Below are 55667 nucleotides of genomic sequence, written 5' to 3'. Positions count from 1 at the left end.
CGTAGGGCGCAAACATGTCGGGAAAGCGCGGACCCAGCTCGTCGAGGTTGGGGCCGATAAGCGGGTTGCCGGGCTGCAGGTTGATGTGGTCGTCAATCAGCATGAGGTCGGCAATACGGAATTCGGGATTTAAGCCGCCGGCCGCGTTGCTTACCAGCAGCTTACTGATGCCCAGCAGCTTGAGCACCCGAACGGGCAGCACCACCTGCTGCATGGTGTAGCCTTCGTAGTAGTGAAAGCGCCCCTGCAGCACGGCCACTTTTTTGCCGCCCAGCGTGCCCAGCAGCAGGCGGCCGGCGTGGCTTTCCACGGTCGAAAGCGGAAAATGGGGAATATCGGCGTAGTTGATTTCGTGGGCTACCTCCACCTCTTTGGCCAGGGCACCCAGGCCCGTGCCCAGGATAATACCGGTTTCGGGCTGAAAGCGGGCCGACTGGGCCTGAATGTAAGCAGCGGCTTCGCGCAGCTGCACCATGTGCTCGGAAGAATTCATGGCGCAAAGCAACAAGAAAAAAGCCAGCTTGAGGCTGGCTTTTTTCTTGTTGCTGATTTCTGGTTTCTAGGTTTCTTGTTGCTGGTTCCTTGTTGTCGTTTTAACAAGAAACCAGCAACAAGAAACCTCCTGCTACGGCGCGCATCGTACGAGTTCGGACGCAACAGCAGTGACTAATGCACTTCCAGCGTGTAGGGCAGGCGGGCCTGCACCCCGCGCATCTGCATCAGCTGCTGGTACTGCTGGTAGGCCGGGTACAGGGGGCCCAGCTCGGCTTTCAGGGCTTTGGCCTTGGCTTCTTCGCTTTTGCCGTCGAACATGCTCAGCAGCTTTTCGAAGGCCGACTTGCGGCGGGGCAGGTGCTGCAGGCGGTAGTCGTCGCCCTTGATGCCGGCGCGGCGGGCGGCCAGCTCCACGGCCAGGTCGAAGTCGCCGAGCACGTCCACCAGGCCATTGCTTTTGGCTTCAAGCCCGCTCCACACCCGGCCCGAGGCCAGGCGGCGCAGGCGCTCTACGGGCATGTTGCGGCCCTTGGCGGCCTTGGTGGTGAAGTCTTCGTAAATCTGGTCGACCTGGTGCTGCAGGGTGCGCTTCTCGTAGTCGGTGAGCGGGCGCGTGATGGTGGGAATGTCCGAGAACTTGCCGGTCGTGACGCGGTCGACAGTGATGCCCAGCTTGTCGGCCAGCAGGGGCTGAATGTTGGGCAGAATGCCAAACACGCCGATGCTGCCGGTGATGGTGTTGGGATGTGCCACGATGGTGTCGCAGGCCATGGCGATGTAGTAGCCACCCGACGCCGCTACGTCCGACATGCTGGCGATGATGGGCTTTACCTGCTTGGTAAGCACCACCTCGCGGTAAATAACATCCGAGGCCAGCGAGGAGCCGCCGGGCGAGTTGATGCGCAGCACGACGGCTTTCACCTTGTCGTCGAGCCGGGCCTTGCGGATGGCCTCGGCGAACTTGGTGCCGCCGATATTCTCGTCGTCGCCCTTACCGGATACGATGTCGCCTTCGGCATAAATCACGGCAATGCGGTTGCCGCTGGTCTTGCCTTCCTTGTCGTCATCGTCGCTGTCTTCGTAGTCGCCGAAGCTTACCAGGTTGACCTTTTTCTCTTCCTTCAGCCCCAACTTGCCGCGCAGGTAGTCCTGCACCTGGTCGAAGTAGCCGAGGCGGGTCACCAGCTTCAGGCGCAGGGCATCGGCAGCATCGTGCACCAGCATGGAGTCGGAAATCACCTTCACGCGGCCGGGCTCCAGCTTGCGGGCCTCAGCCACTTTGCTGATGGTGTGCCCGTTGATGGAGTTCAGGAAAGACACGGTCTGGTAGCGGGCTGAGTCGGAGAAGTTCTCGCGCATGAAAGGCTCTACGGCGCTCTTGAACGAGCCCACGCGGAAGATATAGGGCTGAATGCCCGCCTTGTCGAACAGGCGCTTGTAGAACATCACCTCGGCGCTCAGGCCATTGAACTCCAGCAGTCCCTGGGGGTGCAGGTAAATCTGGTCGGCTACCGAGGAAAGGTAGTAGGCTTTCTCGGATGCGGTTTCGTGGTAGGCCACAATAAACTTGCCCGACTTCTTAAAGTCGAGCAGGGCATTGCGCACCTCTTCCAGCGAGGCCATGCCGCCCTGCACCAAATCCAGGTTCAGGAGAATGCCCTTGATGTCGCCGTCGGTTTTGGCCCGCTTGATTACCTCTTTCAAGTTGCTCAGGCCGATGCTGGCGTTGCCGCGGCCCAGGGGGTTGAACTCTGCTTCCTGCCGGCGCTCGGTGATGGGCTTGTCGAGCTTCAGCTCCAGCACGGAGTTAGCGGCTACTTCTTTCTTATCGGCCCCGCTGGCGGCGGCCCCGATGATGCCGGCCAGGATGATAAAGCCCACGAAGGCAAACAGTGCCAGGCCCACCAGGGTGGCTAAAACGAACTTTAAAAATTGTCTCATGAACTTAGGCTTGTATTATTCTTTATTCTTTGCTGCCCCAAACAGGTAGCCAATCGCAAACTCAAAGCCGCGGTTATGCAGGCCGCCGGCGCCCAGGGCACTGCGCAATTGGGCATCTTTCTCGGTGCTGATGTCGAGCAGGCCATAGTTGAGGCGGGCGCTGGCCACCAGGCCATTGGGCAGGTCGAGGCCCAGCCCGCCGCAAACGGCGCCGTCGAGGTCGTAGTAACTGCTTTTCACGTTTTCATCGGCGCTTACCGCGGCCCCGCTGCTGCTGCTGCCCACCGTGCCCACCCGCCGGGCCGAAAGCAGCAGCCCCACCGAGGGGCCAAACTGCAGGTTGACGATGCCGCCCAGGTAGACTTTGAGCATAATGGGCAGCTGAAAATAATTCAGGTTCACGTCGTAGTCGGGCTTGCTGCTGCCGGGCGTCAGGCCGTTGCTGCTTCCCTGCTGCACATACAGCAGCTCGGGCTGAATGGCGAAGGCCTTGCTGGAGCGGCAGCGCATCATCAAACCGGCGCTGTAGCCATTTTTGTAAAAGGACTTGGCATTAATCTGACCGCTGAGCGTACTCAGGGCCAACCCGGCCTTAGGCCCGACATGCACCCCAATGCCCTGGGCCTGAGCCGAAGTGGCCGCCAGCAGCCCCAGAGCTGTCAGCAGGCTGGTAGAAAAAAGCTTCATGGAAACGGCAGAATGTGGTTGGGAACGACGGCAAAGTAAGCACCCCGCCGCCAAGCGCCGCCGGCGGCAGCGGCACCGGCCGGCGGGGGCCGCGTTTCGGGATGAAAACCCAGCTGCCTATATACCCGGCATTCGGGTGCCGGGATGCACACCATCACACTCAGCAATGCCCAGGGCCGGGCGCTGCATCAGTACACCCTCGCCGGTGGCCAGACCCACGAGCCAAGCCTGGCCGGCTTGCCCAACGGCCCGTACCTGCTGGCAGGCCAGGCAGCCGGTGGCAGCTCCCGCTTCACACTGCGCCTGCTGAAGGAGTAGAGCTCAGTTGTAAAACAAGACATGCCACATTCGCTGAGCTGAGAACACCTACCGCTCAAGCCAACAAATCAGCGTCATCACATAAATCAGCGGCAATCAGCGATTAATAGCCGTACTTCTCGCCCCACCAGAAGCGCAGGCGCTCCTGGATTTTCTGCTCGCTGGCGTTATGGCCGGGCTCGTAGAAGCGGGTTCCTTTGAGGGCCTCGGGCAGAAATTCCTGCTCCTGGAAGTTGCCTTCGCCGTCGTGGGAGTAGCGGTACTCGTCGCCGTAGCCCAGCTGCTTCATGAGCTTGGTGGGCGCGTTGCGCAAAGCCACCGGCACGGGGTGCACGCCGTGGGCCCGCACCTCGGCCTGGGCCGCCCGAATGGCCAGGTAGGAGGCGTTGCTCTTGGGCGAGGTGGCTAGGTACACCACGGTTTGCGCCAGAATCAGGTCCGACTCGGGCAGGCCGATGACGGTGCAGGCCTGGAAGCAGCTCTGGGCCAGCATCAGGGCGTTGGGGTTGGCGTTGCCGATGTCTTCGGCGGCCAGGATGAGCATGCGGCGGGCAATAAACTTCACGTCTTCGCCGCCTTCCAGCATCACGGCCAGGTAATACAGCGCCGCGTTGGGGTCGGAGCCGCGCATGCTCTTGATAAAGGCCGAAATGACGTCGTAGTGCATCTCGCCGCCCTTGTCGTACTTGGCCAGGGGGCGCTGAGCCACCTGCTGCACTACCGCATCGGTTACCTGCACCACACCTTTCTTATCGGGCGGCGTGCTCTGCACCACAATTTCCAGCAGGTTGAGCAGCTTGCGGGCATCGCCGCCGCTGAGAGCCATCAGGGCGCGGTCTTCGGCCAGCTTCACCTTCTTCTGGCTCAGGGCGGGGTCCTCCCTCAGGGCTTTATCAACCAGGCCGCGCAGAATCTCCGGGCTCAGCTCCTGCAGCGTGTACACCTGGCAGCGCGAGAGCAAGGCCGGAATCACCTCAAAGGAGGGATTTTCGGTGGTGGCGCCAATCAGCGTGACGGTGCCCTGCTCCACGGCTCCCAGCAGGGCATCCTGCTGGGCTTTGCTGAAGCGGTGAATCTCGTCGATGAACAGCACCGTGCCGCGCTGCCGCCGGGCCCGGTCAATCACCTCGCGCACGTCCTTTACCCCCGCGTTGATGGCACTCAGGGCGGCGAAGGGCTGCTTGAGCTCGGCCGCCAGCAGGTTGGCCAGGGTGGTTTTGCCCACGCCCGGCGGCCCCCAGAGAATGAGGCTGGGCAGACGGCCGGCGTTGAGGTAGCGGCGTAGCACGCCCTCGGGGCCCAACAGGTGGGTCTGGCCGGCGTAGTCGGCCAGGGTGCGGGGGCGCTGCCGCTCGGCCAGGGGCGCATCGGGGCTCACCGGGGGCGGCGGGGTGAAGGCGGCAGGTTCGTCGGGGAAGAGTGAAGACATAAGAAGTAGCGCGGCCTTTAACTTTGTTGACCTTCGGTTGCCGCCCGCGTGTCAGAACGATTCCGGCCGGAACTGGTTCTGCCCACGCGGCTCAACGCCCGGCAGCCGGACTCGGCCACGCCAAAGGTCGCGCTTCTACGCCCTGCTTCCATGCCCAATGCCCTCCGCGTTCACGCGGCCTTGTTTCTCGTCTCCCTCATCTACGCGGCCAACTACAGCCTGTCGAAAGACGTGATGCCGCACTACCTCAGCCCGTTCGGCATCGTCACGCTGCGCATTGTGGGCGCCACCCTGTTTTTTGCCGTGGCCAAATACTTTGCCGCGCCCCAGGATAAAATCACAGGCCGGGCCGACGCCATCCGGTCCATTCTCTGCGGCATCTGCGGCATCGGCGTCAACCAGCTGCTGTTTTTCTCCGGCCTCAACCTGACTTCGCCCATCAACGCCTCGCTGCTGCAAACCTTCGCCCCCATTGTCGTGGTGGTGGCCTCGGTCTTTTTGCTGAGCGAGAAAATAACCCTACCGCGGGCGCTGGGTATTCTGGTGGGCCTGATTGGGGCGGCCCTGCTCATCCTCAGCCGCGACGTGCAGGCGGCGGTGTACCCGCAAGCCACGCGGGGCAACATCTACATTCTGCTCAACGCCACCGTGTTCGGCATTTACCTGGTCATCGTCACGCCCTTGATGCGCAAGTACCACGCCTTCACGGTGCTGGGCCGCAGCTTTCTGGTGGGCGCCTTCATTGCCGTGCCCTTCGGCTGGCGCGACGTGCTGGCCGCCAACTACGGCAGCTTCCCGCCCTATATCTGGGCCGAAGTTGCCTACATGATTATCTGCCTCACCATTCTGGCTTACCTGCTCAACAACTGGGCCCTGAAGTACGCCTCCCCCGCCCTGCTCGGCGTGTACATCTACCTGCAGCCGGTGCTGGCCGTGCTCATCGCCGTAAGCCTGGGCAAAGACCAGCTTACCTGGGGCAAGGCCGGGCAGGCCGTGCTCATCTTCCTGGGCGTGTGGCTGGTGAGCAGGAAGCCCAAAGTAGCCGGGATGCCGCAGGAAGAATAGCGCAAGGTTTCGCTAGGTTAAAGGAGGTTTCGCAAATCCTATTTCTACGTCGGTGCCGCGCACCTGCAGGCGCTGGTGGTCGTACTGGTCGAGCACGTCGAGGGCGCGGGCGTAGTCGCCGAGCACCCGCAGCAAGGCGGCCGACTCGTCAGAAGTCAGCTCCTGATTCGCGGCCGCTTCTCCCTGCAGCTGCACCAGCCGCTTCAGTTCGGCCAGCTGCCGGGCACTCTCGCGCAGGCGTTTGTCATTCAGAGCATATTCTTGTACCAGGTACTGCCGCAGTACCTGCGTGGCCCATTTACGAAACTGAGTGCCTTTGATGGAGTTGACGCGGCAGCCAACTGAGATAAATGCATTTAGATTGTAATAGCCAACGGGCCGCCCACCGGAGGTTTTATGCATTTTTTGCATAAAACCTCCGCGCCTTCCCGCCCCTCCAAAGCAATGTGCATATTTTTCACTTTGCAAAACCGAAACTGCACTCACAGACCCAGTATCAATTCAGTTATCAGAAAATTACAGTCAGCTCTTGCCCGGACTTCTGCTAAGCCGAAACCAACTACTTCCAGGGCTAATCCAGTAGATTAAAGCCGTAGAGAAAGGGCGTACTGGCCTCCGCCTGCGGATTAATCACCACCAAAAGCCTTCTGCTTTCCGGAGTTGCGGGCACCGACAGGTAGAGTTGTACCAACTCCAGCGGCTGGCCGGAAACCTGCTCACTTACTATTTTGTATCCGTGCAGGTCATAGTCACGCAGAGGAGCCAACCCACGCCCGACCTTGGCCAGCAGAGCCGTCACGCTGTCGGGGCTGAGGCCCTGCAGGGCGATGGGATGAAGCGTGCGGGCAGCGGCCGCGTAGTCTTCCTGCTGCATGTTGGCCATGATAGTAGTAAGCAGGCCGGCCGCTTGTGCAGCCTGCGCCACTTCGGCCCTGGCAAACGAGTAACTGTGGCTGCTCGACGAATCAGCAACAGTTATTTTATAGTAGTCGTAGCGCTCATGTTCATTACCAGTCAGGCCTTGGTATACCAGCAGGGCACAGTTAGAGGCGGGGAGCTGCAGGTCGTCATAGCGCTGGGCCAGCCCGGGGCTTTCCAAAGTTATTCCCAGAAAACTGCCCTGCAGTTTTTTCCCATCCGTCGAAATGCCGCTGCCCTTGCTGAGCTTTACCTGTCCCCCATATAACTCAGCCACCGCATTTACTGCCCGTTCCTCACTCGGAGAGGCACAACCAGCTAGCAGGCCGCTCAGCAGAAGCACAAAAAAGGCAGTCCCAGGTTTCATAAATTCTTGAAAAAGAAAACCCCAACAGCTTCGCTGCCGGGGCTCTCTGTGTAATTAGCGGTGCGCAGGGCTTTACAGGTGAATCACCTCGCCGTAGGCAGCCGCAGCGGCTTCCATCACGGCTTCGCTCATGGTGGGGTGCGGGTGCACGGCCTTAATGATTTCCATGCCGGTGGTTTCGAGCTTGCGGGCTACCACCACTTCGGCAATCATCTCGGTTACGTTGGCGCCAATCATGTGGGCGCCCAGCCACTCGCCGTACTTCTTGTCGAAGATGACCTTCACGAAGCCGTCCTTGGCGCCGGCGGCGCTGGCTTTGCCCGAGGCCGAAAAGGGGAACTTGCCCACCAGCACGTCGTAGCCTTTTTCCTTGGCTTCCTTTTCCGTCATGCCCACGCTGGCGATTTCGGGCTGAGCGTAGGTGCAGCCGGGAATGTTCTGGTAGTTGAGGGGCTCGGGGTGGTGGCCGGCGATTTTCTCCACGCAGATGATGCCTTCGGCCGAGGCCACGTGGGCCAGGGCGGGGCCGGGCACGATGTCGCCGATGGCGTAGATGCCGGGCACGTTGGTCTGGTAGTAGTCGTCGACGATGATGCGGCCGCGCTCTACTTTGATGCCCAGCTCTTCGAGGCCAATGTTTTCGAGGTTGGTCACGACGCCGGCGGCGCTCAGCACCACGTCGCAGTCAAGCTGCTGCTCACCCTTGGCGGTTTTTACGGTCACCTTGCAGCCTTCGCCGGCGGTGTCCACCTTGGTTACCTCGGCGCTGGTCATCACGTTAATGCCGATTTTCTTGAAGGACTTCTCCATCTGCCGCGACACTTCCTCGTCTTCCACGGGCACGATGCGGGGCATGAACTCCACCACCGTCACCTCGGCGCCCATGGTGCGGTAGAAGTAGGCAAACTCGACGCCGATGGCGCCCGAGCCCACCACCACCATGCGCTTGGGCATGGCCGGCAGCACCATGGCCTGGCGGTAGCCGATGATTTTCTTGCCGTCGATGGGCAGAGCCGGCAGCTCGCGCGAGCGGGCCCCGGTAGCCAGAATGATGTGCTTGGCTTCGACGGTTTCCTTACCGCCGTCGGCCTTGGTTACTTCTACTTTGCCAGCCGCCAGGAGCTTGCCGGTGCCGGAAATCACCTCCACCTTGTTTTTCTTGAGCAGAAACGTCACGCCCTTGCTCATGCCGTCGGCCACGCCGCGGCTGCGCTGCACCACCGCACCGAAGTCGTAGCTGGCGTCCTTCACCGTGATGCCGTAGTCCTGGGCGTGCTGCATGTATTCAAACACCTGGGCCGATTTGAGCAGGGCTTTGGTCGGGATACAGCCCCAGTTAAGGCAGATGCCGCCCAGCGACTCGCGCTCGATAACGCCCACTTTCAGCCCCAGCTGCGAGGCCCGGATGGCGGCAACGTAACCGCCCGGGCCGCTGCCCACCACTACCAAATCAAATTGCAATGCCATAAAACGTTCTTGAGTAAAAGAGGAAAAAACGAGGGCGGCGGGCGCACCCCGCGATTAGGGGGCAAAGATAGCCGCAGCCCTGCACTGCGCCGCGGGACAAGCCAGGAATTCGACAAATGCCGGCTGCTGCCGGCTTGCGCATTTTCAGGAGTGCCCCTATCCGGGGCACAGCGATTCTTGCCTTGTTGCCGTATAAAGCCCGGCTACGGCGCAGCTTGCCGCCAGCCTCTCAGAACCTAACTGTAATGAAACCACTGCTTCGCCTTTCTGCCAGCCTTCTGGGGCTGCTTTCCCTTATTTCCAGCTGCGCGTCCACTACCGAAACCGAGCGTCCCACCAATAACAGCACGCCGGTAGCTACCGCTCCGGCGGCTGAGTCGGCTACTTCGGCGGCCCGCCCCGACTCTTCCGGCGCGGCCGCCACGGCACGCGATGCTACTCTGGCCGCGGCCGAAGGGGCCGGGGCCGCTACCAACACAACGGCCCCGGCCACGACCACTGCCACCAGCAGCCCCGCAGTTTCCGAGGCCGCGGTGGCCGCCGCCCTGGCCGCCGACAAGCCCGACCCGCTGGCGCCGTCGGCCAAAGAAGCCTCAGCCGAGCGGGAAAAAATCCGGAAGATGACCGCGGCCGACTACCGCCAGATGCTGCTCAACGCGGAAGCAGAAGTGGGGCGTAACCCCAAAAACCCACGGGCTTTGCTGGAGCGGGCCAAGGCCAAAAGCTACCTCAAGCAATACAAGGAAGCGCTGCCCGACTACACGGCGGCCATTCGCTACCTGCGCAACAACCCCGACGCCTACTACAACCGGGGCGTTAACCGCCTCATGATGAAGCAGTATAAGCCGGCCGCCAACGACTTCAGCAGCGCCATTAAGTACCGGCCCGACGACAAGGAGTCGTATTTCGGCCGGGGCGTGGCCAAGATTCAGATGTTTCAGTACAAGTCGGCCGTGGGCGACTTCACCAAGGCCATTCAGCTCGACTCCGCTTATGCCGACGCCTGGGAGTACCGCGGCATCAGCTACGCGTCGTTCGACCGCATGAAAGAAGCCCGCGCCGACCTGGAGCGGGCCGCCGAGCTCAACCCCGAAGCGGCTAAAAGCCTGCGCCGCTACGTAGGCAACGGCGGCCAGGAGCCCGAGCCCGCCAAGGGCGGGGCCAGCAAGGGTAAAACTCAGTCGCCGAACAGAAGGCGGAAGTAAAAGCCCGGCTTGCGCAGCCGCTCCCGCAGGTCCAGGTCCAGAAACATCATGGACAGCGTTTCGGCCAGCGTGGGATTTTTGATGGCGCGGTTGGCCACGAAGTTGAACAGCGAGGGGAAGTTGAGCAGGCGCTGCATCACGCGGCTCAGGCGCAGCTCCTGCCAGAGGCGGTTATACACCGCGTTGTCGTAATTCTTTAAAAAGGCCGGCGAGAAGTCGGCTTTTTTGATGGCCTCGCCCGCCCACACCGCCGCGTGCCGGCCGCTCACCATGGCGTGCGAGATGCCCTCCCCGCTAAACGGGTCAATCAGCGAGCCGGCGTCGCCGAGCAGCAGGTAATTGGCGCCGGACAGCGCCCGCCGCTTGGAGCCCAGCGGCAGGCCGAAGCCCCGCACCGGCCCCTGCCGCTCAGCCCCGGCAAACCGGTCCCTGAGTGCGGGGTGGGTTTGCAGAATCTCGTCGAGGCGCTGCCGCAGGTTCACCTTCTTCTTCGCCACGGTTTTCGACAGCATGCCCACGCCCACGTTGGCTTCGCCGTTGGGCAGCGGAAACACCCACAGGTAACCAGGCAGAAAGTCCTGGATGAAGTGCAGCTCGATGAAGTTGTCGGGGCTGAGGCTGCCCACGTTTTTGTAGTAGGCCCGCAGCCCGGCGCAGTTGTGGTCGGGCTCCAGGGCATGGCCGGCCACCTTGCGGGCAAACTCCGACTGGGCACCGTTGGCCACCAGCAGCAGGCGGCAGGAAGCCAGCTCCTGCCCGTCTTTGCTTAGCAGGCGCCAGCCGTCGGCGGTGCGCTCGGTGCTGGCCACGTCCACGTTTTCGCGGAAAGTAATTTCGGGCCGGCGGCGCACTTCTTCCACCAGGAAGTTGTCGAAGTCGAGGCGCTTGGCCACGTGCCCGGCGGCGCGGTCGGTTTCCTTGTTGAACCGCGGGCGGAAGGGCACGCCGAGCTTGCGGCCGTTGGGCGCGAAGAAGTCGATGCCCCAGCTGGGCACTTGGAAGGGCGCGGCGGCCAGCTTGTCGGGCAGCGTCTCGTCGATGCGGCGCAGCTCGCTCTGCACCTTGCCGCTCAGGGCGTCGCCGCAGATTTTATCGCGCGGAAAGCTGGCGCGGTCCAGCAACAGGCAGGGCTGGCCGGCGTTGGCCAGGTGCAGGGCAGCCGTGGCCCCGCCGGGGCCGGCGCCGAGAATACAGATGTCGTGGTGAAGCATAAGTCGACCACGAAGGTAGAACGATGTAGCGCGGACTTTCAGTCCGTGTCCCCGCACCGGTAAAGTCGTTCCGGGGCGCGGACTGAAAGTCCGCGCTACTTACCTTCGTCCCATGACCAACACACTCACCGGAAAAGTGGCCCTCGTGACGGGCGCTTCCAAAGGAATTGGCCGCGCCATCGCGGCGCATTTTGCCCAGCTTGGCGCCGATGTCGCCTTCACCTATCTCTCCTCCGTCGAAAAAGGTCAGGCCCTGGAGGCCGAGCTTTCTGCGCACGGCTCCAAAGCAAAAGGCTACCGCTCCGACGCCTCCGACTACGCCCAGGCCGAAAAGCTGATTGAGGACGTGGTGGCCGACTTCGGCAAGCTCGACGTCCTCGTCAACAACGCCGGCATCACCCAGGACGGCCTGCTCATGCGCATGAGCGAGCAGCAGTGGGACCAGGTGCTGAACGTGAACCTGAAGTCGGTGTTCAACCTGACCAAGGCTGCCACCAAGCCCATGATGCGCGCCAAGTCGGGCTCCATCATCAATATGACCTCGGTAGTAGGCATCAAGGGCAACGCCGGGCAGGCCAACTACGCGGCCTCCAAGTCGGGCATTATCGGCTTCACCAAGTCGGTAGCCCTGGAGCTGGGCTCGCGCAACATCCGCTGCAACGCCATTGCCCCCGGCTTCATCGAAACCGAGATGACCGATGCCCTCGACCCCAAGCAGGTAGACGAGTGGCGCAAGGCCATTCCCCTCAAGCGCGGCGGCCGGCCCGAGGACGTGGCCAAAGCCACCGCGTTTCTGGCGTCGGACGACTCGGCCTACATCACCGGGCAGGTGCTGCAGGTGGATGGCGGGATGCTGACGTAGGGAATATGGCCACGCCGGAAGAAGACGCTGCGCACGAAGCGGAGGCTGAGAAAAAAATCATCAGCGACGTTGAGCAATATGGATTTCATGTTGCACAGTTTCACGGCGACGGCTATTCGCCCAGCTTTGCTTACACCATTGGGTTATTCAAAACTTATGGTTATCCAGAGCTTATCTGTTTTGGTTTAAACCTCGACCTGCTGCATTCGGTAATTTGGTCAGGCAAGGAGCTGTTGGATAAGCAGCCCATGCCTGACCAAAGCATCGGGTATCCCGATTTTTTAGGAGACTACGATGTGCGTTTTCTAACCGTGGATAAGGCTTGGTATAAAGACTATTTCGGCTACGGCTATTGGTTCAATAAAGGTTGGGATTTTCCGGCCTTGCAAATTGTGTGGCCGGATAAGCAAGCCCTCTTTCCTTGGGAGGATGGTTTCAACCCAGCCTGGAAGTTCGGGCAGCCGTTGCTTGACCGGAATACTGACTTCAAGTTTTGGGAAGAAAGAAACGTTGCTGTTTTCACTACTCGCCAGGCTCTACAAGGACTGCCAATTCTGCGCGTGGTGCACGAAACTGATGGCACCTGGCAATTTCTATGTGATACGACTTATGATGAAGCTGACCTCAAAATAGTAACGCTGGAAGAAATTGTAGAACGCGACCCAACCGTTAACGAGCTATTTCAGCTGAATTATAGCTGGCACGCACTGCGGGAAGCGGTGAGCGAAAAATGGCAAATGGAAGAGCACGAGCCAGAAGAGGATTCTGAGGAAGCTGAAGAATAAACCGCCAGCACCTCCCCTGCCTGCTAACCGCGCCCGCGCCTATTGCTCTTGCACACCCTCAGCATCAGCAAATCTGACTACCCCGAATTTGCGGGGGCCTTCGTGCTTACTGCGTGTTTTGGGGCCACCATCGGCCGCAGTATCCTTGCAGGAGTATATGAAGGTGTCTCTGGCCTGCAACAGCCAATCCTGCCGGTCAGGATGGTAACGGAAGGTGATTGTAGTTGCGATTTTTTCGCAGTTGCCGCCCAGCTCCTCGATTGAAAAGTTGCGTCCTTTGATAGAAAAGCCTTGAAACGGGTCGCCTACGGCCATGCTGCCGCAGTCTGAACATTGAACCAAGCCTGCATTGGCCGCTGCTACGCGCAAGCCCGCTGTTTTGTCATTGAGAACGATGAATACCGTGCGGCAGAAGGAGTTTTCGCCTTCTTCGTCGCACGGACGCTTGCCCCGCGCCAATACCAGGTAGTCGTCGGAGCCATCACCGTTGAGGTCGCCCCGCCGGAAATGCTCAGCCTCAACCGTGGTATCGGCCTGCGCCAGAACCGGCCCCAAGGCCCAGAGCGAATCGGCATGAGCGCGCGCGCTGGCTTCGTAGTCAACTGCCGGCTGCGGTTGGGAAACCGCACCAGTAGGAACGGGCTGAGCCTGGCTGGTGTCGGCTTGAGGCGCTGCTGATACGGGAGCCTCTGCTTGCGTACCAGGTTTGGCGGCCGGCTCACACGCCGAGCCAGCAATGACGAGCATTCCAACCCAAAAAGAAGCAGCGTTTGGCATGACAGGAATTTAAGCGTCTATTTGCTAAAGAGCCAAAGATGTGCGCTTGAGCTGACCTGTACAAATCCGAACAATGAACCGCTGGCTCCTCCTCCCCTTCCTGCTACTGGCCGCCCTGGCCCTGGCGGCCTACCCGCGCCTGCTGCGCTTCCAGAGCCAGCAGGCCGCTGAAGCCGCTGCTACCCAAACTGCCAGCCAGCTCCGCGACGGCGACCTGATATTCCACACCTCCCTATCAGCCCAGAGCCAGGCCATACAGCTGGCCACCAAGTCGCCCTGGAGCCACCACTACGACCTGGCCTTTGGCTGGACCGACGACCGGATTTACTGCTCGGAGCTTATCTGGAAGGTGTACGAGCGAGGCCTGGGCCGCCGCCTGGGCACCTTGCAGCAGCTGAAAGACTTCGACCTGAGCCACCCGGCTGTGCAGGCCAAGCTGCGCGAGCGGTACGGCCGGCAGTTGCCGCTGAGTGAACCCGTAATTTCGCCGGTCAGCATCTTCAACAGCCCGGAATTGGTGACGGCTTTACAGCGGTAAACGCGCTGCTGTTTTTACACAAACCGCCGCACGGCCTCTACCACCAGCTGGTTCAGACTCATGTTGCGCTCCCGCGAAGCCAGGGCTGCCTGCCGGTGCAGCTCCGGGTTCATACGCACGTTAAAGCTGCCTTTGAAGGGCTTCTCGGGCTGCTTCCCGGTGGCCTGGCATAATGCCAGGTAGTCTTCCACGGCTTCTACAAAGGCATTTTCCAGCTCTTCCACGGTGCGGCCTTCGAAAGAAACCAAGTCGGTGATGTCGTCCAGCTTGCCAAAAAACACCCGGTCTTCGGCGCTGTATTCAACGCGGGCCGTGTAGGCGCCGTGCTTCAAAACGCTGCTCATGGTTTGTTAAGGTTTAGTTGTTGAATAATTTGCTTGAGCTGATACTGCTTCAGAATATTGCCGGGATGTGGCTTGTGCAGCCGGATAATGACGCTGGTAGCGGCATTGACAAACGCCCGGCGGCTGCCCCCGGTTTTGCCAGCACTTAGCTCCTCATAGCCCAGCGCCTTCAGCAGGCGTAGCAGTTCATCCCAGATGAAATCCGTAGGCTGAGTTAGCAGCCGGGCCAGGAGTTTCTCGTGCTTGCTCATGCAACAAATGCAACTAAATTTCAGTTGCTCAAAGTTACATTATAACCATTCGACTGCGGGCGCAACCTTACGGGAGTATTTTTGCCTGTTCCCTGTGTTGGTCTTAGTGCCAGCCGACTCGCATCTTTTCGCCTCTCATTTGCTTACTACCGCTTATTCTTCCTGGTTTATCCCGCTCTGCCTGCTCGTAGGAGCCGGTTACGCGGCCCTGCAATACTCGGCCAAGGCGCCCTGGAGCCGGCCGCTAAACTATGCCCTGGCGGCCTTGCGCTTTGCCGTAGTTAGCTTTCTGTGCTACCTGCTGCTCGCGCCCTTTGTGAAAACCACCACCACCCGCACCGAGGCGCCCACCGTGGTGCTGGCCGTCGACAACTCGCAGTCGGTGGAGCTGTTCACGCCCGCCCCTGCCCTAAGCCAGGCCCGTAGCGGCTTACCCCGGCTGGCGGCCGCTCTGCGCGAAAAAGGCTTCGAGGTAGAAACCCGCACCCTCACCCCCACTCCCAACCGCCCCGCCCGGCCCGACTCGCTGCGCTTCAGCGCAACGGCTACCGACCTGGGCCAGCTGCTGGGCGGCACCCAGGAAGCCTATGAAGACCGCAACCTGGCCGCCGTGGTGCTGCTCTCCGATGGCCTGGTCAACCAGGGCCGCAGCCCGGTGTATGCCGACTACCGCTTCCCCGTATACAGCGTGGCCGTGGGTGATACCGTTCCCAAGAAAGACCTGCGCATTTCGGCCCTCAACTACAACCGGGTGGCGTTTAGCGGCAATAAATTTCCCATTGAGGCCGAATTTGGCTTCGAGGGCTATGCGGGTAGCACGGCCACTGTGGAGCTGCGCGAAGCTGGCCGCGTGCTGGAGTCGCGCCGCGTGGCCCTGCCCGCCGACCGCCGCCGGGTGCGCACCACCTTTCAGCTTACGGCACCTGCGCCGGGCAAGCGCCGCTACGAAGTGCGCATACTGCCCCAGCCGGGCGAGTTTACGCCCCTCAACAACGCCCGCACAGCCTTTATCGAGATTGTGAAAGGCAAGCTGCGGGTGCTGCTGGCCGGCGCGGCTCCTCACCCCGACATCAAGGCGCTGCGGGCGGCCATTCTGGCCAACGACAACTTCGACCTGACCCTGGCCCTGCCCGGCGTGACGCCGCTGAAAGCCGGCGCCGACTTCGACGTGGCCATTCTGCACCAGCTGCCGGCCCAGGGCGGGCTGGGCGACGACATCCTGGCCCAGGTGCAGGCCCGCAAGGTGCCGGCCCTGTTCGTCATCGGCGCCCAAACCAACCTGGGGGCCTTCAACCAGCTGGGCACCGGCCTCACCATTCAGCCCCGCGGCTCCCAGACCGATGAGGTGACGCCCCTGCCCAACCCCGGGTTTGCCCGCTTCGCCACCGATGAGGAGTCGGCCCGCCGCTTCGCGGCCTACCCGCCCACCCCCGTACCTTTCGGCGACCTGCGCCTGGGCGCCGGCGCTGAGGCCGCCCTCTGGCAGCAGGTGGGCCGCCTGCCCACCCAGAAGCCCCTGCTGGTATTCGGCGGCACCGCCGAGCGGCGGCAGGCCACCCTGCTCACCGAGGGCAGCTGGCAGTGGCGCCTGCAGGAAGCCGTGGAGCACGACGACCGGCCCGAAGCCTACGACCGGCTCATCATCCGCACCCTGCAGCTGCTGACGCAGAATGCCAACAAGAAGCGCCTTGACGTGTACCCGACCCAGGATGCTTTTGGCACCCAGGACGACGTGACGCTGGGCGCCGAAACCTACAACGCGGTGTTTGAGCGCCTCTACAACCAGCAAATCAACCTCACGCTCACCGACGAGAAGAAGAACACGCGGCGCTTCAGCTTCGCCAACGCCGAAGACGGCTCGCCCCTGCACCTGGGCCCGCTGCCGGCCGGCCTCTATCGCTACGAGGCCAAAGCCACCCTGGGCGGCCAGGCCCAGCAGGACGCCGGCGAGATACTGGTGCAGGAACAGCCCCTGGAAGCGCTGGAAAGCCGCGCCGACCACAACCTGCTGGCCCAGCTCTCGCGCCGCAGCGGCGGCCGCCTCTACTACCCGAGTCAATTCGACAAGCTTACCCAGGACTTGCTGCAGGCCAACTTCAAGCCCGTAATCACGGCCGAGGAAGACCTCAAGGACTTAATCAACCTTAAATGGCTGTTTTTCCTGATTCTTGGCTTCCTGACGGTGGAATGGGCCGTACGTAAGTATTCGGGCAGCGTGTAAAGCCTTTCGTATAAGCTGAACAAGCAGGGGGCCGAAGCGCAGCGCTTCGGCCCCCTGCTTTTTTCAGAGAACACAGTAATATCACTGATGATAAGCCTATTACACAAACCAAACGGTATAAGAACGACGTAGAGACGCAACATTTTGCGTCTCCGGGAATGCGCCGTTAGAATAGCTTATGCTCAAACAGGTCGTTCAACGATGAGACGCAAGATGTTGCGTCTCTACTACGCTGAATGGTTATTCGCTTACTGCTCCGCAACGGGCCTTGGTAGGTGCGTTTGCGCGTCGCAAAGGCCGATTTCAGCAAATAATTCGCGGCTAGCTAAAGTAGAACACCGCCTGGCGCGTCCTTGCTGATAACTCACTTCATCCTCGCATGAGCTTAAAGGTTATTATTACCGGCGCCACCGGCATGGTAGGCGAAGGCGTGCTGCTCGAATGCCTGCAAAACCCGGCTGTGGAAGCCGTACTAAGCCTGAGCCGCCGACCCAGCGGCATCCGCCATTCCAAGATGAAGGAGGTGCTGGTATCGGACTTGCAGGATTTGTCGGCTGTCGAAGACCAGCTGCGGAGCTACAACGCCTGCTTTTTCTGTGCCGGCGTCTCCTCTCTGGGCATCAGCCAGGCCGAGTACGAGCGCATCACCCACGACCTGACGCTGTACGTGGCCCACACCCTGCTGCGCCTCAACCCCGGCCTGAGCTTTACCTACGTGACCGGCGCGGGCACCGACAGCCGCGAGCAAAGCCGGCAGCACTGGGCCCGCGTGAAGGGCCGCACCGAAAACGACCTGCTGAAGCTGCCCTTCCGCCACGCTTACATGTTCCGACCCGGCTTTATGAAGCCTATGGCCGGGCAGCAGCGGGTGCTGAGCATGTACAAATACGTGGGCTGGCTCTACCCCGTAGCCCGCGTGCTGGCCCCGGCTTTCATCTCCACCATGCAGGAAGTAGGCCAGGCCATGATTGCTGCCGTACAAAACGGCTACCCCAAGCCTGTGCTGGAAGTGCGCGACATTGTGGCGCTGGCGCGTGAATCAGTTAAAAGTTAAAAGTGAAGAGTTAAAACCAGCCCCCTTTTAACTCTTCACTTTTAACTCTTACAGAATGCGAAAACCCTTAAAGACCTTTCTCTTGACAACGAGCAGCATCATCGGCGCCGTGCTGCTCGGCGCCGTGGCATTCACCAGCTTCGGCTCCGAGTTTGGCGGCAAGCCCAGCAAGGCCGACAAGGCAGCCTACGCCAAATCGGGCCATTATCAGGACGGCGAATTCGTAAACCTGGTGCCCACCTCCGTTTCTACCGGAGGCAACATGCTGGGCATGCTGTGGAAGTTCTTGTTTAAGAAAGCCCCCAACGTGGCGCCGCCCGGCCCCCTGCCAACCCTGCCCCTGGACTCGCTCAGCATCACCCGCAAAACGCCGGAGCTGCTGCGCGTTACCTGGTTCGGGCACTCGGCCAGCCTGGTGGAGATAGCCGGACAAAACCTCCTGTTCGACCCCATGCTGAGCGTGGAGATGGGCCCCGTGACCTGGCTTACGCCCAACCGCTACAACCCCGCCCTGGCCATCCGCCCCGAGCAGCTGCCCACTATCGCGGCGGTGATGATTTCCCACGACCACTACGACCACCTCGACTACAAAACCATCCGCCTCCTCAAAGACAAGGTGGGCAAGTTCTTCGTGCCCCTGGGCATTGGGCCGCACCTGCGGGCCTGGGGCGTAGCCCCGGAGCGCATTCAGGAGATGAACTGGGGCGAGCAGGCCCAGCTGCCGGGCCTCACCATCACCTGCACGCCCAGCCGCCACTTCTCGGGTCGCGGCCTTACCAACCGCAACTCCACGCTGTGGAGCTCCTGGGTGGTGCAGTCGCCCGCTAAGCGGGTATTCTACAGCGGCGACGGCGGCTATGGGCCCCACTTCGCCAGCATCGGCGCCACCTACGGCCCCTTCGACCTGGCCCTAATGGAGTGCGGGCAGTACAACGCCGACTGGGCCCAGATTCACATGATGCCCGAACAAAGCGTGCAGGCGGCCGTCGACGTGAAAGCCCGGGTGATGCTGCCCGTGCACTGGGGCGCCTTCACCGAGGCCTTCCACCCCTGGAACGAGCCCGTGGAGCGGGCCAGCGCCGAGGCCATGCGTCAGCACCTGCCCCTGGCCACCCCGCGCCTGGGCGAGCCCGTAACTTTGGGCGCCGGCCCGCTGCCTACCACCGCCTGGTGGCGGCAATAGGCGAGTATGAGTTATGAATTATGAATTATTTGACCACCCTACGGCACGAACAACTCATAACTCATAACTCATAACTCATAACTCCCTTCCCATGCGCTACATCCTGCTCAACAAGCCCTACGAAGTTCTCACCCAGTTTACCGACGAGCATGGCCGCGCCACGCTCAAGGACTTCGTACCCCTGCCGGGCATCTACCCCGTGGGCCGGCTCGACTTCGACAGCGAGGGCCTGCTGCTGCTCACCGACGACAAAGGCCTGCAGCACCGCCTGAGCGACCCCAAGTTCAAGGTATTCAAAACCTACTGGGCCCAGGTGGAAGGCACCATAACGGAGGAAGCGTTGGAAAAGCTGCGCCGCGGCGTCGTCATCAAGGAAGGGAAAACCTTGCCCGGCCAGGCTGCCGAAATCCCCGAGCCGGCCGCGCTGTGGGCGCGCAGCACGCCCATCCGCTACCGGGCCAGCATCCCGACCAGCTGGCTGGAAATCCGCATCTCCCAGGGCATGAACCGGCAGGTGCGCAAGATGTGCGCCGCCGTGGGCCTGCCCTGCCTGCGCCTCATCCGCGCCAGTATCGACGAGCTGCAGCTGGGCGAGCTGGGCCCCGGCCAGTGGCGCGAGCTCACCCCGGAGGAGTCGCGGAAAATCAAGGCCAAGTTCTCGGCCACCAAGAACCCGGCCAACCGCAAGCTGGGCAGCGCCGGGGCAAAGCCGGGAGCAAACCCCACGCCCAGCCCTTCCCCAAAAGGGAGGGGAGTCTGACGTATACTTCAAGCCTCTACTTTTTCCCTATTCGATTTAATTCCTGGCTGGCTACTGCCACGAAAAAGCCCGTTGATTAATCTCAACGGGCTTTTTTGTATTTGCAAATATGGTATTATCGTCAGGCTCCCCTCCCCCGGAGGGAAGGGGCCGGGGGTGGGGCTTACAGCAGCCCCACCCCCGCTCCCACCATCTCCTCGCGCACGGCCTCGGGCCAGATGCTCACCTGCACCTCGCCGATGTGGGCCTTGCGCAGCATAAACATGCACACCCGCGACTGCCCGATGCCGCCGCCTATGCTCTGCGGCAGCTCGTCGGCCAGCAGCAAGCGGTGGAAAGCCAGCTCCTGCCGCTCGGGGCAGCCGCGCAGGGCCAGCTGCCGGGCCAGGGCCACTTTATCTACCCGGATACCCATGGACGAAACCTCGAAGGAGGTTTGCAGCACCGGGTTCCAGAGTAGGATGTCGCCGTTGAGGCCGCGGTGCCCGTCTTCGTTTTCGCTGCTCCAGTCGTCGTAGTCGGGGGCGCGGCCGTCGTGGATTTCGCCGTGGCTGAGCTCGCCGCCGATGCCCATCAGGAATACGGCGCCGTACTCGCGGGCGGCTTCGTGCTCGCGCTGCTTGGGCGTGAGCGTGGGGTAGCGCCGCAGCAGGTCTTCGGCGTGGATGAAGGTGATGCTAGTCGGCAGCACTGGCACGATGCCAAACTCTTCGCCTACCTGCTGCTCGGTGCTTTTCAGGGCCTCGTAGATGGTTTCTACGGTTTCTTTTAGATAGGAAATGCTGCGCTGCTCGGGCAGCATGTGCTTTTCCCAGTCCCACTGGTCGACGTAGATGGAGTGGATGGGACTGTAGTCTTCGTCGGGGCGCAGGGCGCGCATGTCGGTGAGCAGGCCGCGGCCGGCGGCGATGCCCAGCTCCCGCAGGCGCAGGCGCTTCCACTTGGCCAGGGAGTGCACCACCACGGCCCGCTGCTCGTCCAAGGCCTTGATGGGGAAGCCTACGGGGCGCTCCGTGCCGTTCAGGTCGTCGTTGATGCCGGTGCCGTCGAGCACGGCAATGGGCGAGGATACCTTGACCAGGTGCAGGCGCCGGACCAGCTCACGGGCAAAGCTGTCTTTGACAAAGGAAATGGCCGTTTCGGTGGCCAGCAGCTCGGCCGCCGTGGGCCGGGCAAGGGGGGAAGAAAGTGTCTTCATGTTGTGAATTGGGGTTATTGGTTGAAATGTGTTTGCTTGAGTTTGGGCAATAGGGAGCCAGCTCCTGGCGAGGAGTTTTTTATTTCCGTGAATGGGTTTTGGCGGGGAAGGGTAAAAAAAAAGCCTTCCGAGTCACGGAAGGCTATTCAATTGAATTATTGTTCATCATTTCCTTTTCCTGAACAATAGCCTTCCAGTCCCGAATTGATTATTCGAGTTATTGAGGAAGTTATTATTCTGGAACAGGGTCATGTGGGTGCTTTGAGGCTTGAGGGCGGCAATTAGGGAAGTATTTGCTTACGAAGCAACAGAATTTTAAAAATCACAATCTTTTTTAACAGCCTACTCAATGAATACAGCAGGTCTAATGCGCTCAATTAATCATACGACCAGCCGGAATCGACCTGACAGACGATGCTATCGGCATTAAAAGTCACTCCGGACCGGTACCAAGCTAAATCACTTACTAATACAAAGCTTTTGTCGGTTCGTCGGCGCAGGTAGCCATCGTTTGTATAGTGGTATTCTATGCTAAGCAGTAAGCCTGACGTGGAATCCCGGAATGAAAATAAAGGCTCTCCAACGATTTCCCTCACTTGCCCAAGCGTCATTCCAACCTTCACAGCTCGAAACTTCTCCGGTGTATAGTCTGAGGCAAATTCGGTGTCAGCGTATGGGTCGAACGGATTATAGGACTCCCCTGCTAAAAGTACGCCTAGGCAAAACATCAAAAATAGGACAACGCTTGCTACCAAAACTGCGGCTTTTTTGTCTGTCTCCTTCATTCTACGTTCATAAACGTGTAGATAAAAAAGCCACATACTGGCCGGCTGTAAACGCTATAAGCGTGGCACTAAAGCCTATCAGCATTGCCATTGCCCACTTCGAAAATCCTCTTCGCCTTATCCAAGGCAAGGCACATAAGCCTACAGCTACTGTGGGTAACGCCACAAAAAAGGTAAACCTAGTGAATAAGACGAAGTAGTCTGGCATTAGTATAATTAGAGAAAGGGTTAACGCCTCTTATGTAGGGCTTATTGCTTTCTTTAGTTTATTGGCTTTCCTGCACACCTGTCAGGAATATTCAGTCGCCTTACAATAAACTCCGCCAGCCCGGCGCAAAAACTCACGCCTGCCACTCAATCGGTGACAATCTGTCACCAATTCCACGCTGGTACGCTGCTTGTAATACCCGGGTAGCGCCTGCAAAGGCTGCTTTGACCTGACACTCCACCATACTAACCAACACCCTACCATGGGCAAAATCATCGGCATTGACCTCGGCACCACCAACTCGTGCGTGGCCGTGATGGAAGGCAACGAACCCGTTGTGATTCCGAACAGCGAAGGCCGCCGCACCACCCCCAGCATCGTCGCGTTCCTCGACGGGGGCAAGGGCGAGCGCAAAGTGGGCGACCCCGCCAAGCGCCAGGCCGTAACCAACCCCAAAAACACCATCGCCAGCATCAAGCGCTTCATGGGCCGCAACTTCTCGGAAGTATCGGCTGAGAGCAAGTACGTAGCGTACGACCTCGGCAGCGGCTCGAACAACACCGTGGGCGTGAAGATTGGCGACCGCCAGTACACGCCCCAGGAGATTTCGGCCATGGTGCTCCAGAAAATGAAGCAAACAGCTGAGGATTACCTCGGCCAGCCCGTAACGGAAGCCGTTATCACGGTGCCCGCTTACTTCAACGACGCCCAGCGCCAGGCTACCAAGGAAGCCGGTGCCATCGCTGGCCTCGACGTGAAGCGCATCATCAACGAGCCCACGGCCGCGGCCCTGGCCTACGGCCTCGACAAGAAGCACAAAGACCAGAAAATCGCCGTGTATGACCTCGGCGGCGGTACGTTCGACATCTCCATCCTTGAGCTGGGTGATGGCGTGTTCGAAGTGTTGAGCACCAACGGCGACACCCACCTCGGCGGCGACGACTTCGACCAGGTTATCATCAACTTCCTGGCCGACCAGTTCAAGGCCGACAACGAAGGCCTGGACCTGCGCAACGACCCCATGGCCCTGCAGCGCCTGAAAGAAGCCGCTGAAAAAGCCAAGGTCGAGCTGTCGAGCTCGAACGAGACCGAAGTAAACCTGCCCTACATCACCGCCACGGCCTCCGGCCCCAAGCACCTGGTGGTGAAGCTGAGCCGCGCCAAGTTTGAGCAGCTGGCCGACGAGCTGGTGCGCCGCTCGATGGAGCCCTGCAAGAAAGCCCTGCAGGACGCCGGCCTGAGCACCTCCGACATCGACGAGGTTATCCTTGTGGGCGGCTCGACCCGCATTCCCCGCATCCAGGAGGAAGTGGAGAAGTTCTTCGGCAAGAAGCCTTCGAAAGGCGTGAACCCCGACGAAGTGGTAGCCATCGGCGCCGCTATCCAGGGCGGCGTATTGACGGGTGAGGTGAAGGACGTGCTGCTGCTCGACGTGACCCCGCTCTCGCTGGGCATCGAGACCATGGGCGGCGTAATGACCAAGCTCATCGAGTCGAACACGACCATTCCCACCAAGAAGTCGGAAACCTTCTCGACGGCCTCGGACAACCAGCCCAGCGTGGAAATCCACGTGCTGCAGGGCGAGCGTCCGCTGGCCAGCCAGAACCGCACCATCGGCAAGTTCCACCTCGACTCCATTCCGCCCGCGCCCCGTGGCGTGCCGCAGATTGAAGTGACCTTCGACATCGACGCCAACGGCATCCTGCACGTGACGGCCAAGGACAAGGGCACCGGCAAGGAGCAGAAAATCCGCATCGAAGCCAGCAGCGGCCTGTCCGACGCCGACATCGAGCGCATGCGCCAGGAAGCCGCCTCCAACGCCGAAGCCGACAAGGCCGAAGCCGAGCGCATCAAGAAGGTGAACGACGCCGACAGCATGATTTTCCAGACCGAAAAGCAGCTGAAGGAGTACGGCGACAAGCTCAGCGGCGGCAACAAGACGGCCATTGAGAATGCCCTGAACGACCTGCGCACCGCGCACGCCAGCAAGGACCTCGGCCAGATTGACACGGCCATGGCCGCAATCAACGCCGCCTGGCAGGCTGCCTCGCAGGAGATGTACGCCGCCGGTGGTGCCGGCGACGCGGCCGGCCAGCCCGGCGGGGGCTTCCCCGGCGGCGATGGCCAGCCCCAGGGCGGCAACGGCCAGCCCCAGGGCGACCACGTGACCGACGTGGACTACGAAGAAGTAGACGGCAAATAAGCCACAAGACTGAAAGAGGTTGAATCAGGTTGATTCAACCATGTGAAAGGCCGGAGGCATTGCTTCCGGCCTTTTTGTTTTCCTTTGCCGGCAACACCTTGCGCCTGCTTTCACATCCGGCGTCGATTTCCCATGAGCGACTTCGCCCCCTACCAGTCCTACCCTGCCGAAGCCGCTGCCGAGCCCCTGCTCGCTATGCTGCGCGAGCGCGAAATTCCCTTCGAAACCAGCCTGGATACGGGGCAGGCGTCCTTCGACCCATCCTTTGCGAATAACGCCTCGTTTACCCGCTTCGTGGTGAAGCTGCACCCCGGCGACGTGGAGTGGGTACGGCAGCTGGAGCAGGAAGCCCACGGCAATGCCCTGCAGCAGCTCAGCCCCGACCATTACCTGTTCCGCTTCAGCGACGAGGAGCTGATTGACATCCTAACCAAGCCCGACGAGTGGAGCAACCTCGACGTGAGCCTGGCCGGGCAGCTGCTCAAGCAGCGGGGCCGCGACGTAAGCCCCGACACCATCCGGCTGCTGCGCCAGAACCGCCTGCGCGAGCAAACCAAGGCCGACGACAACAACCAGACTCAGATACTGCTGGGCTACGGCACAGCCCTGCTGGGCGGCTTCATCGGCATCTTCATCGGGGCCCACCTCTACTGGCACCGCAAAACATTATCCAACGGCCACCGGGTGTATGCTTTCCCGGCCACCGACCGCGTGCATGGTCTGCGCATTCTGGTGCTGGGCATTTTTATGTTCGTGCTGCTGTTTGCAGTGAAGGTGCTGCGAGCCGATTAGGGCAGTGGCGCGGCATTTTACTCCGCGATACAAGGGACGCAGCTGCGGAATGAAATTCCGCGCTACAAACCAACAGCGGCCCATCCTTCGCCAGTCCTTGCCGGATTGATTAGCTAGCCCATGAGCGACTTTCTGCGCTACCAGGTTTTTCCTTCGCCCGCCCTGGCCGAGCCCTTGCTGGGCTTGCTGGAGCAGCAGGGCATTGTGCACAAAACCCACTACACGCCGCCCCGCTTCAGCGCCGTGCTGGGCACCACGTCGGCCGAGCAGTTTGTGGTGAGCCTGCGGCCGGAAGACTTCACGCGGGCGCGTGAGCTGGAAGAGCAGCAGGCCGAGTTGGGCCTGGCTGAGCTGCCGGCCGACTACTACCTGTTCGGCTTCAGCAATGCTGAGCTGTGGGAGCTGCTGAGCCAGCCCGCCGCCTGGAGCAGCCACGACGTGCGCCTGGCCCGCTGGCTGCTGCGCGAGCGCGGCGAAACCGTGAGCGAGGCCACCATTCAGGACCTGCAGGCGCGGCACCTTCAGGCCCTGGCCGCGCCCAGCCCCAGCCCCACGGCCTGGATTGCAGCCGGCTACGTGCTGGCCCTGCTGGGCGGCCTGTTCGGGCTGGGCATTGGCTGGTCGCTGTGGCACTACCAGAAAACCTTGCCCGATGGCCGGCAGGTGCCGGGCTACTCGGCGCGCGACCGGGCCCACGGCGTGCGCATCATTGTGCTAGGGGTTATCTGCCTGGGTCTTTGGCTCGGGCTGCGGCTGGTGGGCGGCTAGCTTTACGGCCCCCGCTCCACTGCCAGTGAGCGGCTGTAACTGCCCTTGTTGTAGCCCTTCTCGTGCCGTTCGCGTAAGCGCAACTTTAAGCACATCATTTCTTGCTGCTCCGCCATTTATCCTCCCTGTTATGAGCAACTTATTCAACATCCGTCGGGCCTGCTGCCTGGCTTTTGGGCTGCTGATGGCCAGTGCCTGCAGTGTGAGCGAGCGGGTAAAGGAAGCGCCCGGCAGCCAGCCCAGCAGCAGCACCCAGGACCTGAGCCGGGACGAGCTGCGTGCTTATAACCAGCTGCAGTACCGCATGAACCGGCTGGACGAAGCCCGACTTGGGGGTCAGGACATCCTCTTTGTACAGCAGGCCAACGACTTGAGCGCCCAGCAGCAGGCCACGCTGCAGCAGGCCCTGCAAAGCGGAAACCTGCCCCTGAAGCTGCGTACGCGCATCTTCGCCCGCAACCCCACCCGCGAAGCCGTACAGCTGCAGCAGCTCGACTACCAGGTGATGCTGGACGGGCAGCCCCTGGCCACGGGCAGCACCGGGGCCAGCACGCCGGTAGAAGCCAACACCATTATTACCCTGCCCGTCGCCATCGACCTAAACGTGGCGCCCAAGCTAACCGGGGGCGCTACGCCCCTGAGCTTTGCCGCCGGCCTGGCCAATCTAACCGAAGGCCAGCAGCGCCTGCAGCTACTGATTCGGCCCACTTACCTAAGCGCCAGCGGACGCAGCTTCCAGCCGGGCGACTTCGAGCCGGTAGCGCTGGTGGGCACCAAGCTCTGAAAAGCCCAGGCATGGCTCCAGTTGAGTGGCCTACTTTTGCGGCGAGGATTCCCTTCTTTCCGCAAAACAGCATGCATTTTACCATTATTGGCGCCGGTATCGGCGGGCTCACTACTGCCCAGGCTTTGTTAAAGCTGGGGCATACCGTGCGGGTGTATGAGGCCGCCCAGGCCCTGCGGGAAGTAGGAGCCGGCGTGGTGCTGGGGGCCAATGCCATGCAGGCCCTGCGCCGGCTGGGCCTGCATGATGCCGTGCGCAGGCACGGCCACCCGGTTACCAGCCTGGCCCTGCTGGGCCGGCACGGGCAGGTCCTTACCCAGGCCGACACTGCCGCCTTCACCCAGCGCCTGGAAGTCGACAACCTGGCCATACACCGGGCCGCCCTGCAGCAGGTATTGCTGCACTCACTGCCGCCGGGCACCGTGCAGCTTGGCCGCGCCTTCACCCACTTCACGGCCGAACCGCATGCCGTAACGGCACACTTCGCCGATGGCAGCACTGAAGCGGCCGAAGCCCTGCTGGCAGCCGATGGCCTGCGTTCCCGGGTGCGGCTGCAGCTGCTACCGGCCAGCACGCCGCGCTACGCCGGCTACACCTGCTGGCGGGCCGTGGTTGATGGCAGTAGCCTGCGCTTGCCGGCCGGCCGGTCCAGTGAAATCTGGGGCGGCAAAGCCGGGCGCTTCGGCTATGTGCCCCTGGCCAACGGCCAGGTGTACTGGTTTGCCTGCGTTAACAGCCCCACGGCTGCCAACCCGAAGTTCCGCGCCTTTACCGTGGCCGACCTACGCCGGCAGTTTGCGCCCCTGCCCGCCCCGGTCGACCAGCTCCTGGCCCTCACCCACGATAATCAGCTGCTGTGGAACGACATCCTGGATATCAAGCCCCTCCCCCGTTTTGCATTCGGGCGCGTGCTGCTGCTGGGCGACGCGGCCCACGCCACCACGCCCAACATGGGCCAGGGCGCCGGGCAGGCCGTGGAAGATGCGCTAGCCCTGGCCAGCTGCCTGCAGGCTGAGGCAGATGTGGTAGCCGCCTTCCAGGCATTCGATGCCCGCCGCCGGCCCCGCACCACGCGCATCGTCAATCAGTCCTGGCAGCTGGGCAAGCTGGGGCAGCTCGAAAGCCCGGTGCTTACGGCCATGCGCGACGCAGTTATGTGCCGGGTGCCGCCGGGAGTAAGCCAAAAGCAGATGGCGTTTTTATATCAGGGCGAAGGCAGCGAGTAAAGCTGGTAGAATGTCGTTAGAACATCACGCTGAGCGTAGTTGAAGCATCTTACCCGCAGCAGCAATTCCATATTGATTGGATTTACGCTCGTGGTAGAGATGCTTCGACTTCGCTCAGCATGACGTTCTAATAGCCTCTCCGCTTTAACTTAAAGTAAGGCTAGCGCGTGGTGCGCTGGGTGTTTTCCTCGTCGGCTTCCTCAATGCCTTCCTGAATTTTCTCGGTGGCCTCCTCGTGGTCTTCCTCATCGGGCTGCTCCAGCTGGGCTTCCTGCTCCTGCCAGCCGTTGGGCTCGTAGCTGAGGCGGATGTAGATGGGGTAATGGTCGGAGCCGATGTGGGTGAGGCGCTTGATTTCCTGCAGGCGGAAGTGCGAAGAGTGAAACACGTGGTCGAGAGGCCAGCGCAGCAGGCGGTAGTCGGCGTGGAAGGTGGGCAGCAGCCCGCGGCCGATGCGGGGGTCGAGCAGCCGGGAAAGGCGGCGGAACAGCTCGGAGGTGTGCGACCAGGCCACGTCGTTCAGGTCGCCGGCCACGATGGTGGGGCCGTCGTGGTGCTGAATGATGCGGCCCACCACCAGCAGCTCGGCATCGCGGCGGGTGCTGGTTTTGGACTCCTGCGGCGCCGGGGGCTTGGGGTGCAGGAAGTGCATGGTCACGCGCACGCCGCTGGGCAGCACCGCGCAGCCGTGGAAAGAAGGTATTTCGGGGTCGAGGATGTAGCGAATCTGCGCGTTTTCGAGCGGCAGCCTCGAGAACACCAGCATGCCGTAGGTGTTGGGCAGCGGGGCGTGGCAGGTATAGGGATGGGTTTCCTCAATGCCCTTCAGCTGGCTGAGCCACCAGTCGTCGGTTTCGACGGCCAGCACCACGTCGGGCCGGTAATGGCGGATGTGGCCCAGGCAGCGCGAGGCGTCGCGGTTGTACATCAGCACGTTGGTCACCAGCAGGCTGATGTGGTAGTCCTCGTCGTCATCGGGACGGGTGGCATCAGCCACCTGCTTGCGGTGCAGGGGCGTGTAGGGCCAGATGCGGCTGAACTGATACACCAACGCCACGGCGGTGCTCGCGGTGAAGAAGCTCTGCATAAAGGTGTGCGGCTGCGGCATGGCCAGCGTGGCGCCCAGCGCCAGGGCCAGAATGGCCACAATCTGCAGGCGCGGAAAGTCGCACACGCGTATCCACCAGTAGGTTTGGGGCCAGAGCGGCAGCACCGTGCCCAGCAGGCCCGCGCTGCCCATCACCCACACTACCCAGTGGCCAATATCTAGCAGAACGGAGGCAAGAACAGACATGGCGCAGAAAGGCAAGGTTTACACATCGTCCTGAAAACCACCCTTGCGCAGCTCCTCAATGGTGCGCATGGTGCGGTCCTTGAGGGAGGTACGGTACTTTTCCAGCGCATCCATCAGGCGGGCGTTGCTGATGGCCAGAATCTGGGTAGCCAGCACGGCAGCGTTCAGCGCGCCATCGACGGCCACCGTGGCCACGGGCACGCCGTTGGGCATCTGCAGCATGCTCAGAATGGAGTCGAGGCCCTGAATGGAGGTAGGCGAGTTGATGGGCACGCCAATAACCGGCAAGGTGGTAAAGGCGGCGACCATGCCCGGCAGGTGGGCTGCCCCGCCCCCACCGGCGATGATGACCCGCAGCCCGCGCTTGCGCGCCCCCTCGGCGTATTCCACCATGCGGTGGGGCGTGCGGTGCGGCGACACCAGCGTCAGCTCATAGGGGATACCGAACTGCTGCAGGGCATCGGCGGCGGCCGACATGATGGTCAGGTCAGATTTCGAGCCCATGATAATTCCCACCAGCGGGGTGTCGGATGGGGGCCGGTTGTCGGCGGGCCCAGGGGCAGAAGCGTCAGGTTGCATTGGGTGGGAAAAAAGCCGGCCAGCTGTGGCCTCAGAAAGATTGTACGCGAAGTGCGGCCAACGGTTGAGGCAGCAAAGTAGCGAAGAATAATGGGGTGATGTGCTGATGTTTTGATGTGCTGATGTGAGAAGGTGATGAGGTAATGAAGTGAGGGGGTGTGGAGGCAAAAAAGAACGTCATGCTGAGCTTGTCGAAGCATCTTTACCACGAGAGTAAACCCTTTCGATTGGATTACTTCTCCTGGCAAGATGCTTCGACAAGCTCAGCATGACGTTCTTCTTTCTACTTCCTCACTTCTTCACTTCTTCACCTCATCACCTTCTCACATCAGCACATCAGCACATCAGCACATCAAAAAATCAGCACATCAATGTAAGCTCTACCTTTGCCGCCTATGGAAGTTCTGCTCGCCACCTTCACCACCCTGTTTTCCATTGTCAACCCTTTCGGGGCCATGCCGGTGTTTCTGACCCTGACGGCCGGCGACCGGGGGTCGGAGCGGGCTCGCACGGCGCTGCGCTCCTGCATTTACATGGTGGCCATTCTTAGTGTGGCTTTTTTTGGCGGGCAGTACATTCTTAACTTCTTCGGTATCAATATTCAGCACCTGCGCATTGCTGGCGGCATCCTGCTCATGCGCTCGGGCTTTGAGCTGCTCACGCCGGGGGCCAACCGCGACCGGGTGGGCCCCGATGCCCTGGAGGAAAGCAAGCTCAAGGACGATATCAGCTTTACGCCCCTGGCCATGCCCATGCTCTCGGGCCCGGGCTCCATGGCCGTGTGCATCGGCCTTATTCGGGAGTCGTACTTCGACAAGGCCATGACCATTGCCGGCTTCACGCTGGTGGCCCTGGCTAGCTTTATTATACTGGTTTCGTCGCTGCGGCTTACACGCCTGCTGGGCCGGCCGGGCATGGCGGCCCTGGCCCGCATCATGGGCTTTATCACCCTGGCCATTGGCGTCAACTTCCTGGCCACGGCCATCAGCGCGCTTTTTCCCGGCCTAAGCAAGTAGCAGTTAAGCTGCTGGCTACTGGCCGGTAGCACTGTCAATCAAGAGGCAAAAGCTGTAAGCTGAGGAAAATCATGCAAAAAAGCCAGCAGCTAACAGGCAATGGCTAGGCGCCAACCCGGTACCTTTGCCCCTCATTATGCTGAAAAACGACCTTTTCCTCCGCGCCGCCCGTGGTGAAGCCACCGAGCGGACGCCCGTTTGGCTGATGCGCCAGGCCGGCCGCATCCTGCCCCAGTACCGTGCCCTGCGCGGCCGCCTTTCCGGCTTCAAGGAGCTGGTAGAAACGCCCGAGCTGGCCTCCGAAGTAACCATTCAGCCCGTCGATGCCCTCGACGTGGACGCTGCCATCATCTTCTCCGACATCCTGGTGGTGCCCGAGGCCATGGGCCTGACCTATGAGATGGTGGAAGCCCGCGGCCCGCTGTTTCCGGAAGTCATCAAGTCGGCCGCCGACGTAGACCGCTTGCGCGTGGCCGACCCGCACGAGCACCTGGGCTACGTGCTCGACGCCCTGCGCATCACCCGCAAGGCCCTGAACGGGCGCGTGCCGCTGATTGGCTTTGCCGGGGCGCCGTTCACCATTCTCGCTTATATGGTGGAGGGCCACGGCTCCAAAACCTTCAGCAAGGCCCGCCGCCTGCTCTACCAGGAGCCGGCCCTGGCGCATCGCCTGCTCGAAAAAATCACCGCCACCACCATTGCCTACCTGCAGGCGCAGGTAGAAGCCGGCGCCCAGGTGCTGCAAATATTCGACTCCTGGGCCGGCATCCTGCCCCCGGCGCACTACAGCGAGTTTTCGGCCCGCTACATCGCCCAGATTTGCGCAGCCCTTGACGGGCTGGTGCCTGTTACGGTATTCGCCAAAGGAGCCTGGTGGGCCATCCCGGAGTTTGCCGCCATGCCCTGCCGCACCATCGGCCTCGACTGGAACCAGGACCCGCAGCAGGTGCGCCGCGAAGCCGGCAACAAAACCCTGCAGGGCAACCTCGACCCCTGCGCCCTCTACGGCAGCCGCGAGCAGGTGAAAGCCGCCACCCAGGCCATGCTGCGCCAGTTCGCCGGCGGCCCCCACATCGCCAATCTCGGCCACGGCGTGTACCCGGATACGAATCCGGACAATGTGCGCGTGTTCGTGGACACGGTGAAGGAGTGGCGGGGTTAGTGCAGACCCAGTTCATTCAACATATTGGTTTCAAATCTGTTAAATATGGATATAAAAGACAGCAACGGCACCCTGCTGAACGAAGGCGACTCCGTCACCCTCATCAAGACCTTAAGGTGAAAGGCTCCTCGCTCACCCTTAAGCGCGGCACGCTGGTCAAGAACATCCGCCTCACTAACTCGGCGGGCGAGATTGAAGGCCGGGCCGGCGGTAGTACCATGGTGCTGAAGACTGAGTTTCTGAAAAAAGCGTAAGGCCTTCTTTCACCGGCAGAACTATGCGCAGCCCGCTACTCGCCAAGTTTTTTCAACGGGTGTTGCCGGTGCTGGGCGGGCTGCTACTCGTACCCCTCGTCCTTGTTGCATGGCTTGCCCCAGACCTGGCGAATAATCTTGCCAGCTATTCCGGCAGGCGCCGCAAGCCCAAATCAGCTGAAATCCAATACCAGTCGCCAACCCGAAGGCGCCGCAAGTCCTGGTCGGCCGAAGCAAAGTTCTTCCTGCTCGTCTTTGTCATCCTGCTGGTAATTGGTGGAATAAGCTGGCTGGCGTGGCACAGACTTAAAGCCTAGTGCCTCCGCTATCAGTCACTTTACCAGCTGCAATTCAGCAGTAAATCCTCCAACAACCACCACAAGACCAAAGCCCTGACTGGACAACCCTCGGATAATCCAGGTGTTGCTCCAACGGGGCTTGGCTGTTTCATGCATTCAGAATTCCAGCTATAGTCCCGGCCCTATCCGTACCTTAGGAGGCCAGTCATCCTTTTCCTTCTCATGAGCCTAAAACATAGTTTCTTAATTCCCCTGGCTGCCTTGCTAGCTCTTGCTTCCTGCACAAAAAATGTAGAAGAGGCCGCCCGGCCCACCACAACCTACACCGGCACCGTGCGCCTGTACGATGAAACAGGTGCGCTGCTAAGTGACCATAGCGGCGTTCAGGTTTCCTTATATGAAGACGAGACCGTGAGCACTCTCACGGCTGCCAACGGCAGCTTTACCCTGGCTAATGTGCTTAGTGGTCCGCACCGCCTGGTGATGAAAAAGCGGGTTCAGGGCAGATTCTTTGGTACATATTATACCAACGAAATCAATACCACAGACCCTGTTTATAGCCTACCCCAACCGGTAGCGCTGGGCCTGCAGCAGAATGACGGCTATACCTTTACCTACATCGGCGACAGGGTCAACCAGCGACTTATTATTCGAGGTCAGCGCCTCCAGAACTCGACGTTCGCCACTCAGTCGCTATACCACCGGGTTTTCCTGGGCCATGGCGTTGGCTACCACGGCGTTGTTGAACTTTCGTATTTTAAATACAGCCGCCTCTATCGCAACAACTTACCCAATGGCTTTGCCGATACCATTTCCTATGCTGCTATGGCATCGGCTGGTATTACCGGCGGCACTCATATTGCCATTACCAGCGACAACCCCCGGGCGGACTCCTGCATAGCTCCTTTCACCAGCAGCTTCCCCAACGACAACCGCATTGTGTTTGCGAAAGCATACCCAGCTACTGTGTGGCCCGGCCACGGCCCGTTTGGGGTTATCCTGTAAGTAAGAAGTTCAGCTAGCTTCTTTCAGCGGATGCCCGCGCCTTTAAGCTGGCACAAGATTTCTATAGCCCCGCATCCCGCGCTTCCTCTAGCAGGCGCTGCTTTTCCACGGGCACTACGCCCACCTGCTCGCACACCAGGCCGCCGCCGAGGTTGGCCAGCGCGGCGGTGAAGGAGGCCGGCAGGCCCAGGGCCACGCACAGTGCGGCAATGCTAATCACCGTATCGCCGGCGCCCGACACGTCGGAGATGGTGCGCAGGTGCGCCGGCAGGTAGGTTTTCTGGCCGTTTTGCTGGGCAAACACGCCGTGCTCGCTTAGAGTGACCAGCACGATTTCCGGCGTCAGCACCTCGCGCAGCCGGGCCACGGCGGCTTCAAACCCGGGCCGGTCGATGTCGGGCGTGCCGAAGTCCAGCTTGAGGCCTTCGCGCAGCTCCTTGAGGTTGGGCTTGAACAGGGTGCAGTGCCGGTACGCCAGGAAGTTCTTTTTCTTGGGGTCGACCACGGTCGGAATGCCCCGCTTTCGCGCTTTGGCAATGCACTGGCTGATGATGTCCTCGCAGAGCACGCCTTTGTCGTAGTCCTCAAATATCACCACGTCGGCCCGCTCCAGCAGGTCGTCGTAGGCGGCCAGCAGCAATCCGGCCTCTTCTTCGTTCAGGTCGGTTTCTACTTCGTCATCGATGCGCAGCAGCTGCTGGCCGTGGGCCAGGATGCGCTCCTTTACCGTGGTGGGCCGGTGCTGGCTACGGATGATGCCGTCGGCCGACAGGCCGGCGTCGTGCAGCAGCTGCAGCAGCTGGCTGCCGCCGCGGTCGTCGCCTACCACGGCACAGAGCAGCGGCGTGGCACCCAGGGCCTGCACGTTCAGGGCCACGTTGGCGGCCCCGCCCAGGCGCTGCTCGGTGCGGGCCACGTGCACCACCGGCACCGGCGCCTCGGGTGAGAGGCGCGTGGCCTTGCCCCACACATAGGCATCTACCATCACGTCGCCAACGATGAGGACGCGCAGGTTGTTGAAATCGTCGAAAAGGTCGGTAAGCGTATTCAAGTGTTCGTTGTCAGTTGTTCGTTGTCAGTTGTCCGGTTGTTCTGCCATCAGCTTTATCAGAACAGCCTGACAACTGACAACGAACAACTGACAACTACAATTTAGCCAGGCTCACCTTGATGCGGCGGAAGGCTTCGGCCAGCTTCTCATCGGCCGCGGCCGTGCTGAAGCGAATGCAGCTGGGGGCGCCGAAGGCGTCGCCGCTCACGGCAGCCACGTGGGCATCGTTGAGCAGGTACAGCGCCAGGTCGGAGGCATCTTCAATCCGCGAGCCGTCGGGGGCGGTGCAACCGAAGAAGGCCGACACGTCGGGGAAGATGTAGAAAGCCCCGCTGGGGGTGGGCGTTACCATGCCGGGAATGTCTTTCACGATGTTCAGCACCAGGTCGCGGCGGCGGCGGTAGGCTTCCACCATCTCGTCGGCGCTGCCGCGGCCGCCGGCCAGGGCAGCCACGCCGGCTTTCTGGGCGATGGAGCAGGTGCCGGAGGTAATCTGGCTTTGCACCTTTTCGCAGGCGGCGGCAATGTCGGCGCGGGCCGCGAGGTAGCCCAGGCGCCAGCCCGTCATGGCGTAGCCCTTGGAGAAGCCGTTCACCGTAACTACACGGTCCTTAATCTCCGGAAAGCGGGCCAGGCTGTAGTGCTCGCCGGTGAAGTTGATGTACTCGTAAATCTCGTCGGCCAGGGCGTACACCTGGGGGTGGCGCATCATCACGGCAGCAAACTCGCCCAGCTCCTCGCGGCTGAAAACGGCGCCGGTGGGGTTGCAGGGCGAGGAGTACATAATGAGCTTGGTGCGGGGCGTGATGGCCGCTTCCAGCTGGGCGGCGGTGGCCTTGTAGTCGTTTTCGAGGGAGCCCGCCAACACGATGGTCACGCCCTCGGCCAGCTTCACCATCTCCTCGTAGCTCACCCAGTAGGGCGACAGCACAATTACCTCATCGCCGGGGTTTACCAGGCTCAGCACGGCGTTGGCCAGGGACTGCTTGGCGCCGGTGCTCACCACAATCTGGTTGGGCTGGAAGTTCAGGTCGTTGTCGCGCCGGAACTTGTCGCAGATGGCCTGGCGCAGGTCGGGAATGCCGGGCACGGGCGTGTAGAAAGTAAAGCCGTCGTCGATGGCCTGCTTGGCGGCATCCTTGATGTACTGAGGCGTCTGGAAATCGGGCTCGCCAAAGCTGAGGCTGATGACGTCGACGCCCTGAGCGGCCAGCTCACGGGCTTTCTTGGCCATGGCAATGGTGGCCGACTCGTTCATGGCCGCGAGGCGGTCGGATAGCGGCGAGGGAGCCATGAGGGTGGCAGTTGAAGACATATTGGAGAGTGGATGGGAATGCGGGGGCAAAGGTACCGTCTGTTGTCTGAACCACGGATTGACACGGATTCTGAACCGCAGATTGACGCGGATTAAACGGATAAGAACGGATTCTTTTGGATTTGTTCTTTCATCAAAAAGAAAAGGCCACTGCTAAACGAGCAGTGGCCTTTTGCTTTGGCAATGATTGAATAGATAAAGGCCTTTCGAATCCGTTCTTATCCGTTTAATCCGCGTCAATCTGCGGTTCAGACATTCCCCAGCCTCCGCCAGCAGCGCCACAGCACGCCCAGGTCCATGCCGGGCTCGTAGTCTTTGGCGTAGAGCAGCTCCAGGCGGCGGCGGGTGGCGTCGTTGAGCAGGGAGGACTTGGCGGCGGCATCGGCCGGGGAAAGCACGGCGGGCACGGCCCGGGGCGGGCCGGCGGCGTAGCGCAGCCCCACCCAGGTGCGGCGGCCAGTTAGCACCTTCAGCACGTTGCCCAGGAAGCCGGTTTTACTGGCCTGAAACCAGAGCAGCAGCGGAGCCAGCAGCAGCAGGGCGGCACTGCTCAGCAGGTCGAGCAGGCGCTTGGCGCGGGCCTGCCGGGGCTGGTAGAGGTTGAGGGCAATGTCGAGGGTGTAGTAGTCGCCGGGCGAATCCTTGCTGCTGCTGCCGATGATGTACTGGCTGTCTTCGGGCAGGATTTTGTAGGCCACGGGCGGGTCGTGGGGCAGGGCCAGCATGAGGGCAATAATCTGGCTGGCGGGCAGGTCTTTGCCGCAGAATATCAGCTCATCCAGGGCGTAGAGGCGGATGATGTCGGCCAGCTGCCGCAGCTCGCCCAGGGCTTCGCTGGGCTCAGTGGGTGAATGCGTGAATGGGTGAATGGGTGAATGCCGCTCGGGCTCGACGGCTTCCTTTCCTTTTGCTCTTATGTCACCCACGTTCACGTAGCCGATGACGCGGGCCTGCACGCCGGCCGTTTCGAGCAGCTGGCGCACGCGCCGGCTTTCCGGCCCCGAGCCCACAATGGCAATATTTTTCTGACGCCGCTCGCTCAGGCGCAGGTCGCGGTACTTGAGGAAGTGGGCCAGCAGCTGCCGCCCTACCAGCGCGGCCACGGCCCAGGCCCCGCCCAGGATGATGAGGGCCTTGGAAAAGCGCCAGGCGTCGAGGAAGTTGGACACAGCCGAAATCACCAGCGTGCCCACAAACACGCCCCGCACCACGCGGGAGGTGCGCACCGGCGGGTCGTAGCCCCCGCTCAGGAACACCGAAGTGAGCCACACCACGATGTAGGCCGGAACGGCCAGCAGCATGTACTGCGGCGGGTACTCACCGGGCACAAACTTGTGGTTGTTTTCCCAGTACTCCTTCAGGAAAAATACGCCCAGCCAGATAAGGCCGGCATCGAGCAGCAGCGGGGCCACCCGCTGGGCCAGGCGCTCCAGCACGGCCGCACCGGCCCGCAGCCAGATGGCCAGGTTGATGAGCAGCGAAAACGTGCCGGCATTGCCGGGGGCAAAGTGCTTGCGGGCGAAAATGACCATGGCCCGGTAAAACACAAACACGTAGTTGACGCTGGTGCGCTTGGTGCTCTCGCCCTTGTAGTGAATGATGCGCGTGCCAGGGAAGTAGTAGTTTTTCCAGCCGCCCAGCGTCAGGCGGTACGAGAGGTCGATGTCCTCGCCGTACATGAAGTAGTCCTCGTCGAGCAGGCCCACCTGGTCCAGGGCGGCCTTGCGCATGAGCATAAAGGCCCCGCTCAGCACTTCCACCGCGTGGGTTTTGTCGTTGTCGAGAAAGCCCAGGTGGTAGCGCCCAAAGGTGCGCGACTTCGGAAACAGGGCCGCCAGCCCAAACATCTTGTAGAAGGCCACCGCCGGCGTGGGCAGGGCGCGCTTGCTTTCGGGCAGGAACCGGCCCTGCCCGTCGAGCATCTTCACCCCCAGCCCGCCGCAGTCGGGGTGCTGGTCCATGAACTCGCAGCAGGCCCGGAAGGTGTCTTCCTCCACCACCGTGTCGGGGTTGAGCAGCAGCTGGTACTCGCCTTTGGCGATGCGCAGGGCCTGGTTGTTGGCCTTGGAAAAGCCGGGGTTGTCGTGGTTGGCAATGAGAATGACCTCGGGAAAGCGAGCCCGCACCATAGCCACCGAGCCATCGGCCGAGTTGTTGTCGACGACAAACACCTCCACGGGCTGGCCCAGCTTTTCCACGGCACGCCGCACCGAGAGCAGGGCCTGCTCCAGGAAATAGCAGACGTTATAGTTGACAATAATGACGGACAGCTTCACCACAGGGGGCGAAATTACGGCCATTACCGTCATAACGAGCCCTAGCCGTGTGTCATTGCGAGCGCAGCGAAGCAATCCGCCCGCTAGCTCTCAGTCGCCCTTGAGATGTGACCCATAAAAAAAGCCCCACAGCCATTGCTGGCGTTGGGGCTTTTCACATTACCTAAAGCACCTCCCAAGTCGGTGTACAGCCTTCGTTTTATCGTCCGCCTCACCCCCCGCCCCCAAAAAATGCTTAATTCGCATTTCCGAAAGAGAGAGGGGGAGCCGGGCTGGATAAACAGTACACCAACTTGGGATGCGCGCTGGTTGGTCGCTCAGAGAGTTAACTGCTCACTGTTAATTGTTAACTGAATTTATCGCGCTTGCCGCTGCCGCTCCACGATGGAGCGGCCCAGGGTTATTTCGTCGGCGTACTCCAGCTCGCCGCCCATGGGAATGCCGCGGGCAATAGTGCTGAGGTGGATGTTGGGCAGGTCGCGCAGGCGGCGCGAGAGGTAGAAGGCGGTGGTGTCGCCCTCCATGGTGGGGCTGATGGCCAGAATGACCTCGCGCACCTCCGAGCCCTCAGCCGAAGCCCGCTCAAACAGCGACTCGATGTGCAGGTCGGACGGGCCCACGCCTTCGATGGGCGAGATAACGCCGCCCAGCACGTGGTACACGCCCTTGTACTGCCCGGTGTTTTCGATGGCGATGACGTCGCGCACGTCGGCTACCACGCACACCATGGCATGGTCGCGCAGCTTGTTGGCGCAGATGCCGCACTCCTCCGAGTCGGAGATGCTGTGGCAGGTGCGGCAGTAGGTAATCTCAAAGCGCATCTTGGCCAGCGCCTCGGCCAGGGAAGCCGTGGTGTCGGTGTCGGCCTTGAGCAGGTGCAAAGCCAGTCGCAGGGCCGTTTTCTTACCAATGCCGGGCAGGCGCGACAGCTCGCCCACTGCGTTTTCAATCAGTTTCGAGGGGAAGTCCATGTATTGATGTGATGATTAAAGGATGTGCTGATGTGCTGATGCGGCAGGTTGTATTGCTTAAATCAGCACATCAGCACATTAAAAAATCAGCACATCAAACTACGTCGGCCGAAATGCCTCGGTCGTGAATAGCGGTGCACATGGGCTCCAGCTCTTCGTACGTGCCGTTTTTCACGGCGCACTGCCCTTTGTAGTGAATCAGCAGGGTGCACTGCTCGGCTTGCTGGGGCTGGTGCCCGCACACGTCAATCAGGGTGTTGATGACGTGCTCGAAGGTGTTGACATCATCGTTGTACACCACCAGGCTACGCTCTTCGATTTCCTCTTCGAGCAGTAAAACCTCTTCGTTATAATCAATTTGCGGACGCGTGTTCATAAGGCAAAAATAGTAAAATACCGGGTGGCACGGTGATTTATAACCCCATTCAGGGGGGTTTCGTTTCGTGATTCGCAGTTGTTTTCAGGACTAAAAGGGGCAGTCTGCGGTTGCCTTGGCTTGTTTGGCATGCCAGCGGATTTTGGAGAAGAAACCGCCTGGCCCGGCTTTCGTCTGTAATTTTCCGGACGAAATTTTCCTGTTCTTATACTTCTCATGCCCCTCCCCTCCCACCGCCAGGCGCAGCCCTGGCTTTTCCTGTGGCTACTTTGTGTATCGCTCTCGCCGGCCCTGGCCCAGGCGCCTTCCAGTGGTGCCCCCGGCCGGCAGCTTACCGTCGAAGAGGCTTTCCTCAACCGCGACCTGCAGCCCCAGAACCTGCGCCAGCTGAGCTGGATTCCCGGCTCAAACGATGAGCTCGCCTACCTGCGCCCCGGCCAGAACGGGCAGCCCGACGAGCTGGTGCGCGGCAGCGCCACCGGCAAAGACCTGACTGCTGTGGTGTCGCAAACGGCCTTTGCCGAGGCCCTGAAAGCCGCCGGCGCCGAGTTCAGGAATTTTCCGACCCTGCAGTGGCGCGACGCCAGCACCCTGCTGGTGACCAGCAAAAACCAGGTGTACAGCTACGATGTAAAAGCCGGCAAGGCTAGCCGCCTGTTTGGCTACGACCCCGCGGCCGACAACGTGGAGATGGACCCCAGCAAAACCCGGGTGGCTTATACCAAGGACCAGAACCTGTTTATCTCGGCCGCCGGCCGCGAAAACGAGGCCGTTACCACCGAAGCCAACCCCGGCATCGTGAACGGGCAGGCTGCCCACCGCTCGGAGTTTGGCATCACCAAGGGCACCTTCTGGAGCCCCAGCGGCAGCAAGCTGGCCTTCTACCGCATGGACCAGACCATGGTGAGCGACTACCCGCTGGTGGATGTGAGCACCACGCCGGCCAGCCTCAAAAACATCAAATACCCCATGGCCGGCGACAAAAGCCACGAGGTGACCGTAGGCGTGTACGACCTGAGCACCCGCAAAACCGTTTTCCTGCAAACCGGCGAGCCCCGGGAGCAATACCTCACCAACCTAGCCTGGAGCCCCGACGAAAAGGCCATTTACCTGGCCATTGTCAACCGCGCCCAGAACGCCATGAAGCTCAATCAGTACGATGCCGCAACCGGCGCCTTGGTGAAGACGCTGTTTGAGGAAAGCCAGGACAAGTACGTGGAGCCCCAGCACGCCGCCCTGTTTGTGCCCGGGCAGCCCGAGCAGTTTATCTGGCAAAGCCAGCGCGACGGCTACAACCACCTCTACCTCTACAACACCAGCGGCAAGCTGCTGCGCCAGCTCACCAAGGGCAATTGGATTGTGACCGACGTGCTGGGTTTCAGCAACAAGAACCGCGACATCGTGTACAGCAGCACCGCCGACAGCCCCCTGGAGCGCCACACCTACGCCGTAAGCCTGAAGGGCGGCACGCCCCGCAAGGTGAGCCAGGGCACGGGCACCCACAACACTACGCTCAGCCCGAGCGGCAGCTACGTGCTCGACAACTTCAGCTCCTCGGTGACGCCGCGCACCATCCGCACCATTGCCGTAACCGATGGCAAGCCCCAGCGCCTGCTGCTGACGGCCGACAACCCGCTGACCGGCTACCAGCTCGGCCAAACCAAGCTCTTCCCCATTAAAGCCGCTGACGGCAGCACCGACTTGTACTGCCGCCTCATTACCCCGCCCAACTTCGACGCCAGCAAGAAATACCCCGTGGTGGTGTACCTCTACGGCGGCCCTCACGCCCAGCTCGTGACGGAAAGCTGGCTCGGCGGCTCCAACCTCTGGATGCAGATGATGGCCCAGAAAGGCTACGTGGTGTTTACCGTGGATAGCCGCGGCTCGGCCCACCGTGGGCTGGCCTTCGAGCAGGCCACTTTCCGGCAGCTGGGCACGGTGGAGATGGCTGACCAGCTGGAGGGCGTGAAATACCTCAAGTCGCTGCCTTACGTGGACCAAAGCCGAATGGGCATTCACGGCTGGAGCTTTGGCGGCTTCATGACCACCACCATGATGACCCGCGCCCCCGGCACCTTCAAAGTAGGCGTGGGCGGCGGCCCGGTTATCGACTGGCGCAAGTACGAGGTGATGTACACCGAGCGCTACATGGACACGCCCCAGGAAAACCCCGAAGGCTACCGGCAGGCCAACCTGCTGGGCTACGTGCCCAAGCTGCAGGGCAAGCTCCTGCTTATCCACGGCACCGTGGACGACGTAGTGCTGTGGCAGCACTCACTCGACTACCTCAAAACGGCCGTCGACAACGGCGTGCAGCTCGACTACTTCGTGTACCCCGGCCACCCCCACAACGTAGGCGGCAAGGACCGCGCCCACCTCTACAAAAAGGTGACGCAGTACTTCGACGACAATTTATAATGTGCTGATTGTTTGATGTGCTGATGTGCTTCCAAAACCGGCCACCTGACCCATCAGCACATTAGCACATCAGGCAATTAAACCATCAACCAATGCCCGTTCCTTCCCCTGATTTCAAGAAAGCCATTAAGCGCCTGCCGGAGGCAGAAAAGGAAACCCTGCTCCTGCGTGCCGTACGCCGCGATGCCGAGCTGTACGAAACCTTTCGCTACGAGCTGCTGGCCGACGTAACGCTGGAGCAGGTTCAGGAGGAGACGGCCGACCGCATCCACGAAATCTTCAACCTGGCCGTATCCGGCCGGCTGCTGAACCGCAGCCTGGTGAAGGCCACGCGCGCCGCCGTGCAGGAAGCCGCCCGCGCCCGGCGCATCACCAAAAGCAAGCGCCTGGAAATCGACCTGCTGCTCTACATCCTGCACCAGGCCATCGACAACTACTCCGGGCAGTTCGACAGCGTGTACGACGGCTTCTACAACGCCACGGCCCGCCTGGCGGCCCGCATTCCGGCCCTTATCCTGAAATCCCTGCACGAAGACCTGTGGCTGGAATACAAGGGCGAGGTGGATGAGGTACTGCAGGAGCTGCACCGCCGCAGCAAAAGCCGCAACCTAAAGTTTGAGCTGCCCCGGGAGCTCCATATTCCTGACTAATTCCCTGGGCCCGCTCCTCGTATGAAATTAGAAATTCTCTGGGCCGGCAGCGCGGCTTTTCTGGCACTAAGCGGCTGCTCTGAGCCAGCACCAAACGCGTCGATGCCCGCCGCCGAGCGGGCGGCTAAAGAGCGGGAGGCCGTGGCCCGGATTGCCCGCACTTCGCACGTAGCATATGGCGCCCCGGTAGATGCCGACAGTGCCGGGACTTACTTCTATCAGCCGGCAACCATGCAATCGGCCGAAGGCGAAAGCGGCTTTGAAAGCGGCTACAGCAAGGATTATCACAACCCGCCCTGCTTCAACCTGGTGTTTTTTCACAAGCAGACCGGCCAGGCGCACCTGCTCCTGCCCCACGGCCGCTACCTGCTGGCCGGCGTGAACAGCCACGAAGGCCGGGCGCTGCCCCAACGCTACCCCTACCTGTTCTACGACATCGTGAAGGCCGACACCAACCACGACGGCCGCCTCAACCACAACGACCTTCACAGCCTGTTTGTAAGTGATAAAGCTGGCCGGCAGCTGCGGCAGCTCACCCCCGACAGCCTGGGGCTGCGTGGGTGGCGCTTTTTTCCCAACGGCAGCCCGGGCTTACTGGTGGAGCTGGCCCGCCCGGTAAAGGCTGGAGACCACGCCGGCGAGCTGAACCAGGACAGCCCCAACACCTGGCTGCGCTTTGACCTGGCCAACCTGCAGGCGCCTCCCCACCCCCTGCTGCCCCCTGCCCTGAACCAGGTGCTCACCCAACAGCTGATTCAAGCCGAGCTGAAGCTGCCCAAGCAGTAGGCACCCCGGCTATTGCCAAAAAGGCGTCTCCTGGAGCAGGAGGCGCCTTTTTTGATATCCTACCTCGCAGATGTTCTGGCTGCATGCTCTCAGCAATGGTCTCGGGGGCCTAGCCCGTTGGCTACTGCAATGCGCTGCAGCAGGGCAGGTACGCCTTCATAAAACAAAAAGCCGCAGGCAAAAGGGAGTGGATGAAGCGTTAACTTTTTTATATCTGATAATCAAGTATAAAGTTAGAATACCAGCGAATGCAATCCCTTTATTTAACATACTACCTTGTTTTACAAAGTACCTGCTATACATTTGTACCATTCACTAAAGACAACACCTTTACCCTAAACCCCAACTCTTCTCTCTTCTCTCTTCCACCCAAACCACCTTCTCGCTATGAAAACACCTACTCACTTCCGCCGGCCAGTCTTTCTGCTGGGCCTGTTCATGCTGATGCTGAACATCGGCACCGCTCAAGGCCAAAGCAAGAGCGACAGCCTCGACCGCTTCGTTCGGGCCAAGATGCAGCAGCTACGCATTCCTGGCGTGCAGCTGGCCATTGTCCGGCACGGCAAGCTGGTAAAATTGGGGCAGTATGGCCTGGCCAACGTGCAGGACTCGGTTCCGGTGAGCCCCCGCACGCGCTTCGCCCTCAATTCCATTACCAAGGCCTTTGTGGGCGTGGCCGTGATGCAGCTGGCAGAAGCTGGCAAGCTCGACCTTGCCGCGCCGGCTTCCCGCTACCTGCCCGACCTGCCCGCCGCCTGGCAGCCCGTTACGGTGCGGCAGCTGCTGACGCACACCTCCGGCCTGCCCGACATTATGCCTGAAGATGTAGCCGGCATGGTGACGGAGGGCAATGAAAGCGCCGCCTGGGCCCGGCTGCAAACCCAGCCCCTGGCCTTCCCCATCGGCGAGAAGTTTGCCTACAACCAAACCAACTACGTGCTGCTGGGCAAAATCATCGACCAGCTCAGCGGCCAGCCCTTCACCCAGTTTATCCAGGCGCGGCAGCTCGATGTGGTGGGCATGCCGCGCACCACTACCGGCGATGCCCACGACGTGCTGCCCAACGCCGCCCGCGGCTACACCTTCACCCGGGTCGTGAACGGCGAGTTTCGCCGCACCAGCCAGCTCCGCCACCTGTTCGAGGTGTATGCCCCCAGCCACCGCACCGCGGCCGGCATGAGCTCTACGGCCGAAGAAGTAGCCCGCTGGATTATTGCCCTGCAGCAGGGCCAGCTTCTGCACCCCGCCAGCCTGCCGGTGATGTGGACGCCGGGTGTGCTCAACAACGGCCGGCAGCGCGGCTTTAGCCAGTTCCTGAATGGGTACGCCCTGGGCTGGCCCACCATCAGCCGCGCCGAGCACCCGGCCGTGGCGCCGGTGGGCGGCGGGCGCTCCGCTGTGTTTGTGTACCCCAAAGACGACCTGGCCATTGTTGTACTGACCAACCTGCAGGGCGCCAACCCCGACAGCTTTGTGGATGAGCTGGCCGCCTTTTACATCCCCGACATGCGGGCTTCCACGGGCTTTGGCCTCTCGCCTACCCTGCGGGCCCTGCACAACGAGCTGCGCAAGCAAGGCTTCGCCCAGGCCCTGGCTGAAGTGAAAAAAGCCAAGAAAAAGAACCCGGCTTACCAGCTCCCGGAAGACGAGGTAAACGCCTGGGGCTACTTTCTGCTAAAACAGGCCCAGCCGAAAGATGCGCTGGAAGTCTTCAAGCTAAACGTCAGCCTGTACCCGCAAAGCGCTAACACCTACGATAGCCTGGCCGAAACCTACGAGGAGCTGGGCAACCACGATTTAGCCCGCAAGAACTACCAACGCGCCCTTGAGCTGAACCCCCAGAACACCACCGCCGCGCAGTACCTGAAGAAGAGCTAGGCTTTACACCGTCTTCTTGCCGAAAGCAGAAAAGACCACATAAAAAAATCCCCGCCAGCTACCCGGCGGGGATTTTTATAAAAGGCTCAGTTGACTATCAGCGCAATCAGCGTTAATCAACTAAATCAGTGATTATTGCTTGGCAATGACGTTGAAGCTCATCGTAAAGTCGTTGTCGATGGCTTTGTCGCCGATGCTCTCGAAGAACGACTTCGAGCCGTAGCGGATGTCGAACTGGGTGCGGTCGATTACAGCCGTGCCCGAAGCCGAAGCCAGCCCCTCCTTCACGCCTACTTTGGCGGGGAAGGTAACCGGCTTGGTGATGCCCTTAATGGTGAGGTTGCCGGTGATGTTGGCATTGTTGGCCTCCGCGGCAGCGCCCTTGATGGGGGCTACTTTGGTGATTACGAAGGTGGCAGTAGGGTGCTTGTCTACGCCAAAGAAGTCGTCGGCTTTGAGGTGGCCCACCAGCTTGCCGTTGTAGTTGGCATCGGTCAGGTCCTCCACTTTAATGGTGTTCATGTCGACCACGAAGGTGCCGCCGGCTACCTGGTTGCCCTGCACCAGCACGGTGCCTTCTTTGAACTGAACCGTGCCGTTGTGCTGGCCGGTTACTTTTTTAGCAACCCAGCCCAGGGTGCTGAGCTGCGGCTGCACTTTGTAGGCCGTGCCTTTGGTGATAGCCTTTTCTACTTTTTCGGCTTTCTGAGCGAAAGTGGCGGGCACTGAAGCAGCAAGGGTGGCTACGGCAAAAAAGGCGGGCAACAGAATCTTTTTCATGGTTTGTGACGCAAAAAGCGCAAAAGGGTAAGTGGGGTAAAGAAGGAAAACTGAAATAAAGGCCGGGCTAGTCCCGGAGTTTGTCTAACAGGCTGTTGAGCTGGCGTAATTCGTCTTCGGTCAGGCTGCCGAAGTATTTGGCGGCGGTGCCATCGGCATCGATGCGGCGCAGCAGCTCCAGGCCGGCGTCGGTGATGCGGATGTCGACGGCGCGGCGATTGGCCGGGCATACTTTGCGCGTCACCAGCTGCTTTTCTTCCAGCTTGTCGACAATGCGCGAGGCGTTGCTGGTTTTGTCCAGCATGCGCTCAATCAGCAAGGCCACAGTAGCCGGCAGCGGGTGCTGCCCCCGCAGAATGCGCAGGATGTTGAACTGCGGCAGGCTGAGGCCATAGGGCTTAAAGGCGCAGGCCTGCTGCTGCTGCAGCCAGCCAGCCGTGTACACCAGGTTGATGTAGGCTTTCTGATGCTCGCTCTGAAAGCTGGTTTGCTTGATTTCGTCTTCGATGCGCATGGCTGGGAGTGGAATCGGCTGCAAATTTATGTAGGTACATTTAATGTCGCAACATCGTTCCCGTTTTTTCTTGATTTTTTCTGTGCCTTTTGCCTTTCACCTAAAAAAGAAGAAGAACGTATGAGCTAGCATTCACATTAACTCTTCTGACTTTTATGAAACGCATTCTTTTTTCTTTTTTCCTGCTGAGCTGCCTTCTCACTGCGCCCCGGCCAGTTAGTGCCCAGGAGGGCGGCTTCCCGGTAAAGACCACGGCCCGCACGCAATTCGTGTTCCAGAACGGTGAGGTAGTGCAGCGCGAAGGCAGCCAAACCATTCGCCTCACCCAAAATGTGAAGCTGCCCAGCGGCGTCAAAATCAACTACAAGAGCGGTATCGTGGAGCTGCCCACCGGCAAAAAGACCACCCTGCGCGAAGGCGACTACGTGAAGGCCGACGGCGGCATTGTCTTCGCCACGCCTGCCAGCGCCGCCGCCGCCCGCGGCGAGATTCCCCAACAGCCCGACGCGCAGTACGAAAAGTATGTGCAGGCCGGCGCCAACACCACCGTCGACCCCACCCAGCAGATTCGCCTGCTGAACCAGAAAATCGACTTGCTCAACCAAAAAGTGAGCATCCTCAGCCAGGGCCGCTCCGCTATGGCCGATACCCGCCAGGTAGACGAGCAGCTGCGCGTGCTCGACGCCCAGATTTCGGGAGTGAAGTGATTTTGGTAATGAGGTGATGAAGGTGATGGGGTGATGTGCTAATGTGCTGATGTGATGATGTGAAAAAGAACGTCATGCTGAGCGCAGTCGAAGTATCTTGCCAGGGGAAGTAATTCTAACAAAAAGGATTTGCGCTCGTGGTAGAGATGCTTCGACAAGCGGACGCTAGATGAGCATGACGTTCTTTTTCACATCATCACATCAGCACATCAGCACATCAGCACATCAGCACATCAACAAATCAGCACATCACCCAATCACTCCCCCATCGACAGCAGCCCGTTTTTCTCCCTTACCAACCCAAAAGGCTCATCTTTCACGATGAGGAAGCCGTCGAGGTCGTGCACCTTGGCCAGGGCGCTGATTTGGTAAGCCGAGCTGATGCCCAGGGTGGTTTCGACCATGCAGCCCAGCATGGGCATGAGGCCGTGCGAGCGGGTGCGCCGCAGCAGGTCGATGCCCCGGCGGTAGCCCCCGGCTTTCATCAGCTTAACGTTCACCCCGTGAAACTGCCGGGTAAGCTCGGAGAAGTCGGCCGTGTCGGTAACCGACTCATCCGCAATCAGGGGCACGGGCGTGCGGGTGCGCAGGTAGCGGTAGTCATCGGCGCAGTGCGCCGGCAGGGGTTGCTCCAGCAGCCGCAGGTACAGGCCGGGCAAGGCCGTGGCCTGCTCCAGAAAGAGCATGAGGCTGTCGGCGTCTTCCCAGGCTTCGTTGCCGTCCACCAGCATGGCGTGGTTGGGCAGCACCCGGGCTACTTCCCGCAGCAGCTCCAGCCCTCCGGCCGCGTTCACCTTTATCTTCAGCATGTTGAACCGGAATGCATCCTGCGCCTGCAGGAAGCCGGCCACTTCGCCTGGCTCCATAATAGGCAGGGAAAACGCGGTGGAGAGCACCGAAGTGGGAGGCGGCACGCCCAGCCACTGCCACACGGGCACTCCGGCGCGCGCCGCCAGCCAGTGCACCAGGGCCGATTCCAGGGCAAAGCTCAGCGAGCGGGCCACCGGCAGGCGGGCCAGCAGGGCATCGAGCTTTTCTAAGTCGTTGACTGCGGCGAGGCCCGCGGCCTGCAGAGCGGCAAACTGCTCCTGCAGCAGCTCCGGCGTTTCGTGGTAGCGGGTATTGGGTGCTGCCTCACCCGCGCCGGCAAAACCCTTGGCCTCGATTTTCACCACCAGATTTGTTTTGGCAGAAGATGCGTTGCGCGAGATTTTCCAGACGTAGCGCAGGGACAACTCGTGGGTGGTCAGAGTCCAGGTAGGCACAGCGGGGCACAAAAGGAGGTGAATACGGGTAGCAAGAAACGTTTTTTTTATTTTCCAACCGCCTACAGTGCAACTGATGCGGTGGCTGTTGAGTCGGCGCCGGCCTCGTCCTGGCGAGGTGAGCGGACCAGGGCCTGGGCAACATCCGTGGTATAGATGCCGCGATAATGCCGTTCTTTAGGCTCTCATTCCTGCTTTAAGCTTTTTTCATTTCGCATGGCGAAGTCGCGTTACTCAATTCTGGCAATGGGCCTGGTGCTGCTTGCCCTCGTGCTCACAATACTGGCTGCCAACAACCTGGGCGGCCTTCCCCCGGCTGCTGCCATCGCGGCCCGCTGGCTGGCCCTGGCGGCGCTGGCGGCGGTAGTAGCCCCGCGGCGCTCCCTCACCCTCTGGATTGTGTTCAGCATGCTGGTGGGCATTGAGCTGGGGCACGACGCCCCCAGCGTCGCCATGAACTTTAAAGTGCTCAGCGATGCCTTCCTGCGTCTGGTGAAAACCATTATTGCCCCGCTGGTATTCGCTACGCTGGTGGTGGGCATTGCCGGCCACTCCAACCTCAAGCAGGTGGGCCGCATGGGCTTGAAAGCTTTGATTTACTTTGAGGTAGTCACCACATTCGCCTTGTTCATCGGCCTGGCGGCTATCAACCTGACCCGGGCGGGCGTGGGCATCAGCCAGGCGGGCGCCACCGGCGACGTGGATAAGCTGGCCCCGGCCGAGCCCCAGACGGCTGCCGACATCATCCTGCACATCTTCCCCGAAAACATCGCCAAGTCGGTAGCCGAAGGCCAGGTGCTGCAGGTGGTAATTTTCGCCATCATCTTCGCCATTGGCCTGGCCATGACGCCCGAGCGCCCCCGCCGCGTGATGCTGGAATTCTGCGAGAGCCTGTCGGAGGTAATGTTCAAGTTCACCAACGTGGTGATGTTCTTCGCGCCCCTGGGCGTAGGCGGCGCCCTGGCGTACACCGTGGGCAAGATGGGCTTTGCGCCCCTGCTCAACGCCCTGCAGCTGCTGCTCACGCTCTATGGCGCCCTCATTGCCTTCGTGCTGCTGATTCTGCTGCCGGTGGCCCTGTTGGCGCGGGTACCCCTGCGCCGCTTCATCACGGCGGTGGCCGAGCCGGTCAGCATTGCCTTTGCCACCACCTCCAGCGAGGCGGCCCTGCCCCGGGCCATGGAAGCCATGGAAAGCATTGGCGTGCCGCGTCGCATCGTGGCCTTCGTGATGCCCACAGGCTACTCCTTCAACCTCGACGGCACCACCCTCTACTTGTCGCTGGCCGCCGTATTCGTGGCCCAGGCCGCCGGGGTGCCCTTCACCTTCGGCCAGCAGCTGCTGATGGTGTTCACACTGATGCTCACCAGCAAGGGCGTGGCCGGCGTGCCCCGCGCCTCCCTGGTGATTCTGCTGGCCACGGTGGCCTCGTTCAGCCTGCCGGCCTGGCCGGTGTTCATCATCCTGGGCATCGACGCGCTGATGGACATGGCCCGCACGGCCGTGAACGTACTAGGCAACTGCCTGGCCACGACGGTAGTGGCCCGCTGGGAAGGCGAGTTCGTGGACAACTACCAGGGCCCCGACCCCACGGAAGTGCCCACCGAAGTGCTGACGCACTCGCATTAATAGTAGGAAGCCACACGAAGCGGAGCAGCAACAGTCACTTGTTCTGCTCCGCTTTCGTTTTAGCGCCGCTTGGGCTCGTAGTGCAGCACCACAATGCCGCAGGCAAACGGCCTGGCTTTTACCAGGGTCAGCGCCTGGGTGCCCGCCAGCTCACCAAAGATGGGCAGGCCCTGCCCGATGGCGGCCGGATTTACGAACAGATGCAGTTCATCTATCAGGCCCTGCCTGATAAGGGAGGACACAAAGCTGGCCCCGCCGTAAGCCATAATGTCGCCGCCGGCCTGCGCTTTAAGCCTGGTAATTTCCTCGGTCAGGCTACCCTGGGCCAGCACCGCATTGTCCCACTCCGATTGCGCCAGCGTGCTGGTGAAAACAACTTTGGGGGTGTTGGTAAACTTCTGTCCGGCGGTGAAGTCGGGGTCGTCCGGATTAGCGGCCACAGCGGCCCAGTGGGGAATAAAGCCCTGGGCCAGCTTCCGCCCCAGCACAATACAGTCGACCGGCTCGGTGAGGGCCGTGACGTAGCTCTTTAATTCCTCGTCCCAGTTAAAGGTCATCCAGTCCATTTCCCCGTTGGGGCCGGCAATGAAGCCGTCGACAGTCATTTGTACCTGTAGCTTTAGCTTTCGCATGGTCCTGTGGTGGCGTTGAGATGCTCTATTCGCTTTCTTATCAGAGACGGGAAAATTAGAGCGGTTTCACGGGTAATGCAGCACGGGCTCTGCGAGCTCGCATGTTTGAACGCTCAACTGCTGGAGCAAGGCAAGGGTGGTCGTATGGGTGAGGCGCGGTGTCGTTCAACAACTTCAACCACCCCAGCTGCGCTTTCAGTGCACTGTTCTCTCCTCGTCTGAGGAGGGGAGTTTTGTTTTTTTCGCTCGCCGGGTCCCCGCCCCAACTTTCGGTGCCGTACTTTTGACTCCCGTCATGCCCGAACGCTCCAACCCCACCCCCAGCGCGTCGGCAGCGAAATACATTTTCGTTACCGGCGGCGTCACTTCTTCACTCGGCAAAGGAATTATTTCCGCCTCGCTGGCCAAGCTTCTGCAGGCCCGCGGCTTCCGGGTCACCATTCAGAAGTTCGACCCCTACATCAACATCGACCCCGGCACCCTCAACCCCTACGAGCACGGCGAGTGCTACGTAACCGACGACGGGGCTGAAACCGACCTCGACCTGGGCCACTACGAGCGGTTCCTGAACACGCCCACCTCCCAGGCCAACAACGTCACCACCGGCCGCATCTACGACCACGTCATCCGCCGCGAGCGCGAAGGTGCCTTCCTCGGCAAAACCGTGCAGGTGGTGCCCCACATCACCGACGAAATCAAGCGGCGCATGCTGCTGCTGGGCCAGAACGGGCAGTTCGACGTCGTCATCACCGAAATTGGCGGCTGCATCGGCGACATCGAGAGCCTGCCCTTCGTGGAGGCCGTGCGCCAGCTGCGCTGGGAGCTGGCCGAAGCCGACTCCCTGGTAATTCACCTCACGCTGCTGCCCTACCTCAAGGCGGCCGGCGAGCTCAAAACCAAGCCCACGCAGCACTCGGTGCGCGACCTGCGCGAAGCCGGCCTGCAGCCCGACATCCTGGTGTGCCGCTCCGAGCACCCCATTCCCATGGAGATGCGCCGCAAAATCGCGCTCTTCTGTAACGTCAAGATTAACTCGGTTATCGAGAGCCTCGACGCCGACAGCATCTACTCCGTGCCCCTGCTCATGCGCAAGGAAGGGCTCGACGAGCGGGTGATTAAGCGCCTCCGGCTCACCGGCGGCAGCGCCAGCCCCGACCTGGAAAACTGGAAGGACTTCCTGGGCCGGCTCAAAAACCCCACCGAGGAAGTGACCATTGCCCTGGTAGGCAAGTACGTGGAGCTGCCCGATGCCTACAAGTCCATCAACGAGGCCTTTGTGCACGCCGGCGCCCAGAACGAGTGCAAGGTGACCTTGCGCAGCATCCAATCGGAGCACATCACGCCCGAAAACGTGGGCAGCCTGCTGCACGGCGTCGATGGCGTGCTGGTGGCCCCCGGCTTCGGCGAGCGCGGCTTCGAGGGCAAGATTGCCGCCGTGCGCTACGTGCGCGAAACCGGCATTCCCTTCTTTGGCATCTGCCTGGGCATGCAGGTGGCCGTGGTGGAGTTTGCCCGCCACGTCCTGGGCCTGCTCGACGCCAACTCCACCGAGATGGATGCCCTCACGCCCAACCCCGTCATTGCCATGATGGAGGAGCAGAAGAAAGTAACTCAGAAGGGCGGCACCATGCGCCTGGGCGCCTACGAGTGCGAGCTGCGACGCAACTCCAAGGCTGCCAAAGCCTACGGCCGCAACCGCATCAGCGAGCGCCACCGCCACCGCTACGAGTTCAACAACGAGTACCTGGCCCGCTTCGAGGAAGCCGGCCTGCTGGCTTCGGGCACCAACCCCGAAACCGGCCTGGTGGAGGTAATCGAGCTGCCCGGCCACCCCTGGTTTGTAGCCGGGCAGTTTCACCCCGAGCTGAAAAGCACCGTGGAGACGCCCCACCCGCTGTTCACGCGCTTTGTGCGGGCGGCTATTCAGCACCGGAAGGGGTAACAACGCAACGAGCGAAAAGGCGTGTCATTGCGAGCGCAGCGAAGCAAACGCAGTTCGGCGTAGCCAATCCGTCCTGTTCTCAGCGACCAGCCCTAACAAGCGACGACGCTTAAAATATGCTGCGCACCTACTACGTCTACCTGCTCACCACCGCCAATCATACCACTTTTTACATCGGTGTCACAAACGATTTGGCCCGCCGCGTTGCCGAGCACAAAGCTGGTTTGCACCAAGGCTTTACCAAGAAGTACAACGTGCACAAGCTGGTGTATTTCGAAACGTTTGCCGATGTAAATGCTGCCATTGCCCGTGAGAAGCAGCTTAAGGCTGGCTCGCGGGCAAAAAAGCTGGGCTTGATTAATACATTTAATCCGGCTTGGGAGGAGTTAGCTGCATAAAAAAGCTATTCACATTATCCGGCTGGCCGCATTTACAGGACGGCTTGCTTCGCTGCGCTCGCAATGACAAGAACCGGGCTGGCTCATCACTTAAACAGGATGGTCGCTGAGAACAGGACGGATTGCCGCGCTCCACTTCGTTTCGCTCGCAATGACAGAGGCGGGCCGCCGCGCCTGCCGTACCTTTGCCCCTTCGCAACCTCTAATAAGTAATGGATAGAAACCAAGCAACCGGCCTTTTTCTGATTTCGGCCTTGCTCCTCGTGTACCTGTTCTTCTTCAGCCCGAAGAAAGACGAAAAAGCCGACGGCAAAACGCCCGCGGCCACTGAAGCCGCCAAAGCCCCTGCTGCCGCTCCCGCGGCTGCCTCCCCGGCATTCGCCCCCGAAGCGGCGCTTGACTCAACTGCCGGCGAGGTGAAAGACCTGCAGCTGCAGAACGAGCACCTCACCATCACCTTCTCCACCCGGGGCGGCCGCGTTACGGCCGTGCGCCTGAACAAGTACAAAACCTTCTTCGGCCAGCCCCTCGACCTGCTCGACCCGCAGAGCGCCCGCCTCGATACCCGCTTCCGCACGCTGGACGGCAAGACCATCAAGTTTTCGGACCTGAACTTTCAGCCTCGCCCCGTCCTTGACAAACGGGGCCAGAGCATTGAATTTCATGCAGCTATTGCCGGTGGTGAAATTATCCAACGCTACTCCCTGCCCCCAAACAGCTACGAGCTGGGCTACAACCTGCGCCTGAACAACCTGCAGAGCGCCGTAGCCCAGGAGCCGCTGGTGTTTACCTTCAACGACCAGGTGCGGCAAACCGAGCAGGACAAGCAGCAGAACCGCAACCACACCACCATCAACTTCTCCTACGTCAGCGGGCAGCACGATGCGCTGGCCGAGGCGAGCGAGAAGCCGGAAATAACCACGCTCAGCGAGCCTACGCGCTGGGTAGCCCACAAGCACGGCTTCTTCGTGGCGGGTCTGGTGGCCGACAGCCAGCCCTTCAGCGGCGGCACGCTCAACGCCCAGGCCGAGCTGGGTGATTCCGCCAAGTACCTCAAGCGCATGGGCTCGCTGATTCAGCTGCCGGTGGCTGACGTGACCAGCGCGGCCGGCGGCAAGTACCGCTTCTACTTCGGCCCCAACGCCTTCAACACCCTGAAGGAAGTGGCGCCCGAGTTCGACCGCAACGTGTACCTGGGCTGGGGCATCTTCCGCTGGGTAAACCGCTTCGTGATTCTGCCGGTGTTCCACTTCCTGGAGCAGTTCATCCCCTCCTACGGCATCATCATCCTGCTGCTGGTGGTGCTCATCAAGCTGGTAACCTGGCCGCTGACGTACAAAACCTACGAAAGCCAGGCCCGCATGAAGGTGCTGAAGCCAGAGCTGGACCAGCTCAAGGAGAAGTACAGCGACGACCAGATGAAGGTGCAGCAGGAAACCATGAAGCTCTACCAGACCTTCGGGGTGAGTCCGCTCAGCGGCTGCGTGCCCACGCTGCTCACGCTGCCCATCCTGTTTGCCATGTTCCAGTTCTTCCCCAACGCCATCGAGCTGCGCCAGCAAAGCTTCCTCTGGGCCAAGGACCTGAGCTCCTACGACGTATTCGCCAAGCTGCCCTTCTACGTGAAATGGTACGGCGACCACGTGTCGATGTTCACGCTGCTGATGACGGTTTCTACCCTGGTGATGACCTGGCAGAGCAACCAGCTCAACACCAGCATGCAGGGCCCGATGAAGACCTACAGCTACCTGATGCCCATCATCTTCCTGTTTGTGCTCAACAGCTTCGCCGCCGGCCTCACCTGGTACTACTTCGTATCGAACGTGGTGACCTTCGCCCAGCAGGCCATCACCAAGGCCTTCGTGGATGAAACCAAAATCCGCGCCCAGCTTGAAGCCAACAAGGTGAAGAACAAGGACAAAAAGCCCGGCGGCTTCCAGGCTCGCCTGGCCGAAGCCATGAAGGCTGCCCAGGAAAAAGAAACCCAGGCCAAGAAGAAGTAGTCTAAACCGCAGATTGGCACAGATTTAACGGATAAGAACGGATTCTTTTCCGCCTAGTTTACAGCAAAAAGAAATGGCCATCGCAACAGACGCAGTGGCCATTTCTTTTGTTTCTTGCTGACCACAAAACTTCCGAATCCGTTCTTATCCGTTAAATCTGCGTTAATCTGTGGTCCAGAATCCGTGTAATCCGAAAAATCCGCGTCAATCCGTGGTTCAGACAATGCGTCCTTTCCTCCTGCTCCTGCTTGCTGCCCTGCTAAGCCTGCCGGCCTCGGCCCAAACCAGTCCCCAAAAGACCAAGGTGGTTACCAAGAAAGGCTCATCCAAGGCCAAAACGACTATCAAGTCCGTAACGAAAGGCAAGCCCGCTGCCAAGCCGGCCCCTAAGCCAGTCGAAGAAGTGGAAGCGCCGGTACTGGTGTTCAAGCGTACGCCTTGCTTTGGAAAGTGCCCGGTGTATACCGCTAACGTATTTGCCGACGGGCGCGTGGAGTACGAAGGCCAGCAGCACGTGGGCGTAGTGGGCAGGAAGGAGTTTGCCCTGCCCATCACTACAGTAGCCGAAATGCTGCGCCTCAGCCAGGAAGTCCACTTCAGTGAGCTGCAGGACCTGTACAGCAAA

53 protein-coding genes and 1 pseudogene (2 of these 54 running past the window's edge) are annotated in these 55667 nt (G+C 60.9%); 30 read left to right on the top strand and 24 right to left on the bottom strand.

Annotated elements, in window-relative coordinates; translation table 11 throughout:
- The 3 genes from ABD919_RS22625 to ABD919_RS22615 form a co-directional block, all read right to left on the bottom strand.
- Positions 1–493: the 5' portion of a purine-nucleoside phosphorylase gene (locus ABD919_RS22625; RefSeq protein ID WP_345238367.1), read on the bottom strand. 335 nt of this gene lie to the left of the window's left edge; the window shows 493 of its 828 coding nt (coding positions 1–493); the start codon lies at positions 491–493; its stop codon lies beyond the left edge, outside the window.
- A gap of 173 nt (positions 494–666) precedes the next feature.
- Positions 667–2436, bottom strand: coding sequence for a signal peptide peptidase SppA (gene sppA, locus ABD919_RS22620; RefSeq protein WP_345238366.1), 1770 nt, complete (start codon positions 2434–2436; stop codon positions 667–669).
- 15 nt (positions 2437–2451) lie between these two features.
- Complete coding sequence (locus tag ABD919_RS22615; protein ID WP_345238365.1) at positions 2452–3123, bottom strand: porin family protein; 672 nt, start codon at positions 3121–3123, stop codon at positions 2452–2454.
- 144 nt (positions 3124–3267) lie between these two features.
- On the opposite strand from ABD919_RS22615, the gene ABD919_RS22610 reads away from it, so the two are divergent.
- The gene (locus ABD919_RS22610; protein WP_345238364.1) at positions 3268–3441 is read left to right on the top strand and encodes a hypothetical protein; all 174 of its coding nucleotides are present in this window, start codon (positions 3268–3270) and stop codon (positions 3439–3441) included.
- A gap of 103 nt (positions 3442–3544) precedes the next feature.
- Here ABD919_RS22610 and ABD919_RS22605 read toward each other — a convergent pair whose 3' ends face one another.
- A complete protein-coding gene (locus tag ABD919_RS22605) occupies positions 3545–4870 on the bottom strand; it encodes a replication-associated recombination protein A (RefSeq protein WP_345238363.1) in 1326 nt (441 codons plus the stop codon).
- A 150-nt stretch (positions 4871–5020) separates the two neighbouring features.
- Between ABD919_RS22605 and ABD919_RS22600 the strand changes: the two genes are divergently transcribed.
- Positions 5021–5935 (top strand): DMT family transporter, encoded by a 915-nt coding sequence (locus ABD919_RS22600; RefSeq protein ID WP_345238362.1) that lies wholly within the window; start codon positions 5021–5023, stop codon positions 5933–5935.
- A gap of 12 nt (positions 5936–5947) precedes the next feature.
- Here the strand turns inward: ABD919_RS22600 and rhuM are convergent, their stop codons facing one another.
- The 3 genes from rhuM to lpdA form a co-directional block, all read right to left on the bottom strand.
- Complete coding sequence (rhuM, locus tag ABD919_RS22595) at positions 5948–6337, bottom strand: RhuM family protein (RefSeq protein ID WP_345238361.1); 390 nt, start codon at positions 6335–6337, stop codon at positions 5948–5950.
- Between the two features lie 169 nt (positions 6338–6506).
- Positions 6507–7034 (bottom strand): hypothetical protein, encoded by a 528-nt coding sequence (locus ABD919_RS22590; RefSeq protein WP_345238360.1) that lies wholly within the window; start codon positions 7032–7034, stop codon positions 6507–6509.
- Between the two features lie 258 nt (positions 7035–7292).
- Positions 7293–8687 carry a dihydrolipoyl dehydrogenase gene (gene lpdA, locus ABD919_RS22585; protein ID WP_345238359.1) on the bottom strand — a complete coding sequence of 465 codons (1395 nt, stop codon included), beginning with the start codon at positions 8685–8687 and terminating at the stop codon, positions 7293–7295.
- Positions 8688–8932: 245 nt separating this feature from the next.
- Here lpdA and ABD919_RS22580 point away from each other — a divergent pair, with 245 nt between their 5' ends.
- Positions 8933–9892, top strand: coding sequence for a tetratricopeptide repeat protein (locus ABD919_RS22580; RefSeq protein ID WP_345238358.1), 960 nt, complete (start codon positions 8933–8935; stop codon positions 9890–9892).
- Here the strand turns inward: ABD919_RS22580 and ABD919_RS22575 are convergent.
- Entirely contained in the window at positions 9865–11103 is a 1239-nt protein-coding gene (locus ABD919_RS22575) for a geranylgeranyl reductase family protein (protein ID WP_345238357.1), read from the bottom strand. The two genes, ABD919_RS22580 and ABD919_RS22575, sit on opposite strands and share 28 nt — an antisense overlap.
- Positions 11104–11215: 112 nt before the next feature.
- Between ABD919_RS22575 and fabG the strand changes: the two genes are divergently transcribed.
- Both fabG and ABD919_RS22565 read left to right on the top strand, forming a co-directional pair.
- Complete coding sequence (gene fabG, locus ABD919_RS22570) at positions 11216–11965, top strand: 3-oxoacyl-[acyl-carrier-protein] reductase (protein WP_345238356.1); 750 nt, start codon at positions 11216–11218, stop codon at positions 11963–11965.
- Between the two features lie 5 nt (positions 11966–11970).
- Complete coding sequence (locus ABD919_RS22565; protein ID WP_345238355.1) at positions 11971–12750, top strand: DUF4262 domain-containing protein; 780 nt, start codon at positions 11971–11973, stop codon at positions 12748–12750.
- A 39-nt stretch (positions 12751–12789) separates the two neighbouring features.
- Here the strand turns inward: ABD919_RS22565 and ABD919_RS22560 are convergent, their stop codons facing one another.
- The gene (locus tag ABD919_RS22560; protein WP_345238354.1) at positions 12790–13497 is read right to left on the bottom strand and encodes a hypothetical protein; all 708 of its coding nucleotides are present in this window, start codon (positions 13495–13497) and stop codon (positions 12790–12792) included.
- Between the two features lie 103 nt (positions 13498–13600).
- On the opposite strand from ABD919_RS22560, the gene ABD919_RS22555 reads away from it, so the two are divergent.
- Positions 13601–14065, top strand: coding sequence for a YiiX/YebB-like N1pC/P60 family cysteine hydrolase (locus tag ABD919_RS22555; RefSeq protein ID WP_345238353.1), 465 nt, complete (start codon positions 13601–13603; stop codon positions 14063–14065).
- Between the two features lie 14 nt (positions 14066–14079).
- Here ABD919_RS22555 and ABD919_RS22550 read toward each other — a convergent pair whose 3' ends face one another.
- Both ABD919_RS22550 and ABD919_RS22545 read right to left on the bottom strand, forming a co-directional pair.
- Entirely contained in the window at positions 14080–14409 is a 330-nt protein-coding gene (locus ABD919_RS22550; RefSeq protein WP_345238352.1) for a type II toxin-antitoxin system HicB family antitoxin, read from the bottom strand.
- Positions 14406–14660, bottom strand: a complete 255-nt coding sequence (locus ABD919_RS22545) for a type II toxin-antitoxin system HicA family toxin (RefSeq protein WP_345238351.1) — start codon at positions 14658–14660, stop codon at positions 14406–14408. The genes ABD919_RS22550 and ABD919_RS22545 overlap by 4 nt, the downstream gene beginning before the upstream one ends.
- Positions 14661–14799: 139 nt before the next feature.
- Between ABD919_RS22545 and ABD919_RS22540 the strand changes: the two genes are divergently transcribed.
- The 4 genes from ABD919_RS22540 to ABD919_RS22525 all read left to right on the top strand — a co-directional run bounded on the left by ABD919_RS22540 (position 14800) and on the right by ABD919_RS22525 (position 19878).
- Positions 14800–16881: a VWA domain-containing protein gene (locus ABD919_RS22540; RefSeq protein ID WP_345238350.1), complete on the top strand. Its 2082-nt coding sequence runs from the start codon at positions 14800–14802 to the stop codon at positions 16879–16881.
- A 379-nt stretch (positions 16882–17260) separates the two neighbouring features.
- Positions 17261–17935 (top strand): NAD-dependent epimerase/dehydratase family protein, encoded by a 675-nt coding sequence (locus tag ABD919_RS22535; RefSeq protein ID WP_345238349.1) that lies wholly within the window; start codon positions 17261–17263, stop codon positions 17933–17935.
- A 55-nt stretch (positions 17936–17990) separates the two neighbouring features.
- On the top strand, positions 17991–19118 hold the full coding sequence (locus ABD919_RS22530) for an MBL fold metallo-hydrolase (RefSeq protein ID WP_345238348.1): 1128 nt from the start codon (positions 17991–17993) through the stop codon (positions 19116–19118).
- A gap of 91 nt (positions 19119–19209) precedes the next feature.
- Positions 19210–19878, top strand: coding sequence for a pseudouridine synthase (locus tag ABD919_RS22525; RefSeq protein ID WP_345238347.1), 669 nt, complete (start codon positions 19210–19212; stop codon positions 19876–19878).
- Between the two features lie 163 nt (positions 19879–20041).
- Here ABD919_RS22525 and asnA read toward each other — a convergent pair whose 3' ends face one another.
- Both asnA and ABD919_RS22515 read right to left on the bottom strand, forming a co-directional pair.
- Entirely contained in the window at positions 20042–21076 is a 1035-nt protein-coding gene (gene asnA / locus ABD919_RS22520) for an aspartate--ammonia ligase (protein WP_345238346.1), read from the bottom strand.
- Between the two features lie 377 nt (positions 21077–21453).
- Entirely contained in the window at positions 21454–21861 is a 408-nt protein-coding gene (locus ABD919_RS22515) for a hypothetical protein (RefSeq protein WP_345238345.1), read from the bottom strand.
- Positions 21862–22331: 470 nt separating this feature from the next.
- Between ABD919_RS22515 and dnaK the strand changes: the two genes are divergently transcribed.
- The 5 genes from dnaK (at position 22332) to ABD919_RS22490 (ending at position 27842) form a co-directional block, all read left to right on the top strand.
- Positions 22332–24272, top strand: coding sequence for a molecular chaperone DnaK (gene dnaK / locus ABD919_RS22510; RefSeq protein WP_345238344.1), 1941 nt, complete (start codon positions 22332–22334; stop codon positions 24270–24272).
- A 132-nt stretch (positions 24273–24404) separates the two neighbouring features.
- Positions 24405–25064 (top strand): hypothetical protein, encoded by a 660-nt coding sequence (locus ABD919_RS22505; protein WP_345238343.1) that lies wholly within the window; start codon positions 24405–24407, stop codon positions 25062–25064.
- A gap of 120 nt (positions 25065–25184) precedes the next feature.
- Positions 25185–25832, top strand: coding sequence for a hypothetical protein (locus tag ABD919_RS22500; RefSeq protein ID WP_345238342.1), 648 nt, complete (start codon positions 25185–25187; stop codon positions 25830–25832).
- A 130-nt stretch (positions 25833–25962) separates the two neighbouring features.
- On the top strand, positions 25963–26616 hold the full coding sequence (locus ABD919_RS22495; protein ID WP_345238341.1) for an LEA type 2 family protein: 654 nt from the start codon (positions 25963–25965) through the stop codon (positions 26614–26616).
- A 71-nt stretch (positions 26617–26687) separates the two neighbouring features.
- Positions 26688–27842, top strand: a complete 1155-nt coding sequence (locus ABD919_RS22490) for an FAD-dependent monooxygenase (RefSeq protein WP_345238340.1) — start codon at positions 26688–26690, stop codon at positions 27840–27842.
- A 160-nt stretch (positions 27843–28002) separates the two neighbouring features.
- On the opposite strand, the gene ABD919_RS22485 is transcribed toward ABD919_RS22490, so the two are convergent.
- Together ABD919_RS22485 and purE are read right to left on the bottom strand one after the other, a co-directional pair.
- Entirely contained in the window at positions 28003–29136 is a 1134-nt protein-coding gene (locus ABD919_RS22485) for an endonuclease/exonuclease/phosphatase family protein (protein ID WP_345238339.1), read from the bottom strand.
- A gap of 18 nt (positions 29137–29154) precedes the next feature.
- The gene (gene purE / locus ABD919_RS22480; RefSeq protein ID WP_425556431.1) at positions 29155–29640 is read right to left on the bottom strand and encodes a 5-(carboxyamino)imidazole ribonucleotide mutase; all 486 of its coding nucleotides are present in this window, start codon (positions 29638–29640) and stop codon (positions 29155–29157) included.
- A 470-nt stretch (positions 29641–30110) separates the two neighbouring features.
- Between purE and ABD919_RS22475 the strand changes: the two genes are divergently transcribed.
- The 5 genes and pseudogenes from ABD919_RS22475 to ABD919_RS22455 all read left to right on the top strand — a co-directional run bounded on the left by ABD919_RS22475 (position 30111) and on the right by ABD919_RS22455 (position 33451).
- Positions 30111–30731, top strand: a complete 621-nt coding sequence (locus tag ABD919_RS22475) for a MarC family protein (RefSeq protein ID WP_345238337.1) — start codon at positions 30111–30113, stop codon at positions 30729–30731.
- 133 nt (positions 30732–30864) lie between these two features.
- Positions 30865–31893: a uroporphyrinogen decarboxylase gene (gene hemE / locus ABD919_RS22470; RefSeq protein ID WP_345238390.1), complete on the top strand. Its 1029-nt coding sequence runs from the start codon at positions 30865–30867 to the stop codon at positions 31891–31893.
- A 45-nt stretch (positions 31894–31938) separates the two neighbouring features.
- Positions 31939–32147, top strand: a pseudogene (locus ABD919_RS22465) (alkylphosphonate utilization protein).
- Positions 32148–32170: 23 nt separating this feature from the next.
- Positions 32171–32464, top strand: a complete 294-nt coding sequence (locus ABD919_RS22460) for a hypothetical protein (RefSeq protein ID WP_345238335.1) — start codon at positions 32171–32173, stop codon at positions 32462–32464.
- 315 nt (positions 32465–32779) lie between these two features.
- On the top strand, positions 32780–33451 hold the full coding sequence (locus ABD919_RS22455; protein ID WP_345238334.1) for a peptidase associated/transthyretin-like domain-containing protein: 672 nt from the start codon (positions 32780–32782) through the stop codon (positions 33449–33451).
- 61 nt (positions 33452–33512) lie between these two features.
- Here ABD919_RS22455 and ABD919_RS22450 read toward each other — a convergent pair whose 3' ends face one another.
- The 5 genes from ABD919_RS22450 to ABD919_RS22430 form a co-directional block, all read right to left on the bottom strand.
- Entirely contained in the window at positions 33513–34502 is a 990-nt protein-coding gene (locus ABD919_RS22450) for a bifunctional heptose 7-phosphate kinase/heptose 1-phosphate adenyltransferase (protein ID WP_345238333.1), read from the bottom strand.
- A 94-nt stretch (positions 34503–34596) separates the two neighbouring features.
- Positions 34597–35817: a pyridoxal phosphate-dependent aminotransferase gene (locus tag ABD919_RS22445; protein WP_345238332.1), complete on the bottom strand. Its 1221-nt coding sequence runs from the start codon at positions 35815–35817 to the stop codon at positions 34597–34599.
- Between the two features lie 248 nt (positions 35818–36065).
- Positions 36066–38096, bottom strand: coding sequence for a glycosyltransferase (locus ABD919_RS22440; RefSeq protein ID WP_345238331.1), 2031 nt, complete (start codon positions 38094–38096; stop codon positions 36066–36068).
- 353 nt (positions 38097–38449) lie between these two features.
- Positions 38450–39064 carry a recombination mediator RecR gene (recR, locus tag ABD919_RS22435; protein WP_345238330.1) on the bottom strand — a complete coding sequence of 205 codons (615 nt, stop codon included), beginning with the start codon at positions 39062–39064 and terminating at the stop codon, positions 38450–38452.
- A gap of 94 nt (positions 39065–39158) precedes the next feature.
- A complete protein-coding gene (locus ABD919_RS22430; RefSeq protein ID WP_345238329.1) occupies positions 39159–39440 on the bottom strand; it encodes an ATP-dependent Clp protease adaptor ClpS in 282 nt (93 codons plus the stop codon).
- A gap of 216 nt (positions 39441–39656) precedes the next feature.
- On the opposite strand from ABD919_RS22430, the gene ABD919_RS22425 reads away from it, so the two are divergent.
- From ABD919_RS22425 to ABD919_RS22410, 4 genes are all read left to right on the top strand, one after another.
- The gene (locus ABD919_RS22425; RefSeq protein WP_345238328.1) at positions 39657–41858 is read left to right on the top strand and encodes a S9 family peptidase; all 2202 of its coding nucleotides are present in this window, start codon (positions 39657–39659) and stop codon (positions 41856–41858) included.
- A 92-nt stretch (positions 41859–41950) separates the two neighbouring features.
- Entirely contained in the window at positions 41951–42508 is a 558-nt protein-coding gene (locus tag ABD919_RS22420) for a hypothetical protein (RefSeq protein WP_345238327.1), read from the top strand.
- Between the two features lie 21 nt (positions 42509–42529).
- Positions 42530–43294, top strand: coding sequence for a hypothetical protein (locus ABD919_RS22415; protein ID WP_345238326.1), 765 nt, complete (start codon positions 42530–42532; stop codon positions 43292–43294).
- Positions 43295–43681: 387 nt separating this feature from the next.
- On the top strand, positions 43682–45172 hold the full coding sequence (locus tag ABD919_RS22410) for a serine hydrolase domain-containing protein (protein WP_345238325.1): 1491 nt from the start codon (positions 43682–43684) through the stop codon (positions 45170–45172).
- A gap of 132 nt (positions 45173–45304) precedes the next feature.
- Here ABD919_RS22410 and ABD919_RS22405 read toward each other — a convergent pair whose 3' ends face one another.
- Both ABD919_RS22405 and ABD919_RS22400 read right to left on the bottom strand, forming a co-directional pair.
- Entirely contained in the window at positions 45305–45952 is a 648-nt protein-coding gene (locus tag ABD919_RS22405; RefSeq protein WP_345238324.1) for a YceI family protein, read from the bottom strand.
- Positions 45953–46019: 67 nt separating this feature from the next.
- Complete coding sequence (locus ABD919_RS22400) at positions 46020–46466, bottom strand: MarR family winged helix-turn-helix transcriptional regulator (protein WP_345238322.1); 447 nt, start codon at positions 46464–46466, stop codon at positions 46020–46022.
- Between the two features lie 155 nt (positions 46467–46621).
- Here ABD919_RS22400 and ABD919_RS22395 point away from each other — a divergent pair, with 155 nt between their 5' ends.
- Positions 46622–47173 (top strand): DUF6799 domain-containing protein, encoded by a 552-nt coding sequence (locus tag ABD919_RS22395; protein ID WP_345238321.1) that lies wholly within the window; start codon positions 46622–46624, stop codon positions 47171–47173.
- Between the two features lie 257 nt (positions 47174–47430).
- Here ABD919_RS22395 and ABD919_RS22390 read toward each other — a convergent pair whose 3' ends face one another.
- Positions 47431–48438, bottom strand: coding sequence for an enolase C-terminal domain-like protein (locus ABD919_RS22390; RefSeq protein WP_345238320.1), 1008 nt, complete (start codon positions 48436–48438; stop codon positions 47431–47433).
- A 216-nt stretch (positions 48439–48654) separates the two neighbouring features.
- Here ABD919_RS22390 and ABD919_RS22385 point away from each other — a divergent pair, with 216 nt between their 5' ends.
- The gene (locus ABD919_RS22385) at positions 48655–50067 is read left to right on the top strand and encodes a dicarboxylate/amino acid:cation symporter (RefSeq protein WP_345238319.1); all 1413 of its coding nucleotides are present in this window, start codon (positions 48655–48657) and stop codon (positions 50065–50067) included.
- 59 nt (positions 50068–50126) lie between these two features.
- Here the strand turns inward: ABD919_RS22385 and ABD919_RS22380 are convergent, their stop codons facing one another.
- Positions 50127–50699: a dihydrofolate reductase family protein gene (locus tag ABD919_RS22380; protein WP_345238318.1), complete on the bottom strand. Its 573-nt coding sequence runs from the start codon at positions 50697–50699 to the stop codon at positions 50127–50129.
- A 295-nt stretch (positions 50700–50994) separates the two neighbouring features.
- On the opposite strand from ABD919_RS22380, the gene pyrG reads away from it, so the two are divergent.
- The 4 genes from pyrG to ABD919_RS22360 form a co-directional block, all read left to right on the top strand.
- A complete protein-coding gene (pyrG, locus tag ABD919_RS22375; protein WP_345238317.1) occupies positions 50995–52641 on the top strand; it encodes a CTP synthase in 1647 nt (548 codons plus the stop codon).
- Between the two features lie 116 nt (positions 52642–52757).
- A complete protein-coding gene (locus ABD919_RS22370) occupies positions 52758–53039 on the top strand; it encodes a GIY-YIG nuclease family protein (protein WP_345238316.1) in 282 nt (93 codons plus the stop codon).
- A gap of 212 nt (positions 53040–53251) precedes the next feature.
- Entirely contained in the window at positions 53252–55042 is a 1791-nt protein-coding gene (gene yidC, locus ABD919_RS22365) for a membrane protein insertase YidC (RefSeq protein WP_345238315.1), read from the top strand.
- 223 nt (positions 55043–55265) lie between these two features.
- On the top strand, positions 55266–55667 hold the 5' portion of the coding sequence (locus tag ABD919_RS22360; protein ID WP_345238314.1) for a DUF6438 domain-containing protein. It continues 168 nt past the right edge of the window; the window shows 402 of its 570 coding nt (coding positions 1–402); it begins with the start codon at positions 55266–55268; its stop codon lies beyond the right edge, outside the window.

The sequence above is a fragment of the Hymenobacter saemangeumensis genome, assembly GCF_039541835.1.
Lineage (GTDB): Bacteria > Bacteroidota > Bacteroidia > Cytophagales > Hymenobacteraceae > Hymenobacter > Hymenobacter saemangeumensis.
This window is presented reverse-complemented; position numbering and strand designations above follow the sequence as displayed.

What these genes read in the sequence shown, in the direction of transcription:
- sppA (WP_345238366.1), bottom strand. Translation starts at nt 2,436, where the DNA reads ATGAGACAATTTTTAAAGTTCGTTTTAGCCACCCTGGTGGGCCTGGCA.
- ABD919_RS22615 (WP_345238365.1), bottom strand. Translation starts at nt 3,123, where the DNA reads ATGAAGCTTTTTTCTACCAGCCTGCTGACAGCTCTGGGGCTGCTGGCG.
- ABD919_RS22610 (WP_345238364.1), top strand. Translation starts at nt 3,268, where the DNA reads ATGCACACCATCACACTCAGCAATGCCCAGGGCCGGGCGCTGCATCAG.
- ABD919_RS22605 (WP_345238363.1), bottom strand. Translation starts at nt 4,870, where the DNA reads ATGTCTTCACTCTTCCCCGACGAACCTGCCGCCTTCACCCCGCCGCCC.
- ABD919_RS22600 (WP_345238362.1), top strand. Translation starts at nt 5,021, where the DNA reads ATGCCCAATGCCCTCCGCGTTCACGCGGCCTTGTTTCTCGTCTCCCTC.
- rhuM (WP_345238361.1), bottom strand. Translation starts at nt 6,337, where the DNA reads ATGCATAAAACCTCCGGTGGGCGGCCCGTTGGCTATTACAATCTAAAT.
- lpdA (WP_345238359.1), bottom strand. Translation starts at nt 8,687, where the DNA reads ATGGCATTGCAATTTGATTTGGTAGTGGTGGGCAGCGGCCCGGGCGGT.
- ABD919_RS22580 (WP_345238358.1), top strand. Translation starts at nt 8,933, where the DNA reads ATGAAACCACTGCTTCGCCTTTCTGCCAGCCTTCTGGGGCTGCTTTCC.
- ABD919_RS22575 (WP_345238357.1), bottom strand. Translation starts at nt 11,103, where the DNA reads ATGCTTCACCACGACATCTGTATTCTCGGCGCCGGCCCCGGCGGGGCC.
- fabG (WP_345238356.1), top strand. Translation starts at nt 11,216, where the DNA reads ATGACCAACACACTCACCGGAAAAGTGGCCCTCGTGACGGGCGCTTCC.
- ABD919_RS22565 (WP_345238355.1), top strand. Translation starts at nt 11,971, where the DNA reads ATGGCCACGCCGGAAGAAGACGCTGCGCACGAAGCGGAGGCTGAGAAA.
- ABD919_RS22560 (WP_345238354.1), bottom strand. Translation starts at nt 13,497, where the DNA reads ATGCTCGTCATTGCTGGCTCGGCGTGTGAGCCGGCCGCCAAACCTGGT.
- ABD919_RS22555 (WP_345238353.1), top strand. Translation starts at nt 13,601, where the DNA reads ATGAACCGCTGGCTCCTCCTCCCCTTCCTGCTACTGGCCGCCCTGGCC.
- ABD919_RS22550 (WP_345238352.1), bottom strand. Translation starts at nt 14,409, where the DNA reads ATGAGCAGCGTTTTGAAGCACGGCGCCTACACGGCCCGCGTTGAATAC.
- ABD919_RS22545 (WP_345238351.1), bottom strand. Translation starts at nt 14,660, where the DNA reads ATGAGCAAGCACGAGAAACTCCTGGCCCGGCTGCTAACTCAGCCTACG.
- ABD919_RS22535 (WP_345238349.1), top strand. Translation starts at nt 17,261, where the DNA reads ATGAGCTTAAAGGTTATTATTACCGGCGCCACCGGCATGGTAGGCGAA.
- ABD919_RS22530 (WP_345238348.1), top strand. Translation starts at nt 17,991, where the DNA reads ATGCGAAAACCCTTAAAGACCTTTCTCTTGACAACGAGCAGCATCATC.
- ABD919_RS22525 (WP_345238347.1), top strand. Translation starts at nt 19,210, where the DNA reads ATGCGCTACATCCTGCTCAACAAGCCCTACGAAGTTCTCACCCAGTTT.
- asnA (WP_345238346.1), bottom strand. Translation starts at nt 21,076, where the DNA reads ATGAAGACACTTTCTTCCCCCCTTGCCCGGCCCACGGCGGCCGAGCTG.
- ABD919_RS22515 (WP_345238345.1), bottom strand. Translation starts at nt 21,861, where the DNA reads ATGAAGGAGACAGACAAAAAAGCCGCAGTTTTGGTAGCAAGCGTTGTC.
- dnaK (WP_345238344.1), top strand. Translation starts at nt 22,332, where the DNA reads ATGGGCAAAATCATCGGCATTGACCTCGGCACCACCAACTCGTGCGTG.
- ABD919_RS22505 (WP_345238343.1), top strand. Translation starts at nt 24,405, where the DNA reads ATGAGCGACTTCGCCCCCTACCAGTCCTACCCTGCCGAAGCCGCTGCC.
- ABD919_RS22500 (WP_345238342.1), top strand. Translation starts at nt 25,185, where the DNA reads ATGAGCGACTTTCTGCGCTACCAGGTTTTTCCTTCGCCCGCCCTGGCC.
- ABD919_RS22495 (WP_345238341.1), top strand. Translation starts at nt 25,963, where the DNA reads ATGAGCAACTTATTCAACATCCGTCGGGCCTGCTGCCTGGCTTTTGGG.
- ABD919_RS22490 (WP_345238340.1), top strand. Translation starts at nt 26,688, where the DNA reads ATGCATTTTACCATTATTGGCGCCGGTATCGGCGGGCTCACTACTGCC.
- ABD919_RS22485 (WP_345238339.1), bottom strand. Translation starts at nt 29,136, where the DNA reads ATGTCTGTTCTTGCCTCCGTTCTGCTAGATATTGGCCACTGGGTAGTG.
- purE (WP_425556431.1), bottom strand. Translation starts at nt 29,640, where the DNA reads ATGGGCTCGAAATCTGACCTGACCATCATGTCGGCCGCCGCCGATGCC.
- ABD919_RS22475 (WP_345238337.1), top strand. Translation starts at nt 30,111, where the DNA reads ATGGAAGTTCTGCTCGCCACCTTCACCACCCTGTTTTCCATTGTCAAC.
- ABD919_RS22460 (WP_345238335.1), top strand. Translation starts at nt 32,171, where the DNA reads ATGCGCAGCCCGCTACTCGCCAAGTTTTTTCAACGGGTGTTGCCGGTG.
- ABD919_RS22445 (WP_345238332.1), bottom strand. Translation starts at nt 35,817, where the DNA reads ATGTCTTCAACTGCCACCCTCATGGCTCCCTCGCCGCTATCCGACCGC.
- recR (WP_345238330.1), bottom strand. Translation starts at nt 39,064, where the DNA reads ATGGACTTCCCCTCGAAACTGATTGAAAACGCAGTGGGCGAGCTGTCG.
- ABD919_RS22430 (WP_345238329.1), bottom strand. Translation starts at nt 39,440, where the DNA reads ATGAACACGCGTCCGCAAATTGATTATAACGAAGAGGTTTTACTGCTC.
- ABD919_RS22425 (WP_345238328.1), top strand. Translation starts at nt 39,657, where the DNA reads ATGCCCCTCCCCTCCCACCGCCAGGCGCAGCCCTGGCTTTTCCTGTGG.
- ABD919_RS22420 (WP_345238327.1), top strand. Translation starts at nt 41,951, where the DNA reads ATGCCCGTTCCTTCCCCTGATTTCAAGAAAGCCATTAAGCGCCTGCCG.
- ABD919_RS22415 (WP_345238326.1), top strand. Translation starts at nt 42,530, where the DNA reads ATGAAATTAGAAATTCTCTGGGCCGGCAGCGCGGCTTTTCTGGCACTA.
- ABD919_RS22410 (WP_345238325.1), top strand. Translation starts at nt 43,682, where the DNA reads ATGAAAACACCTACTCACTTCCGCCGGCCAGTCTTTCTGCTGGGCCTG.
- ABD919_RS22405 (WP_345238324.1), bottom strand. Translation starts at nt 45,952, where the DNA reads ATGAAAAAGATTCTGTTGCCCGCCTTTTTTGCCGTAGCCACCCTTGCT.
- ABD919_RS22400 (WP_345238322.1), bottom strand. Translation starts at nt 46,466, where the DNA reads ATGCGCATCGAAGACGAAATCAAGCAAACCAGCTTTCAGAGCGAGCAT.
- ABD919_RS22395 (WP_345238321.1), top strand. Translation starts at nt 46,622, where the DNA reads ATGAAACGCATTCTTTTTTCTTTTTTCCTGCTGAGCTGCCTTCTCACT.
- ABD919_RS22385 (WP_345238319.1), top strand. Translation starts at nt 48,655, where the DNA reads ATGGCGAAGTCGCGTTACTCAATTCTGGCAATGGGCCTGGTGCTGCTT.
- ABD919_RS22380 (WP_345238318.1), bottom strand. Translation starts at nt 50,699, where the DNA reads ATGCGAAAGCTAAAGCTACAGGTACAAATGACTGTCGACGGCTTCATT.
- pyrG (WP_345238317.1), top strand. Translation starts at nt 50,995, where the DNA reads ATGCCCGAACGCTCCAACCCCACCCCCAGCGCGTCGGCAGCGAAATAC.
- ABD919_RS22370 (WP_345238316.1), top strand. Translation starts at nt 52,758, where the DNA reads ATGCTGCGCACCTACTACGTCTACCTGCTCACCACCGCCAATCATACC.
- yidC (WP_345238315.1), top strand. Translation starts at nt 53,252, where the DNA reads ATGGATAGAAACCAAGCAACCGGCCTTTTTCTGATTTCGGCCTTGCTC.